At 64.2% G+C, this 57,671-nt stretch carries 45 protein-coding genes; 16 read left to right on the forward strand and 29 right to left on the reverse strand.

Going from position 1 to position 57,671, the window contains the following annotated elements:
* The 4 genes from V1261_RS00005 to V1261_RS00020 form a co-directional block, all read right to left on the reverse strand.
* Positions 1-4,232 (reverse strand): Ig-like domain-containing protein (locus V1261_RS00005; protein ID WP_329769242.1); only part of this gene is annotated, 4,232 nt, incomplete at its 3' end.
* 131 nt (positions 4,233-4,363) lie between these two features.
* Positions 4,364-5,284, reverse strand: coding sequence for an OmpA family protein (locus tag V1261_RS00010; protein ID WP_329769243.1), 921 nt, complete (start codon positions 5,282-5,284; stop codon positions 4,364-4,366).
* A gap of 169 nt (positions 5,285-5,453) precedes the next feature.
* Complete coding sequence (locus V1261_RS00015) at positions 5,454-6,275, reverse strand: IS3 family transposase (RefSeq protein WP_329769245.1); 822 nt, start codon at positions 6,273-6,275, stop codon at positions 5,454-5,456.
* The gene (locus tag V1261_RS00020) at positions 6,272-6,589 is read right to left on the reverse strand and encodes a DUF1153 domain-containing protein (protein ID WP_091818459.1); all 318 of its coding nucleotides are present in this window, start codon (positions 6,587-6,589) and stop codon (positions 6,272-6,274) included. Before V1261_RS00020 ends, V1261_RS00015 begins: the two co-directional genes overlap by 4 nt.
* A 117-nt stretch (positions 6,590-6,706) precedes the next feature.
* Between V1261_RS00020 and V1261_RS00025 the strand changes: the two genes are divergently transcribed.
* Together V1261_RS00025 and V1261_RS00030 are read left to right on the forward strand one after the other, a co-directional pair.
* Positions 6,707-7,408, forward strand: coding sequence for a response regulator transcription factor (locus V1261_RS00025; protein ID WP_329769249.1), 702 nt, complete (start codon positions 6,707-6,709; stop codon positions 7,406-7,408).
* A gap of 15 nt (positions 7,409-7,423) precedes the next feature.
* Positions 7,424-8,842, forward strand: coding sequence for a sensor histidine kinase (locus V1261_RS00030; protein ID WP_329769250.1), 1,419 nt, complete (start codon positions 7,424-7,426; stop codon positions 8,840-8,842).
* Positions 8,843-8,848: 6 nt separating this feature from the next.
* Here V1261_RS00030 and V1261_RS00035 read toward each other — a convergent pair whose 3' ends face one another.
* A complete protein-coding gene (locus tag V1261_RS00035) occupies positions 8,849-9,970 on the reverse strand; it encodes a class I SAM-dependent methyltransferase (RefSeq protein ID WP_436231785.1) in 1,122 nt (373 codons plus the stop codon).
* Between the two features lie 70 nt (positions 9,971-10,040).
* Here V1261_RS00035 and V1261_RS00040 point away from each other — a divergent pair, with 70 nt between their 5' ends.
* Positions 10,041-10,853, forward strand: coding sequence for an SDR family oxidoreductase (locus tag V1261_RS00040; RefSeq protein ID WP_329769253.1), 813 nt, complete (start codon positions 10,041-10,043; stop codon positions 10,851-10,853).
* On the forward strand, positions 10,850-11,266 hold the full coding sequence (locus V1261_RS00045; RefSeq protein WP_329769255.1) for a dihydroneopterin aldolase: 417 nt from the start codon (positions 10,850-10,852) through the stop codon (positions 11,264-11,266). The genes V1261_RS00040 and V1261_RS00045 overlap by 4 nt, the downstream gene beginning before the upstream one ends.
* Before the next feature lie 52 nt (positions 11,267-11,318).
* Here V1261_RS00045 and V1261_RS00050 read toward each other — a convergent pair whose 3' ends face one another.
* From V1261_RS00050 to bfr (V1261_RS00065), 4 genes are all read right to left on the reverse strand, one after another.
* Positions 11,319-11,570: a (2Fe-2S)-binding protein gene (locus V1261_RS00050; RefSeq protein WP_329769257.1), complete on the reverse strand. Its 252-nt coding sequence runs from the start codon at positions 11,568-11,570 to the stop codon at positions 11,319-11,321.
* A 114-nt stretch (positions 11,571-11,684) separates the two neighbouring features.
* A complete protein-coding gene (gene fumC / locus V1261_RS00055; RefSeq protein ID WP_329769258.1) occupies positions 11,685-13,064 on the reverse strand; it encodes a class II fumarate hydratase in 1,380 nt (459 codons plus the stop codon).
* 79 nt (positions 13,065-13,143) lie between these two features.
* Positions 13,144-13,614: a bacterioferritin gene (gene bfr, locus V1261_RS00060; protein ID WP_329769259.1), complete on the reverse strand. Its 471-nt coding sequence runs from the start codon at positions 13,612-13,614 to the stop codon at positions 13,144-13,146.
* A gap of 11 nt (positions 13,615-13,625) precedes the next feature.
* The gene (bfr, locus tag V1261_RS00065) at positions 13,626-14,093 is read right to left on the reverse strand and encodes a bacterioferritin (protein ID WP_329769261.1); all 468 of its coding nucleotides are present in this window, start codon (positions 14,091-14,093) and stop codon (positions 13,626-13,628) included.
* Between the two features lie 194 nt (positions 14,094-14,287).
* On the opposite strand from bfr (V1261_RS00065), the gene ttcA reads away from it, so the two are divergent.
* Positions 14,288-15,232: a tRNA 2-thiocytidine(32) synthetase TtcA gene (gene ttcA / locus V1261_RS00070; RefSeq protein ID WP_329769262.1), complete on the forward strand. Its 945-nt coding sequence runs from the start codon at positions 14,288-14,290 to the stop codon at positions 15,230-15,232.
* A 33-nt stretch (positions 15,233-15,265) separates the two neighbouring features.
* On the forward strand, positions 15,266-15,931 hold the full coding sequence (locus V1261_RS00075; protein ID WP_329769263.1) for a histidine phosphatase family protein: 666 nt from the start codon (positions 15,266-15,268) through the stop codon (positions 15,929-15,931).
* A 98-nt stretch (positions 15,932-16,029) separates the two neighbouring features.
* Here the strand turns inward: V1261_RS00075 and V1261_RS00080 are convergent, their stop codons facing one another.
* Positions 16,030-16,521 (reverse strand): Dps family protein, encoded by a 492-nt coding sequence (locus V1261_RS00080; RefSeq protein WP_329769265.1) that lies wholly within the window; start codon positions 16,519-16,521, stop codon positions 16,030-16,032.
* A 160-nt stretch (positions 16,522-16,681) separates the two neighbouring features.
* On the reverse strand, positions 16,682-17,509 hold the full coding sequence (locus V1261_RS00085; RefSeq protein ID WP_329769266.1) for a hypothetical protein: 828 nt from the start codon (positions 17,507-17,509) through the stop codon (positions 16,682-16,684).
* Between the two features lie 183 nt (positions 17,510-17,692).
* Between V1261_RS00085 and V1261_RS00090 the strand changes: the two genes are divergently transcribed.
* The gene (locus V1261_RS00090) at positions 17,693-19,318 is read left to right on the forward strand and encodes a peptide chain release factor 3 (protein ID WP_329769268.1); all 1,626 of its coding nucleotides are present in this window, start codon (positions 17,693-17,695) and stop codon (positions 19,316-19,318) included.
* Positions 19,319-19,476: 158 nt separating this feature from the next.
* Positions 19,477-20,229: a copper resistance protein NlpE gene (locus tag V1261_RS00095; protein WP_329769269.1), complete on the forward strand. Its 753-nt coding sequence runs from the start codon at positions 19,477-19,479 to the stop codon at positions 20,227-20,229.
* Positions 20,230-20,244: 15 nt separating this feature from the next.
* On the opposite strand, the gene V1261_RS00100 is transcribed toward V1261_RS00095, so the two are convergent.
* Positions 20,245-20,895 (reverse strand): hypothetical protein, encoded by a 651-nt coding sequence (locus V1261_RS00100; RefSeq protein ID WP_329769270.1) that lies wholly within the window; start codon positions 20,893-20,895, stop codon positions 20,245-20,247.
* A 140-nt stretch (positions 20,896-21,035) separates the two neighbouring features.
* On the opposite strand from V1261_RS00100, the gene V1261_RS00105 reads away from it, so the two are divergent.
* The 4 genes from V1261_RS00105 (at position 21,036) to V1261_RS00120 (ending at position 28,342) form a co-directional block, all read left to right on the forward strand.
* Entirely contained in the window at positions 21,036-21,692 is a 657-nt protein-coding gene (locus tag V1261_RS00105) for a glutathione S-transferase family protein (RefSeq protein ID WP_329769272.1), read from the forward strand.
* 168 nt (positions 21,693-21,860) lie between these two features.
* Positions 21,861-25,853 carry a trifunctional transcriptional regulator/proline dehydrogenase/L-glutamate gamma-semialdehyde dehydrogenase gene (gene putA, locus V1261_RS00110; protein WP_329769274.1) on the forward strand — a complete coding sequence of 1,331 codons (3,993 nt, stop codon included), beginning with the start codon at positions 21,861-21,863 and terminating at the stop codon, positions 25,851-25,853.
* Between the two features lie 58 nt (positions 25,854-25,911).
* Entirely contained in the window at positions 25,912-27,414 is a 1,503-nt protein-coding gene (gene putP / locus V1261_RS00115; protein ID WP_329769275.1) for a sodium/proline symporter PutP, read from the forward strand.
* Between the two features lie 496 nt (positions 27,415-27,910).
* Positions 27,911-28,342 (forward strand): hypothetical protein, encoded by a 432-nt coding sequence (locus tag V1261_RS00120; protein ID WP_329769277.1) that lies wholly within the window; start codon positions 27,911-27,913, stop codon positions 28,340-28,342.
* Positions 28,343-28,400: 58 nt separating this feature from the next.
* Here V1261_RS00120 and V1261_RS00125 read toward each other — a convergent pair whose 3' ends face one another.
* From V1261_RS00125 to badH, 7 genes are all read right to left on the reverse strand, one after another.
* Positions 28,401-29,438, reverse strand: coding sequence for a zinc-binding dehydrogenase (locus V1261_RS00125; protein ID WP_329769278.1), 1,038 nt, complete (start codon positions 29,436-29,438; stop codon positions 28,401-28,403).
* A gap of 74 nt (positions 29,439-29,512) precedes the next feature.
* Complete coding sequence (locus V1261_RS00130; protein ID WP_329769279.1) at positions 29,513-30,694, reverse strand: acyl-CoA dehydrogenase; 1,182 nt, start codon at positions 30,692-30,694, stop codon at positions 29,513-29,515.
* 90 nt (positions 30,695-30,784) lie between these two features.
* A complete protein-coding gene (locus V1261_RS00135; RefSeq protein ID WP_018715320.1) occupies positions 30,785-31,948 on the reverse strand; it encodes an acyl-CoA dehydrogenase family protein in 1,164 nt (387 codons plus the stop codon).
* A gap of 35 nt (positions 31,949-31,983) precedes the next feature.
* A complete protein-coding gene (aliA, locus tag V1261_RS00140; RefSeq protein ID WP_329769282.1) occupies positions 31,984-33,630 on the reverse strand; it encodes a cyclohexanecarboxylate-CoA ligase in 1,647 nt (548 codons plus the stop codon).
* Between the two features lie 42 nt (positions 33,631-33,672).
* The gene (gene aliB, locus V1261_RS00145) at positions 33,673-34,824 is read right to left on the reverse strand and encodes a cyclohexanecarboxyl-CoA dehydrogenase (RefSeq protein ID WP_329769284.1); all 1,152 of its coding nucleotides are present in this window, start codon (positions 34,822-34,824) and stop codon (positions 33,673-33,675) included.
* A gap of 108 nt (positions 34,825-34,932) precedes the next feature.
* Positions 34,933-35,715 carry a 2-ketocyclohexanecarboxyl-CoA hydrolase gene (badI, locus tag V1261_RS00150; RefSeq protein WP_329769800.1) on the reverse strand — a complete coding sequence of 261 codons (783 nt, stop codon included), beginning with the start codon at positions 35,713-35,715 and terminating at the stop codon, positions 34,933-34,935.
* A 58-nt stretch (positions 35,716-35,773) separates the two neighbouring features.
* On the reverse strand, positions 35,774-36,541 hold the full coding sequence (badH, locus tag V1261_RS00155) for a 2-hydroxycyclohexanecarboxyl-CoA dehydrogenase (protein ID WP_329769286.1): 768 nt from the start codon (positions 36,539-36,541) through the stop codon (positions 35,774-35,776).
* 197 nt (positions 36,542-36,738) lie between these two features.
* Between badH and V1261_RS00160 the strand changes: the two genes are divergently transcribed.
* Together V1261_RS00160 and V1261_RS00165 are read left to right on the forward strand one after the other, a co-directional pair.
* Positions 36,739-37,185 (forward strand): MarR family transcriptional regulator, encoded by a 447-nt coding sequence (locus V1261_RS00160; protein WP_329769287.1) that lies wholly within the window; start codon positions 36,739-36,741, stop codon positions 37,183-37,185.
* A gap of 22 nt (positions 37,186-37,207) precedes the next feature.
* On the forward strand, positions 37,208-37,978 hold the full coding sequence (locus V1261_RS00165; RefSeq protein ID WP_329769288.1) for an enoyl-CoA hydratase: 771 nt from the start codon (positions 37,208-37,210) through the stop codon (positions 37,976-37,978).
* A 30-nt stretch (positions 37,979-38,008) separates the two neighbouring features.
* Here V1261_RS00165 and V1261_RS00170 read toward each other — a convergent pair whose 3' ends face one another.
* The 3 genes from V1261_RS00170 to uvrA all read right to left on the reverse strand — a co-directional run bounded on the left by V1261_RS00170 (position 38,009) and on the right by uvrA (position 47,692).
* Positions 38,009-38,446, reverse strand: coding sequence for an acyl-CoA thioesterase (locus V1261_RS00170; protein WP_329769289.1), 438 nt, complete (start codon positions 38,444-38,446; stop codon positions 38,009-38,011).
* Between the two features lie 81 nt (positions 38,447-38,527).
* A complete protein-coding gene (locus V1261_RS00175) occupies positions 38,528-41,116 on the reverse strand; it encodes a hypothetical protein (RefSeq protein ID WP_329769290.1) in 2,589 nt (862 codons plus the stop codon).
* Positions 41,117-41,872: 756 nt separating this feature from the next.
* A complete protein-coding gene (gene uvrA / locus V1261_RS00180; protein ID WP_329769291.1) occupies positions 41,873-47,692 on the reverse strand; it encodes an excinuclease ABC subunit UvrA in 5,820 nt (1,939 codons plus the stop codon).
* Positions 47,693-47,874: 182 nt separating this feature from the next.
* Between uvrA and aspA the strand changes: the two genes are divergently transcribed.
* Positions 47,875-49,290 (forward strand): aspartate ammonia-lyase, encoded by a 1,416-nt coding sequence (gene aspA, locus V1261_RS00185; RefSeq protein ID WP_436231786.1) that lies wholly within the window; start codon positions 47,875-47,877, stop codon positions 49,288-49,290.
* Positions 49,291-49,375: 85 nt separating this feature from the next.
* Here aspA and V1261_RS00190 read toward each other — a convergent pair whose 3' ends face one another.
* The 7 genes from V1261_RS00190 to cydD all read right to left on the reverse strand — a co-directional run bounded on the left by V1261_RS00190 (position 49,376) and on the right by cydD (position 57,082).
* Positions 49,376-49,930 carry an NADPH-dependent FMN reductase gene (locus tag V1261_RS00190; RefSeq protein WP_329769294.1) on the reverse strand — a complete coding sequence of 185 codons (555 nt, stop codon included), beginning with the start codon at positions 49,928-49,930 and terminating at the stop codon, positions 49,376-49,378.
* Between the two features lie 101 nt (positions 49,931-50,031).
* Positions 50,032-50,442: an OsmC family protein gene (locus V1261_RS00195; RefSeq protein ID WP_329769295.1), complete on the reverse strand. Its 411-nt coding sequence runs from the start codon at positions 50,440-50,442 to the stop codon at positions 50,032-50,034.
* Between the two features lie 193 nt (positions 50,443-50,635).
* Positions 50,636-50,755: a cytochrome bd-I oxidase subunit CydX gene (gene cydX, locus V1261_RS00200; protein ID WP_329769296.1), complete on the reverse strand. Its 120-nt coding sequence runs from the start codon at positions 50,753-50,755 to the stop codon at positions 50,636-50,638.
* A gap of 47 nt (positions 50,756-50,802) precedes the next feature.
* Positions 50,803-51,960 carry a cytochrome d ubiquinol oxidase subunit II gene (gene cydB / locus V1261_RS00205; RefSeq protein ID WP_329769297.1) on the reverse strand — a complete coding sequence of 386 codons (1,158 nt, stop codon included), beginning with the start codon at positions 51,958-51,960 and terminating at the stop codon, positions 50,803-50,805.
* A gap of 25 nt (positions 51,961-51,985) precedes the next feature.
* Positions 51,986-53,578, reverse strand: coding sequence for a cytochrome ubiquinol oxidase subunit I (locus V1261_RS00210; protein ID WP_329769298.1), 1,593 nt, complete (start codon positions 53,576-53,578; stop codon positions 51,986-51,988).
* A 79-nt stretch (positions 53,579-53,657) separates the two neighbouring features.
* Positions 53,658-55,358, reverse strand: coding sequence for an amino acid ABC transporter ATP-binding/permease protein (locus V1261_RS00215; protein ID WP_329769299.1), 1,701 nt, complete (start codon positions 55,356-55,358; stop codon positions 53,658-53,660).
* Positions 55,355-57,082, reverse strand: a complete 1,728-nt coding sequence (cydD, locus tag V1261_RS00220; RefSeq protein ID WP_329769301.1) for a thiol reductant ABC exporter subunit CydD — start codon at positions 57,080-57,082, stop codon at positions 55,355-55,357. Before cydD ends, V1261_RS00215 begins: the two co-directional genes overlap by 4 nt.
* A gap of 252 nt (positions 57,083-57,334) precedes the next feature.
* Between cydD and V1261_RS00225 the strand changes: the two genes are divergently transcribed.
* Complete coding sequence (locus V1261_RS00225) at positions 57,335-57,661, forward strand: DUF134 domain-containing protein (RefSeq protein WP_329769303.1); 327 nt, start codon at positions 57,335-57,337, stop codon at positions 57,659-57,661.
* The last annotated feature ends 10 nt before the right edge of the window (positions 57,662-57,671 follow it).

Consider the following 57,671-nt stretch of genomic DNA (forward strand, 5'->3'; position numbering starts at 1 on the left):
TAGGTGAACACGTCCGTCACGCCGCCTTCGGTAGTGGCCGCATCACGCTGGTAGCTGTAGCTGCCATCGGCATTGAGCGTCAGCGTGCCGTACTGGCCCGGCACCTCCGTGCCGGCTTCCTGCACATCACCCGCACCAGCCTGCACGCCCACCACTTCTGCGCCGTCCGCGCCTTCGGTGTCGTTGGCCATCACGTTACCCTCGATCGGAGCATAGGTGCCGCTGGGCACGCTATTGGTATCGAGCTCAGCCGTGGGTGCATCGTCCACGATATTGATCACCAGATCAGCAGCCGGAGCCGGGTCGCCGTCCAGATCCTTCACCGCCACGGCAAAACTTACGCTGTCCGGATCGACCAGGGTGTTGTCCAGCAGCGTGTAGCTGTAGTGAATCACGCCTGCACCGGTGGTCGGCTCGTAGGTATAGTAGGCCTCCAGCTTGCCGGTGGCATCACTCACCGATTGCGCCGTACCCGTCAACACCAGGCTGCCCAGCTTCACCTCGGACACGCCGTCCTTGCTGGTGAAGGTGATTGTGCCGCTCGTGGTCTCTGTATCCGCCGTCTCGTCCGAACCTTCCGGTTCGCCGGTACGCGCCGGCAGGCCGGATTCGTGCACCACGGCACCATCCTGACCCGCCACCGGGATCACCGGCGTTGTCGGCGCGGAGTCCTCGATCGTGATCGTCAGCGTGGCCGTAGCCGTATCGCCGTCACCATCCTGGATCGTGTAGGTGAACACGTCCGTCACGCCACCTTCGGTAGTGGCCGCATCGCGCTGGTAGCTGTAGCTGCCGTCGGCGTTGAGCGTCAACGTGCCGTACTGGCCAGACACCTCCGTGCCAGCCTCCTGCACATCACCCGCAACAGCCTGCACGCCCACCACTTCTGCGCCGTCTGCGCCTTCGGTGTCGTTGGCCATCACGTTGCCCTCGATCGGAGCATAGGTGCCGCTGGGCACGCTATTGGTATCGAGCTCAGCCGTGGGTGCATCGTCCACGATATTGATCACCAGATCAGCAGCCGGAGCCGGGTCGCCGTCCAGGTCCTTCACCGCCACGGCAAAACTCACGCTATCCGGATCGACCAGGGTGTTGTCCAGCAGCGTGTAGCTGTAGTAGATCACGCCTGCACCGGTGGTCGGCTCGTAGGTATAGTAGGCCTCCAGCTTGCCGGCTTCATCACTCACCGATTGCGCCGTACCCGTCAACACCAGGCTGCCCAGCTTCACCTCGGACACGCCGTCCTTGCTGGTGAAGGTGATTGTGCCGCTCGTGGTCTCTGTATCCGCCGTCTCGTCCGAACCTTCCGGTTCGCCGGTACGCGCCGGCAGGCCGGATTCGTGCACCACGGCACCATCCTGACCCGCCACCGGGATCACCGGCGCTGTCGGCGTGGAGTCCTCGATCGTGATCGTCAGCGTGGCCGTGGCCGTATCGCCGTCACCATCCTGGATCGTGTAGGTGAACACGTCCGTCACGCCGCCTTCGGTAGTGGCCGCATCACGCTGGTAGCTGTAGCTGCCATCGGCATTGAGCGTCAGCGTGCCGTACTGACCCGGCACCTCCGTGCCGGCTTCCTGCACATCACCCGCACCAGCCTGCACGCCCACCACTTCTGCGCCGTCCGCGCCTTCGGTGTCGTTGGCCATCACGTTGCCCTCGATCGGAGCATAGGTGCCGCTGGGCACGCTGCCGGTATCCGGCTCGGCCGTGGGCACGTCGTCCACGATCACCACCGTTAGCGTATTGCTCGCCGACTGGCCATCCTGGTCAGTCACTTCCACGGCAAAAGCCACCGAAGACGGATCTGTCAGCGTGTTGTCCAGCAGCGTGTACTGGTAGTGCACCGTGCCCTGACCAGTTGCGGCGTCAAACGTGTAATACGCCCACAGCTGGCCGGTCGCATCCGCCAGCAACGGCTCTGCCGGGAAGGCGGTGCCAGCCTGCACGGCCACGCCGTCCAGCGTCAGCGCCTTCAGGCCATCGATACTGGCAAAGCCGAACTGGCCCACCGTGGTTTCACTGTCGCTGGCGGCATCAGAGCCGGCAGGCTCGCCCGTACGCGCCGGCAGGCCGGCTTCATGCACCTGTGCTGCCGCAATCACATGGATCGGATCGCCATCGGGATCCTGGGGGTTCGGCTCTTCCTCGCCCACCGTCGGGGTGGCGTTGCCGACGCGGATCGTCAGCGTGGCTTCCACGCTGTCCAGGTCCGCATCCGTCAGCGTGTAGGTGAACACATCTTCCACACCGCCGGCACTACCGTCGGTACGCGCATAGCGATAGCTGCCGTCAGCGCTGATGGTCAGCGTGCCGTACTGGCCAGCCACCTCCACGGCAGCATCACCCACGGCCTGGCTGGCAGAACCCAGCTGGCTAGCCACCACGGCGCTGACCCTGGCACCATCGGCGCCTTGCGTGTCATTGACCAGCACATTGCCGGACACCGCCTGGCCCACATCCGGCTGTACATCGGCCACATCATCCAGCGCCACCGGGACGGCATCCTGCACGTCCACATCAAAGGTACCGGTCTTCGATTCCTGATCCGCATCGGTCACGGTAAAGGCGACGCCCTTGAGCGTGACCAGGTTCTTGCCCGCTGGCGTTTCCGGGTGCGTGACCGGCTGCAGCAGCGTCACCTTGTAGCTGTAAGTGATCTGCCCGGTTGTCGCATCCGTCAGTGCAGCGCTGGTCAGCGCAATCGTCAGCACCGGCGTACCGGCCGATGTGCCTGTCAGTTGCAAGCCGTCAGCCGACAAGGCCCAGACCACATCCTGGCCCAGCGCCTGCAGCTGGGCGTCCAGACCATCAGCCGAGAGCTGGATCGACTGCAGCAGATCGCCCTGCGGCACGTCGTTGTAATAGCTGACCACCAGCTGGCCTTCGGCCTCGGCACTTTCCACCGCGCGCGCCAGCATGCGCATGCGCAGCACCGGTGCCGCCGGGCTCGGCAATGCGCCTTCGCTCACCGTGACAAAGTCCTGCGGCACGATCCAGATATCCTGGTCCGGCTGCAGCGTGATCTTCACCGTGGCGGTGGAGGTGTCGCCGTCAGCATCAGTAATGGTGTAGCGGAAGCTGTCTTCCGTGGAGTCCTTGCCGGCACCTGGGTTAGGCGTGTAGGTGAACTTGCCGGTCGCTGCATCGTAGCTGACTGTGCCTTGTACCGGCTGTTGCGTCACTGCCACCTTGGCCAGCGGCACGCCGTCGGCACCCTGGATGTCGTTGGCCAGGGCATCAATCACCAGCGCCTGGTTTTCCTGCACCTGCGTAAAGGCATCGTCCCTGGCCGTCGGGACGTCGTCCACGATTTGCGCCGACAGCACGGCTGTCGCCTTGTCGCCATCGTTGTCAGTCAGCACGACCTGCAGGTCTTCGAACAGCGCGTTCTCTGCCGCACCTGCCGGATGCGTCTTGCTACCCTTGAGCAGATAGCTGTAGCGCACCTCGCCCGTAGCCTTGTCGTAACCGGTCACCGTCAGCTCATTGCCCAGCGGCGTGACCAGTTTGGCTCCCGTCACGATGGCTCCATCCTTCAGGAACTCGGTGCCGCCAATCGTCAGGCTTTTCACGCCGTCCTGGCTCTTGATGGTGAAAGCGGCGTCACCGCGTTCTGCCGGACTGGCGGCATCAGAGCCTGTTGTCAGCGCTTTTTCGTACACCTTGACATCACCACCCTGCGCCTTGGGCGTCAAGCCGTTGATCTCCGGCTTGTGGTCCGGCGGCGGCGTGCTGCCACCACCCCCCAGCAAGGGCAGCGCCAGCAGCGGCAGCCACCAGAGCGGCACCGGCGCATGGCTGATACCCAGCGCCTGGCCGGCCTGGATGCCTTCGGCCAGCTGGCTCACGGCATCGGACGCCTGTGCACTTTCCGGCACAAACGGATAAGTCTGGCCATTTTCATGCGTACCCACCAGCAGGTTGTCCGAGCCCTCGGCATAGCCGATCGCGCCGTCATCCTGGTAATAATCCTCGATCACCAGATCGGGCTGGCCCACCTGGCCGCCCTCGAAGGCGATATGCAAATCCTTGCCGACACGCTTGGTCGCCAGGTTCTCGGGCGCGAAACCCGTGGCTTCGTCGGTGAAGTGGTATTTGACGTTTGCCAGCGCCTTCAGGCGCAACGCCTGGCCGCGGCTGCCGGCACCGCCGGTACCGCCGGCGATCTGGTGGGTCTGGACGGTATCGCTGGCGTCATTGATGCGCAGGGTGATGTTTTTCAGGCTCATGGTGTTTTCTCCAGATCCTGTTCAGGCAGCCAGTGCTGCGCGATACAGGAAACGCTACTAGGAATCGGGGCGGGAAGTGGCGGGCCAGCTGCCGTCAGATGGCCCGCGCAAGGGGATGCCGTGCAGCCGGCTCAGCGGGCGTCCGGCGCCTGGCCGAACAGCTTGATCTCGACCCGACGGTTGGGCTGGTCACACTCGGTGCGCTGGCGCGCGTCACGCGGGAATCGGGCGCGGCAATCGCTGACCAGCAATTCACGCTCGCCACGTCCGCTGGCCACCAGCGCCCCGGTCGGCAGCCGGTTTTCTGCCAGTGCCTGACGCACGGTGCTGGCACGGCGTTCCGACAGCTGCTGGTTGTAGGCATCCGAGCCTTCGGGGTCGGTATGGCCAATCACCTCGATGCGGTCAATGCGCGCCTGGCTGGCCGCGATATCGGCCGCCACCTGGCGGATCTCGCTCTTGCCCTGGGCCAGCATGCTGGCGTAATCGAACTTGTCGAACGGGAACAGCGCCGATGCCTGCAGCGTGTAGGTCTTCAGCGGCACGGCGCATTGCAGCTCGACACGACGCAGCGTATGCACCTGCTCCTGTTGCTGCTGTGCCAGCGCCAGGCCGGACTCGGCATCCAGCGCCTGCAGCACGGGCTGGCCCTGGGCATCCGCCACCACGCGGAAGTAGCTCACCTCGGCGGCCGGCAGCCTGACAGCCTGCCCCGGAGCCACTTTCTCCTGGTAGCCGGTGCTGACGTCGGTATAGCTGGCCATCAGGCGGTTCTCGCCGACGCAGGCCGGCCCCTGGCGGAAGGCCCCCGGCTGCAGCGAGGTCAGGTACTCGCCGTTGACAAAAATGTTGACCGCCTGACCTGGCAAGGCGTCCGATTCGCGGATCACCACCATGCTGGCAGTCTGCTCGGCCACCCCGGTGGCCACCTCTCCGCTCGCCAACGGCTTCAGATGGGAGTCCCCGGCAGACACGCAGGCGGTCAGCACCACGGCCAGGGTCGTCATCAGACCGGTACGAATCGGAAAGGCAGAAAGGCTAGTCTTGTCCACGTCTACTCCTTGCGTTAATGAAGTGTTAATTTATTAAATTATTTCACACAAGGAATTTATGTATATATATAAATATGTTATTTTTCTCTTGACATGGATGGCATTTCTGGGGAAACTGGATGGATGTGGACAGGGCAACCGTGTATTGACCCAGCCCTTTCTGCACAGATCAGGCTGCTAAAGCATAAGCCTCAGCGGGGGTCTTCATACCCAACGCCTGGAGGGGGCGCTGGTAGTTGTAAAAGCGGATCCAGTCGCCAATCACACGACTGGCGTGTTGCAGCGTCTCAAACCGGTGACGGTGCGCGCATTGATCCTTGAGCGTGCGGATCACGCGTTCGATCATCCCGTTTTGCTCCCGACTGTAGGGTGTGATGAACTCCTGTTGCAGGCCATAGCTTTTGACCAGGGCTGTGCAGCTGCGGCTGGTAAATACCAGCCCATTGTCCGATCGCAGCAGGAACGGGCTCTTGACCTTGCCCAGACAGCCATTCCTGGCAATTAGCGCCTGCTCCAGCGCACTTTCCGCCGTCCTGGCCTTGCCGCTGCGGCTCAGATGCCAGCCCAGCAGTTCCCGGCTGTAACAGTCGATCACCAAGGCCAGAGAGGCCCAGCCATCCTTGCCAGTCCAGATACGGCACAGATCCGTCGCCCAACGCTCATCGGGAGCCTTGGCAACAGACGGCAAGGCCCGAATACGTGGCCTGAATCCCACGGCACGCTTCCTCACCTGCCAGCCCTTCAGCTGGAAGATGCGCTGCACCGTGTTCTTGTTCATGCCCAGCAAATGCGCCACCGTGCGGTAGCCGAAAGACGGGTGCTCCTCGATCAATGCCTTGATCGGCGCTGCCAGCTGTTCCTGCACCTTCGGTGCAGACTTGACGCTGCGGTAATACAGCGTGCGACGCGGCAGATCGAACCAGCGGCACAGCTTCACCAGGCTGACATGGAAGCCATCAGCTGCCAGTCCCTGCTGCACATCGAGGATCATTTCTCGTCCTCTTCGCCCAGCAGGGACGCCAGCTTTTTTCTGGCGCGTAACTCCAGCATGGCCTCACCGTAGGCCTCCTGCAGGTCGCTGAGCTTCTTCTCGTACTGTTGGCGTACATCCAGCGGGTTGGTACGCAAGGCATTCTCCATGCCACGCTTGCCTTCTTCCACCCATTGTTCCAGCTCTGAAGGCTGCAGGTCAAAGGCCCGACTGGCCTCTGCCACCGTGGTCTTGCCTTGGATGATCTCCAGAACCAGGGCCGTTTTACGCTTGGCCGTCCAGCGTTTGATATCGTCTTCCATCAGGGTACTCATCGTCGTTTCCTTCAACAATAACACCTGTGCAGGATTTCAGTGGGTCAATACAACCGCACGCTACACTAGGCTGTTGCACTTGCCCTCCCTTGCCCTGTTGCCCCAGGTCCCATCGCCATGCCCCGCATCCTGGTCGTTGAAGACGACACCATCCTGCTAGACGCCCTGTGCAGCAAGCTGCAGCAGTGCAACCATCAGGTCACCACGGCCACCAACGGCCTGGAGGCCCAATCGCTGCTGAAGCAGCAGCAGTTCGACGTGCTGGTGCTGGATCTGGGCTTGCCGCTGCTGGATGGCATGGAACTGCTGCACTGGCTGCGCCAGCGCGATGAAACCTTGCCGATCCTGATCCTGACGGCGCGCATCAATATCGATGACCGCGTTGCCGGCCTGCGCGCCGGTGCCGACGACTACCTGATCAAGCCGTTTGCCATGCAGGAACTGAAGGCGCGCATCGAAGCGCTGCTGCGTCGCACCCAGCTGCAGCAGCCGATCGCCATCATGGCCAACGGCAATGGCAACAAGCCGCCCGTGCTGCAACTCGATCCCGATCGCCGCAGCGCCTGGCTGCAAGGCCAGGAGCTGGAGCTGGCACCGCGCGAGTGGACCCTGCTGCACCTGCTGACCGAGCACTTCGGCAACGCCATCAGCCGCGCCCAGATCATTGCCGCCTGGGAATCGGATCCGGCTGCCGCCGCCAGCCTGATGAACACCAACACACTCGAGGTCTACATCCATCGTCTGCGCAAGAAGCTGGAAAGCGCTCCGGTGACCATTCGCACCGTGCGCGGCCTCGGCTACATGCTGCGCAACCGCTAGCGCTGGCTGCCTGGCATGAGCGCGCTGACACAGAAAACCATCCGCGGATCACTGCTGCGCTGGCTGCTGATCCCGGCCTGGGTGCTGGGTCTGCTCGGGCTGGTGTCCAGCCTGCTGCTGCACAACCTGAGCCACAGCGAGCACCTGACCCGGCACTCGCTGGACGACCTGTGCCACCTCGGCCAGTTGTACTCAGCGGACACCCCGCTGCCAAAAATGCTGGAACAGCTGGAGTTGACCAGCACCCTGCTCGCCCGCTCCGGTGGCCACGACACCCGCTTCCGCTTCAACACCCTGCCAACGCTGATCAGCCTGGGCGGCCCGCCCCTGCCGATCCCGGACGATGCCGAACATGTCGGCAAAGGCAGCTGCCAGATTCGCATCCACACCAGCTGGGATGCCAGCGGACGCCTGCAGATCGCCTCACTGCTGATGCCAGCGCAGGACGGTTCGGACAAGTCCCTGCTGATCCAGTCGGTGCGTCCGTTCCACCCGATCGACCTGCGCATTCTCGATCTCGGCATGCAAATGGCCCTGACCACGACCGCCACGGCCATCCTGTTCAGCCTGATCGTGTTTTTCGGCGTGCGCCGCGGCCTGCGCCCGCTGACCAGTCTGGTGGCGGCGATACGCCAGCTGGACAGCAGCCAGCCTGGCAGGATCCACGTGGACCATGCACCGCTCGAAATCCGCTGTATCGAGGACACGCTCAACGAACAACTGGAACGCATCAGCCAGCAGGTCCAGCGCGAACGCAGCTTCCTCAACGATGCCGCTCACCAACTGCGCACGCCGATTGCCGGCATCCTCAACCAGAGCGAACTGGCCCTGACTGAACAGGATCCAGCTCAGGTGCGCCAGCGGCTGGAACACATCGTGCAGGCCTCCGAACGCAGTGCCATGCTGATCCACCAGCTGCTGGCGCTATCGCGCAGCTACGAGGCCGGCTCGCTCGGCATGGTGCTGTTTGACCTGCCCGAACTGGCACGCAAGGTGGCCCTGCAATGGGTCGGCCCGGCCGCCGATATCGGTATCGAGCTGAGTTACGAAGGGGAGGACAACGCGCTCTATCGCGGCAGCCCGGAACTGTTGCGCGAAGCCCTGCACAACCTGCTCGACAACGTGCTGCGCCATGCACGCGCTTGCACCGAGGTGGTCGTCAGCGTGCACCAGACCGGCGCACCAGACCAGCACCAGCTGATCCTGGAAGTGCGCGACAACGGCCAGGGTCTGCAGGAATCCCAGCTGCCCTACCTGTTCGACCGCTTCTGGACCGGTGACGAGAGCCAGGGCAACGGCATCGGGCTGGCGCTGGTACAACAGATTGTCCAGGCCCATCAGGGCCAGGTGCATGCCGAACTGGGCCAGCCGCAAGGCCTGACGATCCGCCTGCTGCTGCCGATGAACGACAGCCAGCCCGCGCGCCGCACCTGAACCGGCTTACAGCATCCGCAACCGATCCCCGCTGGCAAAGCCCTGTGCCGCCCACGGCTCGCCCTTGCACAGACCGAGCACCTTGAACAGCTCGCCCATCTCGTGCTCCAGCACCAGCTTCTGCGCCAGCGTGCGCGTCGCCAGGTCGGAGGCTTCCATGCGCTGTGCCAGCCCCAGGTTGAGCAGAAACCAGCCCTGCGTGGTGTAGCCCAGGATCTCGAAACCGGCCTCCTGCGCTGCCACCGCCGTACCGGTGAAATTGACGTGTGCCGTGATGTCCTTCTCGCCCACCGCCAGCAGCGGGTTGTCGTCGGCCCGGTGCAGCTGGTGGCACATCACGGTGCCGCCATCGCGCTGCGGATGGTAGTACTCGCGTTCACCAAAGCCGTAATCGATAAAGAAGGCCGCGCCCTGTTCCAGGTGCTGGCCCAGCGTGCGGATAAAGGCTTCGCCCTGCGGATGGATTTCGGTCAGGTAGTCATGATCGCCGGCGATCTCCAGCGGCGGGCGCAAGTCAGTAGCGCGATCTTCCCAGGCCCAGTTGCCTGCATCGTCAATCACCACGCCGCGCTCATGCCAGACGCCGTCACGGCGCTGCAGCAGCTTCACCGGCATCGCATCCAGCACCTCGTTGCCCAGCACCACGCCGCGCATCTGCGCCGGCAGCGCATCAGCCCACTGCACGATGTCGCCAAAGCGTGCCAGCCGCTCCTGCTGGCGCGCACGCAGGCTACCTGAGACATCGACAATCGTGTAGCGACGCAGCGCCACGCCCTGCTGCTGCAGGCCGTCCAGCACCTGTTCGGCCAGCGCACCGCTGCCAGCACCAAATTCCCAGATCTCGTCGGTCGCCGTCATCTGCAGCGCCTCGGCCACCTGCAGCGCCAGCACCTGGCCGTACAGCGGGCTGATTTCCGGGGCGGTGACGAAATCGCTGCCGTCCTGCGGCAGCTGGCCGAGCTTGCGGCTGCCATGCACGTAGTAGCCCAGCCCCGGCGCGTACAGCGCCAGATGCATGAACTGGTCAAACGGCAGCCAGCCGCCGGCGTCGTGCACGGCAGCGCGTATCATGGCGGTGAGGGCGTGGTCCGGTGTTCCGGATGCGGGGGAAGGAGCAGCTTGAGACATGGCCGCCAATCTACCACCGAAGCCCTTGTTCCTGCCGATCCAACCTGCTGTTTTCTCCCGATTCCGCTGCATGAGCCAACTCCCCTCCGCCCGTCCCACCGTCCTGGTCACCGGCGGCGCCCGCCGACTGGGTGCCGTGCTGTGCCAGACCTTCGCCCAGGCTGGCTGGGAGGTGCTCTGCCATTACCAGTACAGCGTCGAGGCTGCGCTGGAGCTGCAGCAGCAGCTGGCCGTGGTCGGCACGCCCATCACGCTGTACCAGGCCGATCTGGCCGATGCCGACGAGCGCCAGGCCATGATGCAGGCGATTGCCCAGGCGCACGGCCCGCTGCGCGCGCTGGTCAACAACGCTTCCCTGTTCGATGCCGATGGCGGCGATGATTTTCCGCTGCCGCAGGCGCGAGAACAACTGGAAGTGAACCTGCTGGCGCCGCTGGACCTGGCACGGCAAATGGCCGCCATGCACCCGGCCGATGCGGTCGATGCCTGCGTTGCCATCCATGTGCTGGACCAGAAGGTCTACAACCTGAACCCCGACTACTTCAGCTACTCGATCAGCAAACTGGCGCTGGAGCGTGCCGTCGAGTTGCAGGCGCAGGCGCTGGCACCACGTGCGCGCATCTGCGGCGTGGCACCGGGGCTGATGCTGGTCAGCGGTCCGCAATCGGCCACCAACTTTGCCGCCGCCAGCCGCGCCAACCTGCTGCGCCGCCCACTCGATCCGATCCATGTCGCGCAGTCCTGCCTGTTCCTGGCCAGCAACCCGGCCATCACCGGCACCACCTTGTGCGTGGATAATGGCCAGCATCTGGTTCCGCTGCCGCGCGACATCATGTTCGTGGTTGACGAACTGCTGCAACCCCACCTGACACCCATCCCATGAGCCATCCCACCCACTGGAGCGAATCCCTCGCCCTGACCTGCCGCCGCCTGTTCCTGCGCGATTACGAGGTACACATCAATATCGGCGTGCACGATTTCGAAAAGCTGGGGCCGCAGCGCGTGCGCGTGAACGTGGACATGTACGTGCTGCTGAGTGAATCCACGCCGCGCGAAGACAGCGTGCACGAGGTGGTGGATTACGACTTCATCCGCCGCACCATTGCCGCGCGCGTCGGCGCCGGCCATATCGAGCTGCAGGAAACGCTGTGCGATGACGTGGCCGAAACCCTGCTCACCCACCCCAAGGTGCGCGCGGTGCGCGTTTCCACCGAAAAGCCGGACGTCTATCCGGACTGCGATGCCGTCGGCGTCGAGGTGTTCCGCCTGAAGCACGACGCGCAGCTGGCCGACTGACACAAAAAAGCCCCGCTCACTGGCGGGGCCCGGAAAAGGGAAAGTGCCGAATTCAGGCGCGCAGTGCCGTGGCCGGGCTGCTGCGCTGCAGCTGGCCATCTACTTCCTGCACCTGCAGGCCTTCCTGGCGCAGCGCCGCCACTTCGGCGTGGCACTGCGTGACGATGTCCTGTGCGCACTGGCCGCAGCAGCCGCATTGCGTGGCGACACCCAGCTCCAGCTGGATCTCGTCAAAGCTCATGCCGTTGCGGGCATGGCGGGCAATCTCGCGGTCGGATACGCGCTGGCAGAGGCAAACAATCATGTCAATTCCAGATCAGGTGAAGCAGCATGGCTGCGATAGTCCCGATATTAATTGATAATTGTTTTTATTCGCAAACCCTATCGCGATCAGGGTTGTGTGCATGACACAGTCTGGCTAGACCGCCCGTGGACCGATCATGCGCGCCGGATCCACCAGCCGGTCAAAGTCCTCCGCCGTAACGGCACCGCTTGCCAACGCCACCTCGCGCAAGGTGCGCCCCTCGTGGTGTGCCTGTAGCGCGATCTTCGCGGTCTGGTCATAGCCGATCAGCGGTGCCAGCGCCGTCGCCAGCATCAGCGAACGCCGCAGCAGCTCCTCGATACGCGCCTCATCCACCGCTATGCCCTGTGCGCAGTGCTGATCAAAGCTGCGCATGCCATCGGCCAGCAGGCGCACGCTCTGCATCGCATTGTGCATCGCCATCGGACGGAACACGTTGAGCTCAAAGTTGCCGGAGGCACCGCCGATGCCGATCGCCACATCGTTGCCCATCACCTGCGCGGCAATCATGGTCAGCGCCTCGGATTGCGTCGGGTTCACCTTGCCCGGCATGATGGACGAACCCGGTTCATTCGCCGGTAGGCGCAACTCGCCAATGCCGGCGCGCGGCCCGCTGGCCAGCCAGCGCACATCGTTGGCGATTTTCATCAGCGCTGCGGCCAGCACCCGCAGCGCGCCATGCGCCTGCAGCACCGGATCCATGCTGGCCAGCGCGGTAAAGGTATTGTCTGCCTGGACAAAGCGCTGGCCACTGCTGCGCGCCAGCTCGGCCGCTACGGCTGCGCCAAAGCCCACTGGCGCATTCAGTCCGGTGCCGACCGCGGTGCCGCCCACGGCCAGCGCTAGCAGGCCGTCCAGCGTCTGCACGATCTGCGCCCGCGCCTGCTGCAGCTGCGCCACCCAGCCGGACATTTCCTGCCCCACCGTCAGCGGCGTGGCGTCCTGCAGATGGGTGCGGCCGATCTTGATGATCTGGGCGTAGTCCGCGCTTTTCTGCTGCAGCGTCGCCACCAGGCCGTCCAGTGCCGGCAGCAGCGCCTGCGCGATCTCGCCGGCCAGCGCCACATGCATCGCCGTGGGAAAAATGTCGTTGCTGGACTGGTTGCGGTTCACCTGGTCATTCGGGTGCACCGGCTGCCCGTCCAGCAGCTGGCTGGCACGGTGCGCCAGTACCTCGTTCATGTTCATGTTGCTCTGGGTGCCGGAGCCGGTCTGCCAGATGGAGAGTGGAAACTCGTCCGCCCACTGGCCGTCCATCACCTCCTGCGCCGCCGCGATGATGGCATCCGCCACCCCGGGATCGAGCTCGCCGAGCCCGGCATTCACGCGTGCGCAGGCCTGCTTGACGCGTGCCAGCGCCTGCACAAAGGCCGGCGGGCAGCGTTCGCTGGAAATGGCAAAAAAGTGCAGCGAGCGCTGCGTCTGCGCGCCCCACAAGCGCTCGGCCGGCACCTCGACCGGCCCCAGGCTGTCATGTTCGATGCGGAATGCCATCTTGCCCTCCTCCAGCCTACCGCGGCTGCAGTCGCCACAGACAGGATCGCCCGCAACAGCGGGCGATCAGCGACCAGATTCAATCCCCTATCTGGCTTTGCAGGTAGTTCTGCAGGCCCAGATCCTCGATCAGGTCCAACTGGGTCTCCAGCCAGTCCTGGTGCTCCTCGTTCTCGTCTTTCAGCTCGACCAGCAGCGCGCGCGAGACATAGTCCTGCTGCTCCTCGCAGAAGGCAATCGCCTCGACCAGGGTCTTGTGCTTGTGCTGCTCCAGCCGCAGATCGCATTCGAGGATTTCCTGCGCGTCCTCGCCCAGCAGCAGTTTGCCCAGATCCTGCAGGTTGGGCAGGCCGTCGAGCAGGAAGATGCGCTGGACCAGCTTGTCCGACATCTTCATTTCCTCGATCGACTGCTCGTAGAGCCGCTTGCCGAGTCCGTTCAGGCCCCAGTTCTTCAGCATGCGGGCATGCAGGAAATACTGGTTGATGGCGATCAGCGAATCGCCCAGCACGGCGTTGAGCTGCTTGTGGATGCTTGCCTGGGTTTTCATCGTGCGACTCCTCAGCTGGCCTGGCTCTGCAGGTAGTTCTTCAGGCCGACCTGGTCAATCAGGCGCAGCTGCTGCTCCAGCCAGTGCGCGTGGTCTTCCTCGGTGTCCTTGAGCTGCTCCACCAGCATCTCGCGGCTGACATAGTCCTGGTGCTGCTCGCACAGGGCGATGCCTTTTTTCAGCGCATCGCGCACGCGCAGCTCCACCTCCAGATCAGCCTGCAGCATGGAAGGCACGTCGGTGCCCAGCACCAGCGCCTCCGGCACCATGTCCGGCGTACCTTCCAGCATCAGGATGCGCTGGATCAGCTGGCTGGCGTGGCCGGTCTCGTCGTCCATTTCGTGGTTGATGCGCTCGTAGAGCTTGCCGTAGCCCCATTCGAGGTACATGCGGGAATGGATGAAATACTGGTCACGTGCCGCCAGCTCGCCGGCAACCAGGCTGTTCAGATACGCAACGACTTCGGGGTGGCCTTTCATGGGATCCTCTCTTGTTCTGGTGGTGATGGATGCAAGCCAGCATAACCGCAAAGCCGCAGCCCGTCTGTCAGTCCAGACCCTGTCCCTGCGATGCGTGCGTCGCCATTACACATGCGGCTGGACGGGACATGGCCCCGCCCAGTAAAATCGCGGGTTTACCTCATGTTGCGCGGCCCTGCCAGCCGCCCCTGCCCATGTCTGCCACCCTGCCCCTGACCGAAACCGCTGTCGCCACCAAGCCCGCCAAGGACTCTCCGGAGGCGCGCCACCTGCGCGAAATGCGCAAGCTGGAAAAACGCCTGAACCGCCAGGTCGGCCAGGCGATCGTCGATTTCAACATGATCGAGGAAGGCGACAAGGTCATGGTCTGCCTGAGTGGCGGCAAGGACAGCTACACCCTGCTCGATGTGCTGATGAAGCTGCAGAAGCGCGCCCCGATCCGCTTCGAGCTGGTGGCGGTGAACCTCGACCAGAAGCAGCCCGGCTTCCCGGCTGACATCCTGCCGGCCTATCTGGAAAGCACCGGCGTGAACTACCACATCGAGACACAGGACACCTACAGCGTGGTCAAGCGCGTGGTGCCCGAGGGCAAGACCATGTGCAGCCTGTGCTCGCGCCTGCGTCGCGGTGCGCTCTACACGGTGGCGCGTCGCCTGGGCTGCAACAAGATTGCGCTCGGCCACCATCGTGACGACATCGTCGCCACCTTCTTCCTGAACATGTTCTTTGCCGCCAAGCTCAAGAGCATGCCGCCCAAGCTGGTGACCGACAACGGCGAATTCATGGTGATCCGCCCGCTGGCCTACGTGAAGGAAGCCGACACGCTGGCCTGGGCCACGCACATGCAGTTCCCGATCATTCCGTGCAACCTGTGCGGCAGCCAAGAGCACCTGCAGCGCAAGCAGGTGAGCAACATGCTGAAGGAATGGGAAAAGCAGTACCCGGGCCGCACCGAGCTGATCCTGACGGCACTACAGAACGTGGTGCCCAGCCACCTGCTGGACCGCAAGCTGCACAACTTCACCGACCTGAAGATCACCGGCATTCCCGATGCCGACGGCGACAAGGCATTTGACGAGGAAGAGCGCATCGCGCCGCTGCTGATCGATCCCGACAGCATTCCGCTGGCACGCGGCTGAGCGCAGGCGCAGCAAAGCGGGGATAATGCCGGCATGTCTTCTGTCGCTGCCGCCACCCGCCTGCTGATCATTCGCCATGGCGAAACCGACTGGAACGCCGCGCGGCGCATCCAGGGCCATACCGACATCGCCCTGAACGATACCGGCCGCCAGCAGGCGCGGCTGCTGGCCGAGGCGCTGACCGACAGCCCGATCCACCACGTCTACAGCAGCGACCTGCAACGCGCCGCCGAAACCGCACGCATTATTGCCGCGCCTCATGCCGCGCCAGTGGCCCTGCTGCCCAGTCTGCGTGAGCGCCACTTTGGCGATATCGAAGGCAGCAGCTTCATCGATTTTGAACAACACTATCCGCAGGATTCGCTGCACTGGCGCAAGCGCGATCCGGCCTGGGCCCCGCCGGGCGGCGGCGAATCGCTGCAGCAACTGCGCGACCGCATCGTGCAGCAGGTGGCCGAGATCGGCAAGCGCCACAATGGCGAGCATGTGGCCATCGTCACCCATGGCGGCGTGCTGGACGTGCTGTACCGCGCCGCCACGCGCCAGGGCCTGCAGGCCGCACGCACCTGGTATTTGCCCAACTGCGGCATCAACCGCCTGCTCTGGACACCCGAAGGCCTGACGCTGATCGGCTGGGGCGATACGCGCCATCTGGAGGCGCTGGATGGGTCGCCGCTGCAGGATAGCAGCGTGCGCTGATCCTTTAGAGGCGCGCTAACAGAAACGGCACCTGGCCAGATGGCAGGTGCCGTTGCACTTGGCAGTTCACCAGCCCCTGCAGACAGGGGCCAGCACGCTTACTCTTCCAGCAGACTACGCAGCATCCACGCCGTCTTTTCGTGCACGTCAATGCGCTGGGTCAGCACGTCGGCGGTGGGCTGGTCATTGGCGTCGTCCACGATCGGGAACAGCTCGCGTGCGGTACGCGCCGTGGCTTCCTGCGCCAGCACCAGGTGGCGGATCATGTCGGTCGCCTTCGGCACGCCTTCGACTTCCTCGATCGAGGCCAGCTTGACGAATTCCTTGTAAGTGCCCGGCGCCGGGAAGCCCAGCGCGCGGATGCGCTCGGCGATGATGTCCAGCGCATTCCACTGCTCGGTGTACTGGTCCATGAACATCACGTGCAGGCTGTTGAACTGCGGGCCAGTGACGTTCCAGTGGAAGTTGTGCGTCATCAGGTACAGGGTGTAGCTGTCGGCCAGCAGGCGGGACAGGCCGTCGGCGATCTTCTTGCGCTTGGCGTCGGGGATACCGATGTTGACCGGGAGGGAAGTGGATTTCTTGGCCATGGATGCTCTCCTTGTTCTGCTGGGTTGGGGGACCTTGCGCAACGCCTGGTCCCAAGCCCTTGATTGTAGAACTCTGCAGCCGGATTGCCGCGCAAGCGATCTTATGGCCGGATTAGCTTCAGCCTATCGGCATCAATGCCCTTGCGACCCGATCCTGCGCTCACGGCTCCAACGCCTCCAGCAACAAATCCAGCAGCAGCTGGTCCCCATCCTGCTGCGGCAGCGCCAGCATGTCGCCCAGCAGATCCAGCTCCGGGTTGCAGAACATGCTGCTGACGGCGCGGTCCAGGGCGTTTTCGTCATGCTGCGCCATCGGATAGCGCTGCGGATGCTGCATCAGCTCCTCGGTCACAACACGGGCAAACTGGGCGCGTGCCCGCTCCAGGCCTGCTTCATCAGGCTTGGCCACGGCCGGGCTTTGCCGGATGTGCGCCAGCATGGCATCACGCGTGAGCTGCAACGCATGCTCCAGCTCGGTGCTGGACATGGCCGACATGGCCAGCAGCTCCATGCGCATCCAGTCACGCGCGGTGATCAGGTCGGCCGTGATGATGCGGCAGTCGTCGGTGCTGACGGCGCGCATGAAGGGCCGGATGAGTTCGATGTGCTGGCGCCAGGCGGCCGGCGGCAGCCGCACCAGGCCGCGTTCCAGCAGCGTGGGCGGCACGCCGCCTTCACTCGGCGGCTTGCCTTGCCAGAACAGTGCATCCGGATCGCGCTTTTCCATGAAGCTGAAGCCCAGGCCATCCAGCAGGCTGATGCCCTGGAAGCGCGTATCGGCCTCGACCGCGCGGGCGTGCTGCAGGAACAGCGCCTTGTGCGTGTCCGGCAGCGCATAGGCGTTGATGCGCGCCGCGACGGCATCGAAACGCTGCTGGGCCGCCACCGGCAAGGGCTGGGCGGCGCGCTGTTCCGGGCTGCTGCTGCAGGCCGTCAGCGTGGCCAGGGCCAGCAGGGAGGCAAGACAGGCATGGCGAAATCGGTTCATGGCATCAGACGTGGAGAAGTGGAGTCACACCGCAGCCCGGGGTCTGGTTGGCGGCGACTGGTGGCAATCAGCGTACCACAGTAAAATCATGCCTTTGCACGCGATCCGGGCCTTGCGCCCCAGTGGGTCGCGCCTCCAGCCGCCCCTGCGCGGCTTTTTCTGATTCCTTCCCAAGCCGCGCCCGTGACCTACGCTTCCGAAACCCGCCGCCGCCGCACTTTTGCCATCATTTCCCACCCTGACGCCGGTAAAACGACGCTGACGGAAAAGCTGCTGCTGTTCTCCGGCGCGATCCAGATCGCCGGCGCCGTCAAGGGCCGCAAGGCCAGCCGCCACGCCACCTCCGACTGGATGGAAATCGAGAAGCAGCGTGGCATTTCGGTAGCCTCGTCGGTGATGCAGATGAGCTACCGCGACCACGTGATCAACCTGCTGGACACGCCCGGCCACAAGGACTTCTCGGAAGATACCTACCGTGTGCTGACCGCCGTGGACAGCACGCTGATGGTGATCGACGCCGCCAACGGTGTGGAAACCCAGACACGCCGCCTGATCGAGGTCTGCCGCCAGCGCGACACGCCCATCATCACCTTCGTCAACAAGATGGACCGCGAGGTGCGCGACCCGCTCGACATCCTCGACGAGGTAGAGCGCGAGCTGGGCATGCCCTGCTGCCCGATCACCTGGCCAGTCGGCCAGGGCAAGACCTTTGGCGGCATCATCAACCTGCGCACGCAGAGCATGACGGTGTTCCAGGCTGGCAGCGAAAAACGCCCGCAAGACTTCGAGGTGATCCCGCTGAGCGAGTCCGAGACGCTGCGCCAGCGCTTTGGCAAGGCCTATGACGATGCCATGGAGAGCATGGAACTGGCCGTGGGCGCCTCCGCCGAGTGGGACCACGAGGCCTTCCTGGCCGGCAAGCTGACGCCGGTGTTCTTTGGCTCCGGCGTGAACAACTTCGGGGTCATGGAAGTGCTCGATGCCGTGGTCGACATGTCGCCGTCGCCCGGCGCGCGCATCGCCTACACCGAAGTGAACCGCAACCGCGAGGAAGTGACGATCCAGCCCGAGGACAAGGGTTTTGCCGGCGTCGTGTTCAAGGTGCAGGCCAATATGGACAGCAACCACCGCGACCGCATCGCCTTTGTGCGCGTGGCCAGTGGCAAGTACACGCCGGGCATGAAGATGAAGGTGCAGCGCACCGGCAAGGAGCTGCGTCCGACCAGCGTGGTGACCTTCATGTCGCAACGCCGTGAAGCGGTGGAAGAAGCCTTTGCCGGCGACATCATCGGCTTTACCACGCACGGTGGCGTGCAGCTGGGTGACAGCATCACCGACGGCCCCAACCTGCAGTTCACCGGCCTGCCCTTCTTTGCCCCGGAAATGTTCATGACCGTGGTGCTGAAGAACCCGCTGCGCACCAAGCAGCTGCAGCAGGGCCTGATGCAGCTGGGCGAGGAAGGCGCGATCCAGGTGTTCAAGCCCGATGCCGGCGGCAACATGCTGCTGGGCGCAGTCGGCCAGCTGCAGTTTGAAGTGGTGCAGCACCGCCTGCTGACCGAGTACGACTGCGAGGTGCGGCTGGAAGGCTGCCAGTACACCGGCGCGCGCTGGATCACCGCCGACACGCCAGCCGAGCTGCGCGAGTTCGAGAACGCCTACCCGATGCGCATGGCGCACGACGCAGCCGACACGCTGGCCTATCTGTGCACCAGCCCGTACGACGTGCGCCTGGCGCAGGAGCGTTTCCCCAAGATCCACTTCCACCCGCTGCGCGAGCACGCGGGGCTGAGCCTGGGCACCAGCTGAGTCCCGGCCACCGTCCGCCAGTGGCTGACGGTGGCGCGCAGCCCGGATACAAAGCCTGTTCGCTTTGCCATCTGCTTACAAGGCCGCCACGGCAGCGTCCACGGGAAGGCGGATAATCGAACGATCATCCGTTTTTATCCTGACCTGCGAGGACTGCCATGACGCTTCCGATTCCTGCTTCTTCCCGCCTGCTGCTGGCCAGCCTGGCCGCTGCGGCCCTGGCCACGACCGCGCTGCCGGCGTCGGCCAAGACCGCCGTGCCGGACACGCATCAGGCACGCATCGCGCTGGACTGGGATGGCACCTACAGCGGCACCATTCCCTCTGCTTCCGGTAGCGGTTACCAGACCACGCTGATCCTGCAGCGCAACGGCCGCTATACGCTGCTGCAGGACATCGAACACCAGGGCAAGCGCTACGCCGAACGCAGCAACGGCCGCTTCACCTGGGACAAGCAGGGATCCACGATCCAGCTGGCACGCAAGGATGACAACCAGCGCTTTTTTGTCAGCGAGGGCTATGTCGAACTGCAGGGCGAACAGGGCCGCCAGACTGGCCCGATGGCCAGCGAATACCGTCTGACCAAGCTGACCAGCTATCCCGGCAAGCTGGAGGAACTGCTGATCCGTCCGGACAGCGTGCAGCAGGACCAGCCGCGCAAGGGTCAGGTCAGCCTGGACGGCATCTGGAACATGCGCCACGCCACGCAGCTGGGCCACCGCTCGTTGAGCGCGCAATTCGTGCTGGACTGCCAGGGCAAGAGCTACACCATGAACGACGTGCGCTACTACGCACAGCCGCATCTGCGCGGCAAGCTGCTGGACCAGTCCAAAGGCCAGGGCCACGACATTCCGGTCACGCCGGAGGACAAGGTGATGACGCGCGTGCTGAAGGATTACTGCAGCCGCTAAGACCGCTGCCGCCGGTCAGCGCGAGACGCGGCCGGTGAGCTTGTCGTAGGCCTGGCGCGTGCCGGCGGTGACGGCGTCCATGACCTGGCCATAGCCGGTCTTGTGCTGCGCATGCAGGCGCGCCGAGGCCAGCGCGCGCGAGCGGCAGTACCAGTGGCAGCTGTGCTGCATCAGCATCAGCTCGGCCGTCATGGCAAAGGCACGGCGCTTGCGCGATTCCGGATCTTCCTCGGTATCGGGCGCCTGGCAGGCGAGGATGCCGCGCGCGTGGATCGGCATCAGCTCGCGCAGGTCAAAGCTGCCGTCCTGGCCCAGATAGCGGGCGAGTGCCGCCTGGTAGGGAATCGGTGCCATGCGGGTATCGCCTTCGGCACGCTGCAGGTCGGCGGCAAAGGCGCTGAACTGGCGCTGCAGGTTGCGCTCGGTGTCCTGCAGCACGCCCCAGACCTGCTCCTGGCGCACCGGGTCCTGCTCGCCCAGGGCGCGCAGGTAGCCGTTGATCAGCGATTCCATCTGCTTTTCGATCTGATAGGGGCGCAGGTATTCGGCCAGCAGCGCCATGCGCTTGCGTTGCTCCTGGCGGTTCCAGAAGGACAGGCCCAGCCACAGGACCAGCAGCAGACTGAAGAGGTGTTCCATGCCGTGCATCGGGGAAGAAATGGACAAGCCTCCTAGTGTAACGGCTGCCTAGCCGGGCCGCCGCGGACGACGCCCCGCCCTGGCCTGATGCCCTTCATCATCTTGTCACACGCAAGCCGCCGGCTGGCTGGCACAATCACGACACCCGTCTGCCACTGGAGCCATCCATGAGCACTCCCCTGCGTTTCTACACCCACCCGATGTCCCGCGGCCGCATGGTGCGCTGGATGCTGGAAGAATGCCAGGCCAGTTACGAGACCGTCGTACTGGCCTACAACAGCAGCATGAAGTCGCCCGACTACCTGCGGCTGAACCCGATGGGCAAGGTGCCGGCGCTGCAGCACGGCGAGGTCGTGGTGACGGAAACCCCCGCCATCCTGTGCTACCTGGCCGATCTCCATCCCCAGGCGCAGCTGGCCCCGGCCGTGGGCGATCCGGCACGCGGCAGCTACTACCGCTGGCTGTTTTTTGTCGCCGGCCCGATGGAAGCCGTTGTCACCGGCAAGGCGCTCGGCCTGCTGGCGCCACCGGACAAGGCCGGCATGCTCGGCTATGGCAGCTATGACGATGTGCTGCGCAACGTGGCCACGGCGCTGGCAGCCCTGTCCCCGGTCTCACCCTACCTGTGCGGCACGCAGTTCAGCGCCGCCGACCTGTACCTGGCCTCGCAGCTGATGTGGGGCATGCAGTTTGGCACCATCGAGCGCCAGGGCCTGTTCGAGGATTACGTGGCGCGCTGCACGGCGCGGCCGGCGTTTTCCCGCGCCTCGCTGATCGATGAGGCGGCGCTGGCCGAGATCAAGGGCAGTAGCCACGACGTCTGAACGCCTCACACGCAAAGGTTGCACCCTTGACCAAACAAGGTTGCACCTTTCGCGTTGAATCACGGGTTAACCCCAGATACATCCGCTCACCCATTCCCGTACCATCGCTCCACGCCAAAAACCGGCCACGGCCGGTTGCCAACCCCAAAGCACTGGAGCTGATTCCCGATGAGTACAACCGTAGGCATCAAGGTCGATGACACCTTGCGCGAGCGGATTCGCGTTGCCGCACAAGGACTTGGACGCACCCCGCACTGGCTGATCAAGCAGGCCGTGGTGCAGTATGTCGATGCGCTGGAACGTGGCGCCACCACCATCCGCATTCCCACCCCCGAAGACGGTAGCACCGACTGGAGCGGGGTTGCACCCGAGCACGACACCGAGGTGCAACCCTTCCTCGAATTCGCCCAGGGCATCCTGCCGCAGACCGAGTTGCGCGCGGCCATCACCGCCGCCTGGCACCGGCCCGAGCCCGAGTGCCTGCCAATGCTGCTGCCACTGGCCCGCAGCACCGACCGCGAACAGGCCGATGCCATCCGCACACTGGCCAGCCGGCTGGTGCAGGGGCTGCGCGATGCGCCGGTCGCCAGTGGCGTGGCCGCGCTGGTGCAGGAGTTTTCGCTGTCCAGTCAGGAAGGCGTGGCGCTGATGTGCCTGGCCGAGGCGCTGCTGCGCATCCCGGACAAGGCCACGCGTGATGCGCTGATCCGCGACAAGATCAGCCACGGCGACTGGCGCACCCATGTCGGCCGTTCGCCTTCGCTGTTCGTCAATGCCGCGGCCTGGGGCCTGGTGATCACCGGCAAGCTGACCTCGACGTCGAGCGAAAAATCGCTGTCATCGGCATTGACGCGCGTGATCGGCAAGGGTGGAGAACCGGTGATCCGCCAGGGCGTGCACCGCGCCATGAAGCTGATGGGCGAGCAGTTCGTGACCGGCCAGGACATTGCCGAGGCGCTGGCCAACAGCCGTGCGTTCGAGAAAAAAGGCTTCCGCTACAGCTACGACATGCTGGGCGAAGCCGCCGCCACCGAGGCCGATGCGCTGCGCTACCTGCAATCCTACGAGCAGGCGATCCATGCGATTGGCGCCGCATCTGCCGGCCGCGGGATTTTTGAAGGGCCTGGCATCTCGATCAAGCTGTCGGCGCTGCACCCGCGTTACAGCCGCGCGCAGTACGAGCGCGTCATGGGCGAGCTGCTGCCACGCCTGCTGCACCTGGCCGAGCTGGCGCGCCACTACGACATCGGCATGAATATCGATGCCGAAGAGGCGGATCGGCTGGAGCTGTCGCTGGACCTGCTGGAGGCGCTGTGCATGGCGCCCTCGCTCAAGGGCTGGAATGGCATCGGCTTTGTCGTGCAGGCCTACCAGAAGCGTTGTCCGCAGGTCATCGATGCGCTGATCGACCTGGCCCGCCGCAGTCGCCGCCGCCTGATGGTGCGCCTGGTCAAGGGTGCCTACTGGGACAGCGAGATCAAGCGCGCCCAGCTCGACGGCCTGGCCGGCTACCCGGTGTACACGCGCAAGGTGCACACCGATGTCAGCTACCTGGCCTGCGCGCGCAAGCTGCTGTCGGCCACCGACGCCATCTACCCGCAGTTTGCCACCCACAATGCGCAGACCGTGGCCAGCATCTACCACATGGCCGGCGGCAACTACTACAGCGGCCAGTACGAGTTCCAGTGCCTGCACGGCATGGGCGAACCGCTTTACGAGCAGGTTACCGGCAGCACCGCCAGCGGCAAGCTGGCGCGCCCCTGCCGCATCTACGCCCCGGTCGGCAACCACGAAACCCTGCTCGCCTACCTGGTGCGCCGCCTGCTGGAGAACGGTGCCAACACCTCCTTCGTCAACCGCATTGGCGATGACAGCGTGCCGATCAGCGAGCTGGTCACCGATCCGGTGCAGGAGGTGGAGCAGCTGGCGCGCGAGGAAGGCGTGCTGGGTGCCCCGCACCCGCGCATCCCGCTGCCAGGCGCGCTGTTTGCCACGCTGGGCGAGCAGTCCCGCGCCAATTCGCAGGGCCTGAACCTGGCCCACGAACAGCAGCTGGCCTCACTGGCAGCCGCGTTGCTGCACAGCACGCGCAGCGCCTATCTGGCCGCACCGCCCGGCGTGGTACTGCCCTCCAGCCCCGCCGCCGAAGCCGGCTGGCAGCCGGTGCGCAACCCGGCCGAACTGCACGATATCGTCGGCCATGTGCGTGAAGCCACGGCCGAGGAAGCCACCGCCGCCGTCGTGCGCGCCGCGCGCACGGCACCGATCTGGGCCGGCACGCCGCCGGCCAGCCGTGCCGACATGCTGCAGCGCGCCGCCGACCTGCTGGAACAGCGCAGCCAGTCACTGCTTGGCCTGATCATGCGCGAAGCCGGCAAGACCCTGCCGAATGCCATCGCCGAAGTGCGCGAGGCAGTGGATTTCCTGCGCTATTACGCCAGCCAGGTAGCCGCCGAGTTTGACAACGCCAGCCAGCGCCCGTTGGGCGTGGTGCTGGCCATCAGCCCGTGGAACTTCCCGCTGGCGATCTTCTGCGGCCAGGTGGCCGCCGCGCTGGCCGCCGGCAACGCCGTGCTGGCCAAGCCGGCCGAACAGACGCCTCTGACGGCTGCCGCCATGGTCGGCCTGCTGCACGAGGCCGGCATTCCACAGGACGCGCTGCAGCTGCTGCCCGGCCAGGGCGAGAGCGTGGGTGCCACGCTGGTGGCGCATCCGCAGGTCAACGGCGTGATGTTCACCGGTTCGACCGAGGTGGCGCAGCACATTGCGCGCACGCTGGCCCAACGCCTGAGCCCGGAAGGCCATCCGATTCCGCTGATCGCCGAAACCGGCGGCCAGAACGCGCTGGTGGTCGACTCCTCGGCGCTGGCCGAACAGGTGGTGGCCGATGTGCTGGCCTCGGCCTTCGACTCGGCCGGCCAGCGCTGTTCGGCACTGCGCCTGCTGTGCATCCAGGAAGACGTCGCCGATCGCACGCTGACGATGCTGAAACAGGCGCTGGAACTGGCCACGCTGGGCAACCCGGACCGCCTGTCCACCGATATCGGCCCGGTGATCGATGCCGAGGCACGCGCCGCCATCGAAGCCCATATCGAGCGCATGGGCGCCGAAGGCATGCCGGTGACACGCGCTGCACGCCAGGACGGCACGCTCAACGGCCACTATGTCGTGCCGGCCATGATCGAGATCGATCAGGCGAGCCGCCTCCAGCGCGAGGTGTTCGGCCCGGTGCTCCACGTGCTGCGCTACCGCCGCGCCGAGCTGGACCAGCTGATCGACCAGATCAACGCCACCGGCTACGGCCTGACCTTTGGCGTGCACAGCCGCATCGATGAAACCATCGAGCACCTGCGCGAGCGCATCCACGCCGGCAACCTGTATGTCAACCGCAACGTGATCGGCGCGGTCGTTGGCGTGCAGCCGTTTGGCGGCATGGGCCTGTCGGGTACCGGCCCCAAGGCCGGCGGCCCGCTCTACCTGTATCGCCTGGTGCAGGCAGAACCGGGTGCCGCGCTGCGCGCCCTGCCCGCTGCCCCGCAAGCCAAAGCCACAACACCCAGCCCGCTGGCCGCGCTGCGCGCCCTGCTGGCTGAGGGCCAGCCGGAGCTGCTCGACAGCTGGCTTGCGCCCACCGCCCTGGCCCAATGCGACAGCCTGCTGGCCACGGCACGCCCGCAGCTTGACCTGCTGCTGCCCGGCCCGACCGGCGAGTCGAACCGCTACCGCCTGCTGCCGCGCGGCCCGGTCTGGCTCTTGCCCGCCACGCCGCTGGGGCTGATCGTGCAACTGGCCACCGTGCTGGCAGCCGGCAGCGAAGGCCGGCTGGTGCTACCCGCCGACAGTGCCTGCCAGTCACTCTGGAGCCAACTGCAGCCGCTGCTGGATCCGGCCAACCCGATCCAGCTGGCCGATGCCGCCACGCTACAGGACGCGCAACAAGCAGCCGCCGCCGTGCTGTTCGAAGGCGATGGCGATGCGCTGCAGGCGCTGGCCGTACAACTGGCGGCGCGCAGCGGCCCAATCGTGCTGCTGGACAACCGCACCAGCCACGATCTGGAAGCCGGTCTCGGCTACAACCTGTCGCTGCTGGTGCACGAGCAGAGCATCAGCACCAACACCGCCGCCGCCGGCGGCAACGCACAACTCATGACCATGGCCTGAGGCGCCACCGCCACTCGCCGTACACTCTCCGACCACGATAACGACACCAAGGGAAATCATGCAATTCAACTGGAGCGACCCCACTGCCATCATGTTTGGCATCTACCTGCTGGCCATGCTGGGCATTGGCTGGCTGGGCTATTTCAGCACCAAGAACCTGTCCGACTACATCCTGGGCGGCCGCAGCCTGGGCAGTTTTGTCACCGCGCTGTCGGCCGGCGCTTCCGACATGAGCGGCTGGCTGCTGATGGGCCTGCCGGGCGCGGTCTACCTGTCCGGCCTGTCCGAATCCTGGATCGCCATCGGCCTGATCATCGGCGCCTACCTGAACTGGCGCTATGTGGCCGGCCGCCTGCGCCTCTATACCGAGCGCGCCGGCAACGCACTGACGCTGCCGGACTACCTGTCCAACCGCTTTGAAGACAAGTCCAACGTGCTGCGCATCGTCACGGCGCTGGTGATCCTGGTGTTCTTCACGCTGTACTGCGCCTCCGGCGTGGTAGCCGGTGCGCGCCTGTTCGAGAACATGTTCGGCATGCCTTACGCCACTGCACTGTGGGTGGGTGCGCTGTGCACCATCGCCTATGTGTTCATTGGCGGTTTCCTGGCGGTAAGCTGGACCGATACCATCCAGGCCTCGATGATGATCACGGCGCTGATCCTGGTGCCCATCATGGCCTGGCTGGCGATGCAGGGCCAGCTGCAACCGGGACAGGACTGGCAGGCGGTGATGGAGCCGCAGCAGTTTGACCTGTTCCGCGGCGCCAGCTTCGTCGGCATCATCTCGCTGATGGCCTGGGGCCTGGGCTATTTTGGCCAGCCGCACATCCTGGTGCGCTTCATGGCGGCCTCGTCGGTGCAGACGATTCCGGCAGCACGCCGCATCAGCATGACCTGGATGATCCTGTGCCTGGCCGGTGCCGTAGCCGTGGGCTTTATCGGCATCCCCTACTTTGCCACGCACCCGGCGCAGGCGGCAGCCGTGACGGCCAACTCCGAGACCGTGTTCATGGAACTGGCCAAGCAGCTGTTCAACCCGTGGATTGCCGGCGCGCTGCTGGCCGCCATCCTGGCCGCGGTGATGAGCACGCTGTCCTGCCAGCTGCTGGTCTGCTCCAGCGCGCTGACGGAGGATATCTACCGCACCTTCCTGCGCAAGAACGCCTCGCAAAAGGAACTGGTCTGGCTCGGCCGCGCCATGGTGCTGCTGGTGGCGCTGATCGCGATCTGGATCGCGCGTGACCCACAGGCCAAGGTGCTGGGCATGGTCAGCTACGCCTGGGCCGGCTTTGGCGCTGCCTTTGGTCCGGTGATCATCCTGTCGCTGTTCTGGAAGCGCATGACGCGCAACGGCGCGCTGGCCGGCATCATCGTCGGTGCCGTCACCGTGCTGGTCTGGAAGCAGCTGGGCTGGTTCGGCCTGTACGAGATCATTCCGGGCTTTATCCTGGCCTGGATCGCGACTGTGGTGGTGAGCCGCCTGGGCAGCGCGCCGTCGGCACGCATGCAGCAGGCGCACGCCGAGGTGGAGGCAGAAATGGCCCGTCTGGGTCAGGTCTGATCCAGCAGGTTCCGCCGGGCAGCAGGCTGCCCCGGACATGACGGCCAGGGGCTCCGCATGCGGAGCCCTTTCTCATGGAAAAACCAGGCCAGTCCGATGACCGGTTGGGCGGCCAGGCCTGCCATGGCCCTGCGCCAATGCCATGCGGCGATTGCTGGTAACGGTTTCGCGTTTCCTGCCGGACGGGGTAGGATGGTCCTCGCCCGCTTGCAACAAGGAGTGCACTGATCCAGGCGATTGCCATGCAGCAAACGCCGCACCGGTCAGTGGCTGTCATGCCGGCAGTCCGGGCATATGCCTCCGGACTGCCCGGACACGGCAAGGCTGCCGTGGGCGACATCACAGGCCCTGCGCACCAGACCAGGTGCGCAGCCTGCAGCAGGCACATCAGGTGACGCCAAGATCACCCCCATGCGGCAAGACGCCGCGTTCCAACCGGGCCATCACTGCCATCGGTTCCTGGCCCGGCCACCGGTATCAGAACGAGGAGACCCCCATGAACCAGCAGCTACCCATCCACCTTTACAAGGCCCACGTCGAGTTGCAATTGCAAATCACCCGCCTGCTGCAGGAATGCGGCCAGCAATGGTTTGATGCGATGCGGAAAGTCGGCGCAGAAAGCACGCAGGAAACCGCCAAGCGCATTCAGGGCGTGCACCAGGTGACCGACTGGAAACAGCTCGGTGCCCTGCCGTCCGAAGATTTCTGGCGCGCCTATCAGGGCCATGTCGGTGATGTCCAGACCTTCACCCACGCGGCAGCACAAAGCCAGGCGCTTCTGGCCCAGGGCCTGGGCCAGGCGCTGGTGAACTGGCAGCTTACGGTCAGCGGCGCCCTGGGTGCCGATAGCAGCCATGCGGCGGTCCAGCCCTGGTTGCAGTTCTGGCAAGGCACCGCGGCAGCACCGCAGCGCGAAACCGAGGCCTGAACCGCCATCACGCCTGCAGCAGTCAGTGGCTGCAGGCACGGCTGGCAACGGCCCCTGATCAGCCCTCCATGGTCAGCGCCACCTTGCCAAACTGCCGGTTGTCCTCGAACAGCGCCAGCGCCTCGTGGATCTGCGCCAGCGGAAAGGTCCGTGCCACCACCGGACGTACCTTGCCCTGCGCGCACCAGGCCAGCAGATCCTGCAGCTCGCCCGGGTTGCCCAGTGTGGAGCCGATCACCTGCAGCTGACGAATGAACAGCCGGCGCAGATCGGCGCCGGGCTGGTCGCCGGTGGTGGCGCCACAGGTGACGATGCGGCCGCCGCGCACCAGGCACTTGAGCGCCGTGCTCCAGACCGCCTCGCCCACGTTTTCCAGCACCACATCGACGCCACGGCCACCGGTCAGCGCCATCACGCGCTTCTGCACGTCCTCGGTGGCGCTGCAGATGCCGGCATCGGCCCCCAGGGCCAGTGCCTGGTCGATCTTGTCCTGCTCGCGCGAGGTGACGATGACGCGCGCACCGGCGGCCTTGGCCAGCTGCATACCGGCCAGCGAGACGCCACCGCCAATGCCAAACACCAGCACGGTTTCCCAGGGCTTGAGTTGCGCCTTGGTGAACAGCATGCGCCAGGCGGTCAGGTGGTTCACGCCCAGCGCTGCCGCTTCGGCAAAGCTGAAGTCATCGGGAATCGGGAACACCATGTTCGCCGGCACGGCAATGTATTCGGCCAGCGTGCCATCGCAATGCTCGCCCAGCGTCTGCATGCTGGTGCACAGCACCGGCTCGCCATGCTGGCAGAACTCGCAGCGGCCGCAGGTCTTGCCCGAATAGAGCAGGACGCGCTGGCCTGGCTTGAGCAGCTGCTCGTCGGCATCGACTTCGGCAATCTCGCCGGCACCATCCACGCCCATGATCAGCGGCAGGCTGTGGCGGATACCGGCGCCGCTGTCGCGCATGTACAGGTCCACCCGGTTCAGCGTGGCCGCGCGCAGGCGCACCAGCACCTCGCCGGGCTGTCGTTGCGGCTTGGGCCGCTCGCCGTAGTGCACCACCTCGTTGCCACCGTGGCCGCTCAGGTATACCGCTTTCATCATGTCCATGCGTCTGTCTCCCCTGCAAGAAAAAAATGGCTGGCGCCACCGCACCAGCCACGTCGATCCGATCCGCCTCAGAATGCCGCGATGCCAGTCTGAGCGCGGCCCAGGATCAGCGCGTGGATGTCGTGCGTGCCTTCGTAGGTGTTGACCACTTCCAGGTTCACCAGATGGCGCGCCACGCCAAATTCGTCGCTGATGCCGTTGCCACCCAGCATGTCACGTGCGGTGCGGGCAATGTCCAGCGCCTTGCCGCAGTTGTTGCGCTTGAAGATGCTGGTGATTTCCACCGCCGCCGTGCCTTCGTCCTTCATGCGGCCCAGGCGCAGCACACCCTGCAGGCCCAACGTGATCTCGGTCTGCATATCGGCCAGCTTTTTCTGGATCAGCTGATTGGCCGCCAGCGGCTTGCCGAACTGCTTGCGGTCCATGGTGTACTGGCGCGCCGTGTGCCAGCAGGCCTCGGCCGCACCCAGCGCCCCCCAGGCGATGCCGTAGCGCGCGCTGTTCAGGCAGGTGAACGGGCCTTTCAGGCCGCGCACCTCGGGGAAGGCGTTTTCCTCGGGGCAGAACACCTCGTCCATCACGATCTCGCCGGTGATGCTGGCACGCAGGCCGACCTTGCCGTGAATCGCCGGAGCGCTCAGGCCCTTCCAGCCCTTTTCCAGCACAAAGCCGCGGATCGCGCCTTCATCGTCCTTGGCCCAGACCACGAACACATCGGCCACCGGCGAGTTGGTGATCCACATCTTGTTGCCGGTCAGGCTGTAGCCGCCATCGACCTTGCGGGCACGCGTGACCATGCTGCCAGGATCGGAACCATGGTTGGGTTCGGTCAGTCCGAAGCAGCCAATCCATTCGCCCGATGCCAGCCTGGGCAGATACTTTTGCCGGGTTTCCTCGTTGCCGAATTCGTAAATCGGCACCATCACCAGCGAGGATTGCACGCTGGCCATGGAGCGATAGCCGGAGTCGACGCGCTCGATCTCGCGGGCAATCAGGCCGTAGCTGACGTAGTTCAGGCCGGGGCCGCCGTACTGTTCGGGAATGGTGGGGCCGAGCAGGCCCAGTTCGCCCATTTCGCGGAAGATGGCGAGATCGGTCTGTTCGTTGCGGAAGGCGTCGAGCACGCGCGGGGCCAGCTTGTCCTGGCAATAGGCGGCGGCGGCATCGCGCACCATGCGCTCTTCGTCGGTCAATTGCTGCTCCAGCAGCAGCGGATCATCCCAGTGGAAGGCGGTTTTGTTGGAAGCCATGGTATCTCTCCTGAATCAAGTGGGTCGTGGCCGGAGCGGCAGAATGCCGCCGTCCGGGTCCGTCATGTCAATACGTGGGGGTGCCTGCCGTCATTCGCGGCCCACGAGCTCGCGGCCGATGATGATCTGCTGGATTTGCGTGGTGCCTTCGTACAGGCGCAGCAGGCGCACATCGCGGTAGAAGCGCTCCACCGGAAATTCGTTGATATAGCCCGAACCGCCATGCACCTGCACGCCACGGTCGGCCACGCGGCCCACCATTTCGGTGCAGAACAGCTTGCAGCACGAGGCGCGCATGCTCACGTCCGGATCGCTCACGGCAGGCGAAGGCTTGCCGTCGTAACGGCGGGCGCAATCCTGCACCATGCTCCAGCCGGCGTACAGCTCGGCCTGGCTGTCGGCCAGCATGGCCTGCACCAGCTGGAAATCGCCAATGCGCTTGCCAAACTGCTTGCGCTGGCGGGCATAGGCCACCGATTCGTCCAGAATGCGCTGCGCCATGCCACAGGCCACGGCCGAGATATGCAACCGGCCGCGATCCAGCACCTTCATCGCGGTCTTGAAGCCCTGGCCGGGCACGCCGCCGATGATGTTGGCCGCCGGCACCCGCACGCCGTCCATGTTCACATCGCAGGTCTTGGTGCCGCGCTGGCCCATCTTCTTGTCCGGCTTGCCCAGCGTCAGGCCGGGCAGATCGGCCGGCACGATAAAGGCACTGATGCCGCCGGCGCCCGGCCCGTCGGTACGCGCCATCAGCGTGAAAGCCCCGGCGCGCGGCGCATTGGTGATGAAGCGCTTGGTGCCGTGCAGCACATAGTGGTCGCCATCCCGCTCGGCCCGGGTCTTGACCGCGGCCGAATCGGAGCCGGCATCCGGCTCGGTCAGGGCAAACGACATGATCAGCTCGCCGGTCGCCACCTGGGGCAGGATCTGCTGCTTCTGCTCCTCGGTGCCGTCCATCAGGATGCCTTGCGAGCCAATGCCCACATTGGTCCCGAACACCGAGCGGAAGGCCAGCGCGGTATGGCCGATCTCGTAGGCCACGCGGCATTCCTGCTCCATGGACAGGCCGATGCCGCCGTAGGCCTCGGGAATCGACAGGCCGAACAGGCCCATGTCCTTCATGTCCTGCACGATGTCGGCCGGCACCTCGTCCTGCTCTTCCACCACGTTTTCTGCCGGTATCAGGCGTTCGCGCACAAAACGCTGCACGCTGGCCAGCAGCAACTCAAACGATTCATGGTCAATCGCCATGGGGAAACTCCTTTTTCTGCTCTGTCATGCCAGTGTCAGATCTGGCCATCGCGCAACATGTCGCGCAGCTTGAATTTCTGTACCTTGCCCGAGGGCGTGGCCGGCATGGCTGCCAGCAGCACCAGGCGCTCCGGAATGTACTGGTTGGCCACGCGCTGCTGCTGCATGAACGCCACCATCTCCTCCTTGCTCAGGCTGGCGCCCTCCTTCGGCACCACCACGGCGCAGGCACGTTCGCCCATGCGCTCATCGGCGTAGGCCACCACGGCCACCTGCGACACCGCCGGATGCTTGTACAGCATCGATTCGATCTCGAACACCGGGATGTTCTCGCCGCCACGGATGATCACGTCCTTGCTGCGACCGCTGATGCGGATATAGCCGTTGGCGTCCACGCGCGCCAGGTCGCCGGTATCGAACCAGCCGCTGTCATCGGTGGCATTGAGATGCGGGCGCTTGAGGTAGCCGCCAAAGTTGGAGCAGGAACGCACCAGCAGCTTGCCGATCTCGCCCGTGGGCATCTCGCTGTCGTCAAAGTCCACCACCTTGACCTGCACGCCGGGCAGCGGCTGGCCATCGGTGGTCACGGACAGGCTGTCGTCGTCTTCCGGCAGGGTGGTGGTCACGGCGCCGTTTTCCGTCATGCCCCAGGCCGAAATGATCTTGGTGCCCAGCCCCTGGCGCGCCTGCTCCACCAGCGGGCCGGGAATCGGCGCGCCGGCGCAGACAAAGGTGTTCAGCGTCGGCACCTGCTGGCCGGTTTCCAGCACGGTGCGCGTGAGGTCGGTCAGGAACGGGGTCGAGGCCATGGTGAAGGTCACGCCTTCCTGATTGATGATGTCGATCGCCTTTTTCGGATCCCAGATGTCCTGCAGCACGGCATGCGCCTGCAGCAGGATCGGCATCACCAGGCCATACATGAAGCCGGTCTGGTGCGCCATGGGCGATGCCATCAGCACCACATCATCCGCGCCCAGATGCAGGCGGTCGGCATAGGCCACGATGTTGGAAGTCACGGTATTGGCGCTGTGCTGCACGCCCTTGGGCTCGCCGGTGGTGCCCGAGGTGTAAAGCAGCTGGGTCACGTCATCCGGGCCCGGACGGTGTTGCGACAGAATGGCGGCGGCATCGGCGTCATTCTCCCATGCGGGGCCGGACAGCAGTGCCTCGAAACCATGCGCGGCCGTGGAACCCACCACCACGATCTGGGTCACCGTCGGCAGCTCCGGCTTCAGCGCCATGGCCATGGCTTCGTAATCAAAGCCACGAAAGCTCTTGGGCACTACCAGCAGCCTGGCTTCGGCATGGTTGACCATGAACGTCAGCTCGCGTTCACGGAAAATGTGCATCATCGGGTTGAGCACGGCACCAATGCGCGAGCAGGCCAGATACAGCAGCGTGAACTGCCACCAGTTGGGCAGCTGCATGGCCACCACATCGCCCTGGCGCACACCCAGCCGGTGCAGGCCGACGGCCATGCGGTCTGCCATTTGCGCCATTTCGCGGTAGCTGAAGCGGCGTGTCTCGCCCGCGGCATCCAGGCTGATGGCCGTCAGCGCCAGCTTGTCGGGATGCTGCTCCACGCAGGCCTGCAGATAATCGTTGATGGTGCGATCCTGCCAATGGCCTTGTGCGATGCTTTCCGCACGGCGGCCGGGCAGCAATACGGCGTCGAATTCCATGATGCTCTCCTCTGTTCCTTGGTCTGTGGGGAAACGCCGGGCTCAGGCCGGCACGGCCTCGCGTCCGGCACGGGTACGGGCGATGATGGTTTTCATGATCTGTGCCGTGCCGTCACCGATCTGGAAGCCCATCACGTCGCGCAGGCGCTGCTCCATCACGCCGCGGTCGTAACCGCCGTGACCGAACATCAGCAGGCACTGGTGCACCACGTCGTAGGCCAGCTTGGGGCCCCACCACTTGCACATGGCGGCCTCGGCGGTATGCGGCAGGCCTCGGTCCTTGGCCCACAGCGTCTGCAGGCACAGCAGCCGCGCTGCCGCCACCTGCGTCTCGTAATCGGCCAGCGGGTGCGACACGCCCTGGAACGCCGACAGCGGCTTGCCAAAGGCCTCGCGTTCGGCCACGTACTCCCAGGTTTCCTCCAGCGCCACCTTGGCCACCGCCAGCACCTGCAGGCCGATCAGCGCGCGCGAAAAGTCAAAGCCCTGCATCACCTGCACAAAGCCCTTGTTCTCGTCGCCCAGGCGGTGGTCCACCGGCACGCGCACGTTCTCGAAAAAGATGGAACCGCGACCAATGGCGCGCTGGCCATGGCAGTCGAAACGGTTGGTGGTCACACCCGGTGCATCCATCGGCACCAGCAGCGCCGTCACGCCGTGCGCAGCCGATTCCACGCCGCCGGTACGGCCAAACACCACGGCGGCATCGGCCTGGTCGGCGGCGGAGATCGAAGTCTTTTCGCCGTTGATCACGTATTCGTCCCCCACGCGCTCCACGCGCAGGCGCAGGTTGGCGGCGTCGGAGCCGCCACGCGGTTCGGTCAGCGCGATGGCGAACAGCGCCTCGCCCTGCGTCAGCTTTTCCAGCCATGGCCTGACCACCTCGGGCTGGCCATGCTGCGACAGGATCTGGCCGTTGAGCGAAGCCAGCAGGTTGATATAGCTGATGCTCAGGTCGGCACGGGCGATTTCCTCGTGGATCACGCCAGCCGCCAGGCAACCCATGCCCTGGCCGCCATAGGCTTCGGGCAGCTCGGGCGCGATGAAGCCCATCTCGCCCATTGCACGCATCAGCGTGCGGTCCAGCACGCGGGTATCGTCGCGCTCCAGAAAGCCCGGGGCCACGCGGTCGGTGGCAAAACGGCGGGCGTGCTCTGCAATCGCCTGCAAGTCTTCATCGATATAGGGATTCATGCGCTTGTCTCCAGTGTTCTTCTCGGTTTTGGGGTGCAGCCGGCCTGCACGGGGGCAAAACTCCCATGCAAGGCGGGGCTGCAGCCCCGGCTCGGCGGTTGGCAGGAATTACTTGAAGTGCTTGCGGAACTCGGGCTTGCGCTTTTCCTTCAGCGCATTCACCCCCTCGCGCGACTCTTCGGTGTCGTAGTACAGCTTGAGCGCGTACATGCCCATGCCGGCAATGCCGCTCTGGTGCGCCGTGTCCATGTTGAAGCTGCGCTTGGCGATGGCAATGGCCGTCGGGCTGCGCTCGCAAATGGTCTCGGCCCATTCCTGCACGGTGGCGTCCAGCTGCTCGGGCGGCACGCAGATATTGGCCAGGCCCATGTCCACCGCTTCCTGGCCGCTGTAGCGCTTGTTCAGGTACCAGATCTCGCGCGCCTTTTTCTCGCCGACGACGCGCGCCAGGAAGGCGGTGCCGTAGCCGGGATCGACCGAGCCCATCTTGGGGCCGACCTGGCCGAAGATGGCCTTCTCGGACGCAATCGTCAGGTCACAGATGGTGCACAGCACGTTGCCGCCGCCAATCGCATAGCCCTGCACGCGGGCGATCACCGGCTTGGGCACATCGCGAATCGCCGTGTGCAGTTCTTCCATCGGCAGGCCGATGGTGCCGCGGCCGTCGTAGTTGCCGTCGTGGGCCGACTGGTCGCCACCGGTACAGAAGGCTTTCTCGCCGGCACCGGCCAGCACGATGCAGCCCACTTCACGGTCATAGCCGGCCTTGTTCAGCGCCTTGATGATCTCGTCGCAGGTAGTGCCGCGAAAGGCGTTCATCTTCTCGGGGCGGTTGATGGTGATCCAGGCCACGCCGTTGCGCACTTCGTACAGGATGTCTTCAAACGGGATGTCTTTGCTCATGGGAATCTCTCGTCAGGATGGAATCGGGGGAAGGAAATGGCCGTGATCAGCCGTTCATGGTCAGGCCGCCCGACACGGACAGCACCTGGCCGGTGATGAAGGAGGCATCGCTGCTGCCAAAGAAGGCAATGGCGGAGGCCAGATCGTCGCCCTGGCCCAGACGGCCCAGCGGAATCGCCTTGGTGAAGGCCTCGATCAGCTTTTCGGGGTTGGCCGCACCTTCGGCCACGCCCGCCAGCAGCGCGGTATCGGTCGGGCCCGGGCAGACCACGTTCAGCGTGATGTTGTGGCGCGAATGTTCGCGCGCCAGCGTCTTGGTCAGCGCCACCAGGCCGCCCTTGCACGCGGCATAAACCGCCTCGCCCGAGGAGCCCACGCGGGCCGCATCGGATGCCACGTTGACGATGCGGCCGCTCTTGCGCTCCACCATGCCCGGCAGCACGGCGTGGTGCATGTTCAGGGCACCCACCAGGTTGATGGCAATCAGCCTGTCCCACTCGCCGGCGCCGGTCTTGAGGAAAGGCTTGAACACGTCCCAGCCGGCGTTGTTGACCAGCGTGTCGATCGGGCCCAAGGCGGCCACGGTGTCGGCCACGGCCTGATCGACGGCAGCGCGGTCGGTGATGTCGCAGCGAAAGGCCTGGGCCTGGCCGCCGTCAGCGCGGATCTCCTGCGCGACCTTTTCGGCCGCATCCAGGTTCATGTCGAACACGGCAACTTTGGCGCCTTCGGCTGCCAGACGGCGGCAGGTGGCACTGCCGATTCCGCCGCCGCCACCGGTCACAATAACGGTCTGGTTCTCATAACGTTGCATGCTTGTCTCCTTCGGGAATGTTGGCTGCATTGTGGATTGGGGTTGCTTGCATTTATGCAAACATGTTGTCATAATACACAGCATGCCATGCATATGCAAACACCCTATTTATCGTGGTTTTCCCTATGAATGACAATGAAACTACCCGCCATGACCTGGCCAACAGAATCTTCTTCCGCTTGTATCAATGTGCAAACATGTTGCATAAAACCGGCTCCAGGGCGGTAGAGCAGGAAGGGCTGACCACGCAGCAGTGGGCGGTGCTGGGAGCGCTCTCGCGCGACAGCGCACGCGCCGGTATGAGCCTGGGCGATCTGGCGCGCTACCTGATGGTGAGCCGGCAGAACCTGTCCGGCCTGATCAGCCGCATGGAGCGCGACCGGCTGGTGCAGGTCGTGCCGGACGACAAGGACCGCCGCTCACGCCTGGTGGTGATGACGGCGCATGGCCAGGACATCTGGCAGGTGCAGGCCCAGGCCAAGATCCACGCCTATTACGAAGCCGTGCTGGGGGATTTTTCCGTCACCGACATGACGCACACCCTGCACTACCTGATCCGCATGCTGGAAAGCATGGATCGCGTCGATACCCAGCAACTGGGCGGCAGCGATGCCGACCCGGAAGACCGTATTCCGGATCTTTGAACCCTTTCTTCAGGACTGCCACATGGACTTTCTGCAACTGGACCACCCCGCCGATGGCGTAGCCCGCCTCACCATCCACCGCCCCGAGGTGCGCAATGCCCTGAACCAGGCCGTGCGCGAACAGCTGGCCGCGCAATTCCACCGCCTTGGCCAGGACGCCGGCGTGCGCGCCATCATCCTCACCGGCGGCGACAAGGTGTTTGCCGCCGGCGCCGATCTGACCGAATTTGCCGACAAGAATGCGGTGCAGATGCAGCAGCGCACCGTGCATCTGCTGTGGCAGGCGATTGCCGAGTGCCCGACGCCCATCGTGGCTGCGGTGAACGGCTATGCGCTGGGTGGCGGCTGCGAGCTGGCCATGCACGCCGACATCATCGTGGCCGGACGCAACGCCACCTTTGGCCAGCCGGAAATCCGCGTTGGCGTGATGCCGGGCGCTGGCGGCACGCAGCGCCTGACCCGCGCCATCGGCAAGTTCCAGGCCATGAAGTACCTGCTGACCGGCCTGCCGTTCAAGGGTGAAGAAGCGTTTGCCATGGGGCTGGCGAGCGAGGTGGTGGACGACGAGCAGGTGCAGGCACGCGCCCTGGAACTGGCCACGATGATTGCCGGCATGCCACCGCTGGCCGCCACCCAGATCAAGGAAGTGGTACTGGCCGGCCAGGATGCCTCATTGAACGCCGCGCTGCTGCTGGAGCGCAAGGCCTTCAACCTGCTGTTTGCCAGCCAGGACCAGAAGGAAGGCGCACGCGCCTTTCTGGAAAAGCGCCCACCGCGCTACACCGGCGAGTAAGCCGGGCACGGTAGCAGTACAGCAGGCCGCTCAGCCGGCCTGCACTGCCTCCAGTTTTTCGCGCACGGCATCGGGCAGCTCCACCGGACGGCGCTCCTGGTAGTTGAACAGCACGATGCCGATCTTGCCGCGCGCCACGGCGCGGCCGCTGGCCTTGTCGTGCGCCTGCCAGCAGACGTCGAAGCCGTAGCGGTTGTAATCGGCAGTCCCCATCTCGAACACCAGTATCTCGCCGTGGAAGGCTTCGGACAGGTATTGCAGACCCTGGTCGCCCACCACGGTGCCGGCCCCCATCACGTCCATTTCGTCATAGCCCAGCCAGCGCAGAAAGCGCAGCCGTGCCTCCGAGGCCAGGCCGACCAGCTGGGCGTTGTCCAGGTGGTTGCCGTGGTTGATGTGGCTGGTGTAGAGCTGGAGTTCGGTGCGGAAGGGGTAGGTTTGCAGGGGTTCGAATTTCAGGCGGGGCATGGGGGTTCCTTTTGTGAATGGTGTTGGGGGTAGTTTGCCAAATTCCGGGCGGGTTCTGGCGACAGGCGCGCAACGCCAGTGCTAACGTCGTCCTCTATTGAAATCATCCAAATATGCCTCCAATGGAATTTCCTCCCAAACCGGAGGTTCACTGCCCGCCCAGTGAGAACTTGTAGCTGCCTTGGAGTTTTCGACCTTTTTCTTCGCCCTCTCGGCCAAATCTTCGCGTCGTTTCTTTTCACACATTGGGGAGCAATATCCACATTTACCACAGATCAACCAACCACAAACTTTACAGCTCTTCGAGTCGCCGAGTACAAGTGGATAATTCCCACACTTCCCTTTGATCGACATTTTTCCGCTGTAATCCAATACTACATCACCATCCTCATCCCGCTCATATACAGTACCTCCACAATACGCAATGATCGTTTTCCACTGCCGGCTTTCCCATCGCCTTCCCTGCAAAACACCAATGCCCGAAAATCGAAAAGCATGGAAATCCTTCAAATTCACATCATCCTTATGACCCCAAATACTCTTCAACACCTCAATCAACTCATAGACAATACCAAGGGGATCTATAGCGCCCAAAGGATAAGTAACACAATTATCAACAGGACGCTCAAAGAAAATCAAATCCACGTAGCCGGACGGGCAGAAATCCGCATCACCATCCTTAAGTTTCTCCAGGAAATCAGTCAGAATAGCCAAATAAATAAAAGGAAGGCTCGGTAATCCATCACATAAACCCTGCAGCTTATCAAAAAATTTCAACTGCCACGGCTTTAAGCGACATTCTATAGCCCGCGGCAACGGCCTACCAGATAAGCATATAGCCGGAATTAAAGATGAATGCTTGCCATCCTCAAAAACATAATCCCACGCCTCTCCCTCCGGCCACTCACATTCATTCACAAAATTACAAACATCTCGAGACAACTCTCGATACCAAGCAACTGGGTAATTAAAAACCCAACGGGGAATCAGAGCACCATCAGGCAACGCAACCTCTAATGTCGGGGAGTTAAAAGTGGAACCAAGTCGATCGATTTCACCCCTACTAGTTTCACCCAGGAATATAATATCTTCAATGGCAAATTCCGCTTCACTCGGATCCTCAATATACTTCATACTCAGATATGGAGAAACAATCCCAGCTATTCGAACATGCACACTCCTTCTATCCAGCTTGAATCTAGGAACTATGTGTTCAACATAAAATCCCCTTCCATTCACCGGTCGTCTGGAATTTTTCACATCCACTGAAATCGTTGAATCCACCAAGAGATCATGGGTTGTCCAATCCCCACCACCGCCTTCGAGCTGCTTAACGGAAATATCTTCCACACTTAATCCAACTCCTTCATAAAACAATTGCGCAGCCTTTTCAGCAGCTCTAGCAGAGAGCATTCTTGCGTGAACCGCATCATAAGCATCATCTCGCCCAACCCAAATTTTGGAGATCCTCTTATCTTGCTCGTTCAATGAAGAATAAATTGATGCGGATTTTTGCGTGGTGACGACTTTTTTCACTGAATCAAACAATCCATCAAGCATATTTCTAAAATTTGAAAAATGTTCTTGATAAACTTTTCGCTTCAACCTATCTGGCGCCAGAGGCAAGAACTTATCATCAAGAGCGGCTGGTGGAAACCTATCCCAAAACTTGTCTATGATCTTTTTTGGCGATGGCGTATCAGTCAACTTCACAATCGCCTGAAAGATTTGCTCTTCACAAGGCACCAACTCACTCCTTCGCAAAGCAATACTCAAAACGTCTTCCGGCAACAATGCGCCTTCATCTTTCAGCAGAGATACCATACTGGCATCGGACAAAGTGCCAAGCACATCTTCCTTGACAATCTCAGGCGCAAACTTAAAAAATTCGTTTTTCGGACTATCTGGAGGAAATTTCCCAAAAAACCTATATAAAACTTCAGGATAGGGAGTTATCCTGGAAAGTTCGGCAACAATCTCAACAAGCTCTTTCTCACACGGAGCCACCTCACTTCTTCGAACTGCTATATCCAAAATCTCCTCTGGCGAACGAGATCCCACATCCTTAATGAGGTCTATCAATTCATCGTCCGACATACACTCCATTCTGACCTTCTCCTGCAATAGGATCGGCGCATATTCAAAGTACTTATCAACCGGACTAGAGGGAGGGAATTTATCCCAAAATCGCTGAAGCAAATCAGATGAACTTGACAAAGATGAAATATTCGAAACTGACTCAAGCACCTCACCCTCACAAGAGCTCAGGTCGCTCAAACGCAGAACAAGACTCAGTTTATTTTCGTGCGACACCCTTTCATTCTTTATTAATTTAACCACCTCATCATCCGACAAGCAAGAGATAACACGAACAGAGTCCGCAGCCGGCTTACCTGATCGCCCTTTAGCGCGCAAAAAAACAACCTTCGCATCGGCTACTAGAAATACCAATGGTGATAGAACTTGAGACTGGTGGAAATAGAAATCACCAGTAGAATTCGATAGGAAGCCATAGTCATTATCTCTACCGGTCTTACTGTTATACCCACCAAACCAATTTACTTTCCCAAACAATAATTCCTCATTTTCACCAAAGGGAATATCGCGACGATCATTAGAATATTTACCCATATAAGCCATCATTAATAGAATTTTTTCACCACCACTCATGAGGGATGCATACAAAATGCATACGCCTCTCATTGTCTATCCATGGCAAGGGATCTTTCCCTACCCTTTCCAAAAAAACACATTCGACGAAACTGAGCACCGGTCGATCTTACAATCAAACATCCTCGCTCTCCTTAGGGCAATTCCGCAATGCCAACTTCTATAACGATGAGCACTAGGATGAACCATTCCAACTAACTAGGATAAGAGGCTACCGGGTTGAAGCCAAGTCAGAGCGAGCATGACGGCCACGCTACTGCCAGAAATGAGTCTCGGCCTCAGCAAAGAATACAGCCGATCAATCACATCAAGCGCTCAAAATTGAAGCAGTGCATCCATTCAAAAGCGGATAGCTCCAGTTGTTGGCGTGATGTCCAGGATGCTTTTCGGCGGGTCAACAGCACATCGAGCACAAAATTTGCCTTCATCTGACGCTAACATTCCATCTCTCAAAGCGACGGAACAACACATTCACCACGCAGGCCACGTGTTACCACCCCCGCCAAATCACGACATAGATGAAATCCAACACTCTCATCTGGTTGGGACGTTACGCTTCGCCTAAAACACCCGATTGACCTTGCCATGTAGGCGGATGGCAGCGGTGTTGCTAACCATGCTGCGCACCACTTGGCCTCGGCGCTCACCTTGGAGGCGCGGACAACAGCAACCCCTCAGCGGGCGCATCCTGGTTGCACCTTGTACTGCAATCCGTACCCTGCAATACAGCTCAGCACCTCGCCCTAGCAACACCAATCACCGCGCCAGCACCGCCGCCAACGCCACCCCGGTATGACTCCCACTGGCCACCACCGCCTCCGGCGTCCCCGCAATCACCAGGCGGCCACCACCGCTCCCCCCTTCCGGCCCCAGATCCAGCACCCAATCGGCCTCGGCCACCACGTCCAGATCGTGCTCGATCACCAGCACACTGTGGCCACCATCCACCAGCCGGTGCAGCACGTGGATCAGCTTTTCCACATCGCTCATGTGCAGGCCCACGGTGGGTTCATCCAGCACATACAGGGTGTGCGGTGCCTTCTGGCCGCGGCGCGTGATGTCGTCGCGCACCTTGGTCAGCTCGGTCACCAGCTTGATGCGCTGCGCCTCGCCACCCGACAGCGTGGGGGAAGGTTGGCCGAGGGTCAGATAACCCAGGCCCACGTCCTGCAGCAGCTGCAGCGGGTGCGCAATGGACGGCATGCTGGCAAAGAACGCCACCGCATCGTCCACTTCCATCTGCAGCACCTCGCCGATGCTCTTGCCACGCCAGGTCACGGCCAAGGTTTGCGGGTTGAAGCGCGCCCCGTGGCAGACTTCGCACGGCACTTTCACATCGGGCAAAAAGCTCATCTCCACCGTGCGCATGCCCTGCCCTTCGCACCCCGGGCAACGTCCCTCGCCAGTGTTGAAGCTGAAGCGGCCCGGGCCAAAGCCGCGCGCCTTGGCCTCCAGCGTGCCGGCGTAGAGCTTGCGGATCGCATCCCAGAATCCGATATAGGTAGCCGGGCAGGATCGGGGAGTTTTCCCGATCGGGGTCTGATCCACTTCCAGCACGCGCTGAATCGTTTCATATCCCGTCACGCTGCGGCAACCGCTCCAGGCCGGCCGTTCACCGCGCTCATCGGCTTCACACCCGGCACGGGTGGATCGTTGCAGCACGATGGCTTCCACATTCTTCAGCAGCACATCGCGCGCAAAACTGGATTTGCCCGATCCGCTCACGCCCGTCACCGCCACCAGCCGGTGCAAGGGCACCGAGGCCGTCAGCTGCTGCAGATTGTGCAGGCTGGCCTGATGCACGGTCAGCTGCGGCAGTTCCGCATCCATGGCACGGCGGCTGCCGCGCAAGGGGTGGCGCATGGCATCGCGCAGATAGCGCCCGGTGACCGAATCGGCATCGGCGGCAATCGCCTCCACCGTGCCCTGGGCCACCACGCGGCCGCCGCGAATGCCGGCCCCCGGGCCAATATCGATCACGTGATCGGCACGGCGGATCGTGTCCTCGTCGTGTTCCACCACCAGCAGCGTGTTGCCCTTCTGGCTCAGGTCTTCCAGCGCATCGATCAGGATCTGGTTGTCACGCGGGTGCAGGCCGATGGTCGGCTCGTCCAGCACATAGCACACGCCCTGCAGATTGCTGCCCAGCTGCGCCGCCAGCCGGATGCGCTGCGCCTCGCCGCCCGACAGCGTGGGCGCGCCCCGGTCCAGCGTCAGGTAGGCCAGCCCCACCTGCTGCAAAAAGGCCAGCCGGCTGCGGATTTCCGGCAGGATGTCGCGCGCCAGCTCGGCCTCGCGGCCCTCGAACTGCAGCCCGTCCACCCAGTCGGCCACATCGGCCACGCTCATCGCCGCCACCTCGGCAATACCGATACCGTGCAGCCGCACATGGCGCGCCACCGGGTTCAGGCGCGTGCCCTGGCAGCTCGGGCACACCACATCGCCCACCACCTCCACATCGGGTTCGGCAAAGGTCTGCTCGCGGCCCTTGTTGTCCTTGGCCGCCACCGAATCGTCCAGCGCCTCGCGCTGCTTGCGATCCAGCTTGAGGCCGGTACCCACGCAATCCGGGCACCAGCCCTGCTTGCTGTTGTAGCTGAACAGGCGCGGATCCAGTTCGGCATAGCTGGTGGCGCACACCGGGCAGGCGCGCAGGGTGGAAAACACCTGCACCTCACCGATGGCCGCCGTGCTGCTGCCAGCCGTCATCGCTTCGGCCAGGCCGTCCAGCGCACTGAGCACCTGTACCACGCCCTTGCCATGCTGCAGCGCGGTTTGCAGGCCCACGCGCAGCAGCGCCTCATTTTCCGGCGTGATGTCCAGGCTCAGCACCGGCAGCTCGATATGGTGCTCCTTGAAGCGATCGATGCGCGGAAAACCGGTAGTCGGCAGAAACTCGCCATCCACGCGCAGATGCGTGTAGCCACGCGGCCGCGCCCAGTCGGCCAGCTCGGTGTAGACGCCCTTGCGCCCCGTCACCAGCGGTGCCAGCAAGCCCACCTGCTGGCCACGGTACTGCTTCAGGATCTGCGCCAGAATGCGCTCCATGCTTTGCGGCTCCACCGCGGCATCGTCATGCACACAGTGCTGCACCCCCAGCTTGACGTAGAGCAGGCGCAGGAAATGCCACACCTCGGTGGTGGTGCCCACGGTGGACTTGCGACCGCCGCGGCTCAGGCGCTGCTCGATCGCCACCGTGGGCGGAATGCCGTATACCGCATCCACTTCGGGCCGGCCGGCCGGTTGCACCAGGCTGCGCGCATAGGCGTTCAGGCTTTCCAGATAGCGGCGCTGCCCTTCGTTGAAGATGATGTCGAAGGCCAGCGTGGACTTGCCGGAGCCGCTGACGCCGGTAATCACGTTGAACTTGCCGCGCGGCACCTGCACCGACAGGTTTTTCAGGTTGTGCTCGTGCGCGTTGATCACCTCGATGGCCTGCAGCGGCGGCGCTGCCGGCGCACGCGGTGCGGCGGCATAGGGCGGTGCCGCTTCCTGCACGCCCTTGCCGCCTGCTGCCCAGCCCATGGCCAGATCGTACTCGCGCAGCGCAGCGCCAGTATGGCTGTCAGGCTGCTGGCGCACCTGGTCCGGCGTGCCCTGCGCCACGATGCGGCCACCTCCCTCGCCACCCTCTGGTCCCAGGTCTATCAGCCAGTCGCTGGCGCGGATCACGTCCAGATTGTGTTCGATCACCACCAGCGAATGGCCGGCCTCCAGCAGCTGGCGGAACGCCTGCATCAGCCGCGCAATATCGTCAAAGTGCAGGCCGGTGGTGGGCTCGTCAAACAGGAACAGCGTGCCCTTGGCCGCCAGCCGCTGGCGGCTCTTGCTGGCGCTGCGCGCCGCCTCGGCCAGAAAACCGGCCAGCTTCAGGCGCTGCGCCTCGCCGCCACTCAGCGTGGGCACCGGCTGGCCCAGCCGCACATAGTCCAGGCCCACATCCACGATCGGTTTCAGCGCGCGCAGCACCTCGCGATCCGGCGCATGGGCCGGGCCGCGCGCGGCGGCATCGGGCATGCTGGCTCCAAACAGCAGCACCGCCTCGTGCACCGTCAGCGCCAGCACATCGGCCACGTTCAGTGTGCGGCCACCGCGTTCGATGGTCACTTCCAGAATCTCCGGACGATAGCGCTGGCCATCGCAATCCGGGCAGCGCAGGTAGACATCGCTGAGGAACTGCATCTCCACATGCTCGAAGCCGCTGCCGCCACAGGTCGGGCAGCGGCCATCACCGCTGTTGAAGCTGAACTTGCTGGCGGTATAGCCGCGTTGCTGCGACAGCGGCGCGGTGGCAAACAGCTGGCGAATCGCGTCCCAGGCGCCCACATAACTCACCGGATTGGAACGCGCCGTCTTGCCGATGGGCGACTGGTCCACGAACACCACATCGGCCAGGTGGTCAGCCCCGAGCAGGCGCTCATGCGCGCCCGGGGCCTCGGTCGCCTTGCCAAACTGGCGCAGCAACGCCGGAGCCAGCACGTCCTGGATCAGCGTGGACTTGCCCGATCCGCTCACGCCGGTCACGCAAACCATGCACTGCAGCGGAATCTCCACCGACACGTTCTGCAGGTTGTTGGCCGTCACGCCTTCCAGAATCAGGCGCTGCGTGTTGTCCTGCACCTCGCGCCGCAGCCAGCGGCTGGCATCGATCACCTGGCGGCGGCCGCTCAGGTACTGGCCGGTCAGGGTATCGGCCTGGCGCAGCGCCTGCGGCGTGCCGTCGAACACGATCTGGCCGCCGCGCTCGCCCGGGCCGGGGCCCATGTCGATGATGCGGTCGGCCGGCCACATCACGGCCGGGTCGTGCTCCACCACCACCAGCGTGTTGCCGGCATCGCGCAGGCGCAGCATGGCCTCGGTGATGCGGTGCATGTCACGCGGGTGCAGGCCGATGCTGGGCTCGTCCAGCACGAACAGCGTGTTCACCAGCGAGGTGCCCAGCGCCGTGGTCAGGTTGATGCGTTGCACCTCGCCGCCGCTCAGGGTACGGCTCTGGCGGTCCAGCGTCAGGTAGCCGATGCCGACATCGCACAAATAGCGCAGCCGGTTGCCGATTTCCTCGAACAGCAGCTTCTGTGCCTGCACATCGGCGGCATCGCCAGCCTGCCCGGCACCAGACTCGGCCAGCAGTGCAAAAAACTGCCGCAGCCGCTCGACCGGCAGCTGCATCAGGTCGTGCAGGCAGAGACCGGGCAAGGCCTCCAGTTGCGCACGTGTCCAGTCCGTGCCCTTGGGCATGAAGCGCTTGTGCGGCGGCAGCACGGCATCGGCCTGGGCCTTGTCGCCCACGCGCCAGAGCAGGCTTTCCGTTTTCAGGCGCGCGCCGGCACAGGTCGGGCATTCGGTATAGCTGCGGTACTTGGACAGCAGCACCCGGATATGCATCTTGTAGGCCTTGGTTTCCAGGTAGTCAAAGAAACGCTGGATGCCGTACCACTGCTTGTTCCAGCTGCCCTTGTAGTTCGGCGCGCCGTCAATCACCCAGCGCTGCTGCGCCTCGGTCAGCTTGTACCAGGGCGTGTCACGCGGAATGCCGGCCTCTTCGGCGTGGCGCATCAGGTCGTCCTGCGCTTCCACCCAGGCCGGCGTCTGGATCGGCTTGATTGCGCCCTGGCGCAGCGTCAGCTTCTGGTCCGGAATCACCAGCCCCCAGTCCACGCCAATCACGCGGCCAAAGCCGCGGCAGGCCTCGCAGGCGCCTACCGCCGAGTTGAACGAGAACATGGATGGCAGCGGCGCGCTGTAGGCGACGCCGCTTTCCGGGCACAGCAGGCTGCTGGCGTATTTCCACAGCGCCGGCTCACCCTCGCCTTCCGCCGGCAGCACATAGACGCGCACCCGGCCTTCACCATGGCGCAGCGCGCTTTCCAGTGCCTCGATCACGCGGCTGCGCTCGACCTTGCCCATGCGGAAGCGGTCTGCCACCACGTGCAGGATCTTGCGGTCGCCGCTCTGCTCACGCTCCTGCACCCGGGTATAGCCCGATGCCGACAGCCACTGCTCGATTTCTTCCTCGGTCGTGTTGTCCGGCAGCTCCACCGGAAAGGTCAGCACCAGACGCGGATCACCGGCCTCGGCAGCGCGCTGTTGCAAGTCGGCGAAGATGGAATCAGGATGGTCCTGGCGCACCGGCAAGGCGGTGACGCGGTCATGCAGATGGCCAAAGCGGGCAAAGAACAGCTTCAGGTGGTCGTTCAGCTCGGTCATGGTGCCCACGGTGGAGCGGCTGGTACGCACCGGGTTGGTCTGGTCGATCGCAATCGCCGGCGGCACGCCCTCCACCCGGTCCACCGCCGGCTTGTCCATGCGGTCCAGGAACTGGCGCGCATAGGCGCTGAAGGTTTCCACGTAACGGCGCTGGCCCTCAGCGTACAGGGTATCGAACACCAGGCTGGACTTGCCGGAACCACTGGGCCCGGTCACCACCGTCAGCTCGCCGGTGCGGATGTCCAGATCCAGGTTGCGCAGGTTGTTCTGGCGCGCGCCCCGGATGCGGATGCGTTCGCCCAGATAGCTGCCAGCGGCCTCGCTGGCGACAGGCTGGGACACGGCGGAGGTGGGGATGGCTTCAGACATGTGGACTCTTCCTGGGAGGGTAGCCAATGATTGTAGGAGCAGCACCGGACACCTGTATGAACAAGGCCTTGCCCAGATCGGCAAACGCTGCAATCAGCATCGGGAAAAACCATAGTCTTCCGTGCGATTTGGCTTATCTGGAGAATAGACAGGTTCAACCTGTTACACCTATAACCAGATTCATGACCATGACCACTACCCGACTGGAACACGACCTGCTGGGCGACCGCGAAGTCCCCGCCGAAGCCTATTACGGTGTCCACACCCTGCGTGCCCAGGAAAACTTCCAGATTTCCGGTATCACCATCAGCACCATGCCGCGCCTGATCGAGGCGCTGGCCGCCGTCAAGGCCGCCGCTGCCAAGGCCAACCTGGAACTCGGCCTGCTGCCGCAGCAACAGGCCGACGCCATCGTCGCCGCCTGTGCCGAAATCCGCAACGGCGCGCTGCATGACCAGTTCGTGGTAGACGTGGTGCAAGGCGGTGCCGGCACCTCCACCAACATGAACGCCAACGAGGTGGTCTGCAACCGCGCGCTGGAGCTGATGGGCCACCAGCGCGGCGAATACCAGTACCTGCACCCGAACGAACACGTCAACATGGCGCAAAGCACCAACGACGTGTACCCGACGGCCATCCGCATCGCTGCCTGCTTTGCCATCCGCAACCTGCTGGGCGCCATGACCCACCTGCGTAACGCCTTCGCCGCCAAGGCCGAGGAGTTTTCCGGCCTGCTGAAGATCGGCCGCACCCAGTTGCAGGACGCCGTGCCGATGACGCTGGGCCAGGAGTTCTCCACCTACGCCGTCATGCTGGAAGAAGACATGATGCGCCTGGAGAAGGCCGAGAAGCTGATGTACGTGATCAACCTGGGCGCTACCGCCATCGGTACCGGCATCACGGCACACCCCGAGTACGCCTCCCGCTCGCTGCGCCACCTGCGCGAGATCACCGGCCTGGACCTGTCCACCGCGCCCAACCTGATCGAAGCCACGCAGGACTGCGGCGACTTCGTCGAGCTGTCCGGCGTGCTCAAGCGCATTGCCGTGCAGCTGTCCAAGATCTGCAATGACCTGCGCCTGCTGTCCAGCGGCCCGCGCGCCGGCTTTGGCGAGATCAACCTGCCTGCCATGCAGGCCGGCTCGTCCATCATGCCGGGCAAGGTCAACCCGGTGATCCCCGAAGTGGTGAACCAGGTCGCCTTCGAGGTGTTCGGCAACGACGTGACGATCAACTTCGCCGCCGAAGGGGGCCAGATGCAGCTGAACGCCTTCGAGCCGATCATTGCCAAGTCGCTGCAGCGCAGCCTGGGCCTGCTGGCCACCGGTTGCATCACGCTGGCCGACCGCTGCGTCTCCGGCATCACCGCCAACGAGGAGCGCCTGCGCCAGAACGTGGAAAGCTCGATCTCGCTGGTCACGGCACTGAACCCGATCATCGGCTACAAGCTGGCCACGCAGATCGCCACCGACGCCTTCGTGCAGGGCCGCAATGTGCGCGACATCGTGCTGGAGCGCCAGCTGATGTCCGAACAGGACCTGGACGACGCGCTGAGCGCCGAGCTGCTGACGCAGCCGCGCGCCTACAACAAGAAGTAAGCGCTTCTTTCAGCCTCGCCTGAACGCAACAGGCCCCGGTGTGAACTGCACCGGGGCCTGTTGTCTTGTGGGCAAGCGGTCCGTATCAGCCGGCGATCTTCTTCACCCAGGCGACATAGGCATCGACCCAGCCTTGCACGAACTTCTGCGTGCCGGCATTGGTGAACTGGAAGTCGGCATCCACCGTGTTGTCGTCAAACTTCAGGTAGGCCTCGGGCGCGGTCAGCGTCGGCATGTCCAGGTAGGAGATGATGTTGCGCAGGTGCTGCTGTGCCAGCGCCGTGCCGATAGCACCCATGGAGGCACCGATCACGCCAGCCGGCTTGCCGGCCCAGACGTTCTGGCCGTAGGGGCGCGAGCCGTGGTCCAGTGCGTTTTTCAGCACGCCCGGAATCGAGCGGTTGTATTCCGGCGTCACGAAGATCACGCCCTGCGCCGCGGCAATCTGCTGCTTCATGCGCTTGACCTGCTCGGCCTGGTTCGCATCGTCGTCCTGGTTGTAGAGCGGCAGGTCGCCGATCTCGACAAAATCAAAGGAAAACTCCGGCGGTGCCATCTTCGTCAGCGCCTGGGCCAGCTTCCGGTTATAGGAATCCTGGCGCAGGCTGCCAACCACCATGGCGATCTGGTACTGGGACATCGTTATCTCCTCATGCAGGGGTTGTCGGGGAAGGCTCAGTGTAAAAAGCGGCAGAAGCCATCATCGTGGGCATGGACAAGCGCCTGCTGTAGGACCAGCGCTCAATCCGCCAGTTCGGTGCTGATGCGCACCTCGCCGGTCAGCAGCTTGTGCATCGGGCAGATATTGGCGATTTTCAGCAGCTGGGCACGCTGGTCCTCGTCCAGCTCGCCCTGCAGCAGGACGCGGCGTGCAATATCGGTACCGGCTTCCGGCTTGCCATCCGGGTTCAGCGAGAGCTCCACCTGCACGCCGGTCAGCGGAATCTGGCGGCGCGTGGCCACCATCTGGATCGTGATCGCGGTGCAGGCGCCCAGGCTGGCCAGGATCAGCCGATCCGGGCTGCTGGCGGTATTGCCGCCGCCCAGCTCCTCGGGCTCATCGGCGGTCCAGGTATGCCCCAAGTCGTCCTGGAGCGTGACCAGATACGGGGTATCGCCCAGGGTGGCGCGGACAAAGGGAGTGGCGGACATGATCGGTCTCCTTCAGAAAATGGGGCTGCCCACAGCCTACCACCGCGTTACGGCGCACTGGCGACAAGGCCTGATCTTCTTGCGGACTTTGCAGCTTGTCACATCAGCCGGTACAAGGCAAAACGCCAGCCAGGATCCCTCCCGGCTGGCGCGGCTACAGTCAACGGGGCGTCCCACCCCCGCTGTCAGCGCCTCAGCGCTGCTGTTCCTTCTTCTGACGCAGATCGTCCTCCATCATCTCGAACCACATCGCGTTCATGACCGCGAACAGGGCTGCCAGCGGCAGTCCCAGAAGCCAGGCGAAATACCACATGTCAGATCTCCTTCTGTGAATGCTTGCAGGGAAAGGGGTGCAGTTGCTCAGTAGGCATGGCCACCGCCCTCCTCGATCTCTTCTTCCGTGACCTTGCCGCGCATCACCGAATAGACCCAGCTGGTATAGGCTAGGATGATCGGGATGAAGATGATGCTGGCCACCAGCATGATGAACAGGATCAGGTGGCTGGACGAGGCGTCCCAGACCGTCAGGCTGGCCTGCGGCTGCACGCTGGACGGCAGGATAAAGGGGAACATGGACACGCCCACGCTCAGCACCGTGCTGGCCACGGCCACGCCATTGGCCAACAGCGTGAACAGCTCGCGCCGCTGCGTGAAGCCCCAGGCCGCCAGCAGCGAGCCCAGCACGCCCAGCGCCGGCACCAGCCACAGCACGGGGGCCTTGGCATAGTTGGCAAACCACTGGCCGGCCACGCCGCCTTCAGCCGTCTTCATCATCGGATTGGACGGGCCGGAGGTGAGCACCTCGCTGGTGATGCGGTAGCCGTCCACCGTGAGCCACAGCATCACGCCGGCCAGGATGAACAGCACTGGCGTGAGCAGCGCAAAGATGCGGCCATAGCGGCGTGCGCGCTGTTGCACCGCCCCTTCGGTCTTGAGCTGCAGCCAGGCCGCGCCATGCGCCGCCAGCATCACCACCGACACCAGGCCGCACAGCAGCGCAAACGGATTCAGCAGGCCAAAGAACGTGCCGTCGTAGTAGATCTGCATGTCGGGTTCGAGCCGGAACGGCACGCCCTGCAGCACATTGCCCATGGCCACGCCAAACACCAGCGCCGGCACCAGGCCGCCAATGAACAGGCACCAGTCCCAGGTGGTGCGCCAGGCCGGGCTTTCGATCTTGCTGCGGTACTTGAAGCCGACCGGACGCAGGATCAGCGCCAGCAGGATGGCAAACATCGCCAGGTAGAAGCCGGAAAACGACACCGCGTACAGCTGCGGCCAGGCGGCAAAAATCGCGCCGCCACCCAGGATCAGCCAGACCTGGTTGCCTTCCCAGATCGGGCCGATGGTGTTGATGCCGACGCGGCGCTCGACATCGGTGCGCGCGACAAAGGGGTTGAGCATGCCGACGCCCAGGTCGAATCCATCGGTCACGGCAAATGCCACCAGCAGCACGCCCAGCAGCAGCCACCAGATGACGCGCAAGACCTCATAGCTCAGGAGTTCGTGAAGAATCATGGTTATCTCTCCTCTTGTGTCCGGTTCAGGGCTGGGCCGCCGTCTGCTGCGGCAGCGCGTAGGGCGAGGTTTTCAGCTCGCGCTTGTCCTGGGCGTCCAGTACCGGGCCCTTGCGGATCGCCTTGAGCATCACCTTCATCTCCACCACCAGCAGCACGGTGTAGAGCGCGACAAAGCCCAGCAGCGAGATCAGCACGGTGCTGGCATTCAGGTTCGATACCGCTACCGCCACGGGCAGCACGCCCTCGATCGCCCAGGGCTGGCGGCCAAATTCGGCGACAAACCAGCCGCATTCGGCGGCAATCCAGGGCAGCGGGATGCTCCACACCGCCAATTTCAGCAGCCAGCGGTGGCGATCGAGCTGGTGGCGCGCCGACAGCCAGAAGAACACCGCCATCAGCACGATGAAGTACATGCCCAGTCCGACCATGATGCGGAAGGTCCAGAACAGCGGTGCCACCTGCGGTACGGTGTCCCAGGCGGCAGCGGCAATCTGCTCTTCCGTGGCCTGGCGCGGATCGTCCAGATAGGCTTTCAGCAGCAGCGTGTGGCCCAGGTCCTTGCTGTGCGCATCAAAGCGCGCGCGCAGCTCGGCCGGAATCTCGCCGTGGCCGTGGCTGCGGATTTCCTCCAGCGCGTCATAGGCCTGCATGCCGTTGCGGATGCGGCCCTCGGCCTGCTTCACCAGGTCGTTGATACCCGGGATCTCGGTCGTCAGCGAACGCGTGCCGATCAGGCCCATGGCCCAGGGCACGTGCACGGCGTAATCGGTGCGGCGTTCGGCCTGGTTCGGCAGGCCGAAGGCGGTGAACGAAGCCGGTGCCGGCTCGGTTTCCCACATCGCCTCGATCGCGGCCAGCTTCATGCTCTGGTGCTCGCCGGACAGGTAGCCGCTTTCATCGCCCAGCACCACCACCGACAGCGCCGAGGCCAGGCCAAAGGACGCCGCCACCGTCATCGAGCGTCGCGCCAGATCGATATGCCGCCCCTTGAGCAGGTACCAGGCCGAAATGCCGAGCACGAACATCGCCGCCATGGTGTAGCCGGCCGATACCGTGTGCACGAACTTGGCCTGTCCGACCGGGTTGAACAGCACCTCGGCAAAACTGGTCACTTCCATGCGCATGGTCTGCGGATTCAGCGCCGCACCCACCGGGTTTTGCATCCAGCCATTGGCAATCAGGATCCACAGCGCCGAGAAATTGGTGCCCAGCGCCATCGCCCAGGTGACGATCAGGTGCTTGACCTTGCTCAGCCGCTCCCAGCCAAAGAAGAACAGGCCAACCAGCGTCGCCTCCAGGAAGAAGGCCATCAGGCCCTCGATCGCCAGCGGCGCACCGAAAATGTCGCCGACATAGTGGCTGTAATAGCTCCAGTTCATGCCGAACTGGAATTCCATCACGATGCCGGTGGCCACGCCAATCGCAAAGTTGATGCCGAACAGCGTGCCCCAGAACTTGGTCATCTGCCGCCAGATTGGCCGCTTGGTCATCACGTAGACGGTTTCCATGATGGCCAGCATGATCGCGAGTCCGATCGTGAGTGGCACAAACAGGAAGTGGTACATGGCCGTGGCGGCAAACTGCAGCCGTGACAGCCCAACAATATCGAGATCCATGGAAAACTACCTCCTTCGTATCCCAGTCCAAAAAACCTGCACCCGATGCTGGCAGCTGCCGGCGTCAGGCCGATGACGCTCAACCGTCGCGCAGACGCGCCAGCGCCTGGGCGTAGCCCGACGATCCGCGTGGCCAGTTCCCGGTCACGCGCCCCTTGTCCAGTACCAGCAGCCGGTCCGCCAGCGCCGCCTCGCGCCGCACATGGGTGGCGATCACGCCGGTCCGATTCTGCAGCGCTGCGGCCAGGCCGTCCAGCACCTCGGCGGCGGTCACGCTGTCCAGACCGTCCGTCGGTTCGTCCAGCAGCCAGAAATCGCTCTCGGCCAGGAACAGCCGCGCCAGCGCCAGCCGGCGCGCCTGCCCGCGTGACAGGCCCAGCCCGCCTTCGCCCAGCAGTGCATCCAGCCCGTCCGGCCGCGCCGCGATGACCGCCTGCAGGCCGGCCGCCTCCAGCGCCTGCCAGAGGACGGCATCGTCCAGATCGCGCTGCTGCAAATTCAGGTTGGCGCGCACGCTGTCGTGGAACAGCGCCGGCTGCTGCGGCAGCGCCACATTCGGCTGCGCCTGCACGCTGCCGGCATCGGCCGCCAGCTCGCCGGCAATCAGCGCCAGCAACGTGGACTTGCCACTGCCGCTCGGCCCGATCAGTGCCACGACTTCACCCTGCGCCACCGCCAGATCAACGTTGGCGACACGCGGCTGCTGCGCCCCAGCCACCGTGACCTGGCGCAGTTCGGCCGCCAGGCCGTCAGCGGGTACCGGCAAGGGCGCATCGGCCTCGGGCCGGGCGCGCAAGGGCTGCGCCAGCCGCCGCGCCGCCAACAGGCTGGCCGACCATTCCAGCGCCCCGCGCCGCATCGCGGCAAACGGCTCCATGCCGGCCATCGCCATCAGCAGCAGGAAAGCCGCATTCGGCACCGACATGCCGTGCTGCAGCACCAGCCAGCCAGCCGCGACTGCCGCTGCCGCCAGCGTCAGGGAATGCAGCATCTGCCACAGCGCTGCGGCCCAGGCATCACGGCGCTGCAGCCGGGCATCCAGAGTCGCCAGCTGCGCCTCAGTCTGCTGCCAGCGCGCCAGCCAGGCATCCAGCTGGTTCGCCATCACCAGCTCGGTCTGCGCGCCAGCCAGATCCAGGCTGAGCTGGCGCAGGCGTTCCGCCAGCCGTGATTGCGCCAGGCTCAGCCGCGTAGTGCTGCGCACCAGCCAGAGCACGATGCCAAAGCCCCACAGCAGGAACCAGAGCAGGCAGGCCAGTCCCAGGCCCGGATGATGCCAGGCCAGCCACAGGCTGATCAGCAGCGTGCCGCACACGGCCGCCGCCGTCGGCACGATCAGCCGCAGGTAGAGCGATTCCGCCGCATCCAGATCGCGCGTCAGGCGCAACAGCATGCGGCTCGGGTGCAGGCGCCAGCGCCCGCCATCAGCCACGCCGCGTACGGCAAAGGCACGGAACAGGCGCTCGCGCACCGCCACCAGCGCCTGCAGCGTGGCGGCGTGCGTCGTCACGCGTTCGCCATAGCGTGCTGCCGTGCGCCCCAGTGCCAGCAGCCGGATGCTGGCCGAGGGCGTGAACACGTCAAACGCGATCGCCGCCGCACCGGCCAGCCCGGCAATGGCCGTACCGGCAATAAACCAGCCCGAAATCCCCAGCAGCAGCACGCCAGCCAGCGCCGTGGTGCAGGCCAGCAGCACGCCTATCGCCATGCCGCGCCCTTGCTTGTCCAGCAAAGCCTGCAACAGCAGTCGGAGCGCCTGGCGCTGACGTGGCGCCTTCATGCCGATACCTCCTGCCGTACCCAGTGCACGCGGCCAGCACCATCCAGCGCCAGCTGCTGCGGCAGCGCCGCCATCAACGCCGGATCGTGCGTGGCCACCAGCAGCGTCTTGCCCCGCGCGATGCGCAACAGCGTCTCTATCACCTGCGACGCCGTATCACTATCCAGGTGTGCGGTTGGCTCGTCCAGCAGCAGCAGGTCGGCATCCTGCGCCAGAGCCAGTCGCGCCAGCGCCAGCCGCAGGGCTTCGCCGCCGGAGATGCCGCTACCGCCCTCGCCCAGCGGCTGCGCGCCACGCTGTCGGTAGACATCACCCAGCCCAACCTGCTGCAGCAACTGCGTGATCTGCGCTGGCGTGCTGTCGCGGCACAGCGTCAGATTGCTGCGCAGCGTACCGGCAAAGAATGCCGGCTGCTGCCCCATCCAGGCCATGCGCTGGCGCAAGCCGGCCACGCTGGCATCGTCCAGCCGTATTCCATCAATCCGGATCTCGCCCTGCCGCAAGGCCGCCAGACCGGCCACCATGGCCAGCAGCGTGCTCTTGCCGCTACCGCTCGGACCGGTGATCGCCACCTGGGCACCGGCGGGAATCTGCAGGTCCAGGCCGGCACTGTCCTCCACCATCGGAACGCCATCCGTCATGCGGCCCACCGCCGGGACGGCACCGTCCAGCACGATGCCCGGCGCGCGCGCAGGCACCGTCTGCGCCGACACCGCTACCGGCTGCGGCTGCATCACCAGCGGTGCCAGTCCATCCAGCATCTGCTCCAGCCCCTGCTGCGCTGCCTGGCCATTGGCGCGGTCATGCCAGACTGCCGACAGTTCGCGCAGCGGCTCGAAAAAGGCCGGTGCCAGCATCAGCACATACAGGCCGGCATGCAGGCCCAGCGGCGCACCCCAGGTACCAAAATGCAGCTCGCCCAGCAGATGAAAGCCGATATACACCGCCACCAGCGCCACGCCCAGCGCCGAAAACAGTTCCAGCACGGCCGATGACAGCATCGCCACATGTAGCACGCGCATGGTCTTGCGCGCCACGCTGCTGCCCTGCGCCGTCAGGCGGCTGGCGGCGGCATCCACCGCATGCAGGGCGCGAAGGGTTGGCAAGCCGCGCAGGCGCTCCAGCAACTGGCCATGCAAACTACCCAGCGATTGCAGCTGCGCCTCGCTGATCGCCTGGGCACGCCAGCCGATGATGGCCATGAACAGCGGAATCAGCGGTGCCGCCATCAGCAGCAGCAAGGCCGCCAGCCAGCTGTGATACGCCACCACCAGGGCAATACAGGGCGCCACGATCAGCACGCGCCACTGCGCCGCCTGGTAGCGCGCCCGCCAGGGCAGCACAGCCTCGGCCTGCTCCATCCAGACCCGGGTGATCTGGCCGGAGGGTGGGCGCTGCGCATCGATCGGGGAACTGGCGCGCAGGCGTTCCGCCAGCTGCCAGCGCAGCGCGCTCAGCCCCTGGCGCGCCTGCAGCCAGGTGATGCGGGTACCGGCATATTCCAGGCCGGCACGCAGCACGCCCAGTCCGGCCACCAGCAAGGCCGCCTGCCCGATCAGCCGCGGCAGATCCGCTGCTGGCCCCGAGCCGGTCGCCTGCGCCATCAGCGCGGCCACCACGGCAGCCAGCCACCAGGCCTGGACCAGCCACAACAGGGAGCCCAGCCCCTGCAGCAGCAAGGGCCAGCGTGGGTCACCGCGGGGGACAGACAAGGAATAGGACATGCATCGTAGCCAGCCGTGCCGGATACAACCCGGCTGGCTGGTCCACCCTGTCAGCAGGATGGTGCGCCTACCGTACCAGATCGCCAGTAGCCATGCTGCCGGGTCGGTCTCCCACAAACCAATTGCCCTGTCAATCAGCCGGAAGGGCCAGCCAGCTCCCCCTGAATGGGACTGGCAAGCCGGCGCGCTACCGGACTATGCTCGCAGGCACCCTGTCGTCACACTGTCTGCAAGGAGGTTACGCATACAGCCATGGCCAGACCCTACAAAAGCCGCCACGTGTCCTGTGACGTCGTGGCCAACTATTTCAAGCCGCGCGGCATTCCGGTGCACGAGCTGGAAGAAGTCGTACTCGAACTGGACGAGCTCGAAGCGCTGCGCCTGGCCGATGTGGAACAGCTCTACCAGATCGATGCCGCCATGCACATGTGCATTTCACGCCAGACCTTTGGCAACATCGTCGCGCGCGCCCGCAACAAGGTTGCCACCGCCATCCTGCACGGCAAGGCGCTGCGCATCAATGACGGCAACGATACCGACCCGGCGGCCACGCAGCCAGACGACAAAAACGGGGCCTGAACCGGTTTCC

Origin of the sequence: Brachymonas sp. J145, assembly GCF_036312245.1 — a bacterium.
In the GTDB taxonomy this organism is placed as follows: Bacteria; Pseudomonadota; Gammaproteobacteria; order Burkholderiales; family Burkholderiaceae_C; genus Brachymonas; species Brachymonas wangyanguii.

Coding starts and splice junctions, on each gene's coding strand:
- cydX (WP_329769296.1), bottom strand. CDS start 50,755: ATGTGGTATTTCGCCTGGCTTCTGGGACTGCCGCTGGCAGCCCTGTTC.
- V1261_RS00035 (WP_436231785.1), bottom strand. CDS start 9,970: ATGTCTCAAGCTGCTCCTTCCCCCGCATCCGGAACACCGGACCACGCC.
- V1261_RS00225 (WP_329769303.1), top strand. CDS start 57,335: ATGGCCAGACCCTACAAAAGCCGCCACGTGTCCTGTGACGTCGTGGCC.
- V1261_RS00025 (WP_329769249.1), top strand. CDS start 6,707: ATGCCCCGCATCCTGGTCGTTGAAGACGACACCATCCTGCTAGACGCC.
- V1261_RS00160 (WP_329769287.1), top strand. CDS start 36,739: ATGTTGCATAAAACCGGCTCCAGGGCGGTAGAGCAGGAAGGGCTGACC.
- V1261_RS00015 (WP_329769245.1), bottom strand. CDS start 6,275: ATGATCCTCGATGTGCAGCAGGGACTGGCAGCTGATGGCTTCCATGTC.
- V1261_RS00080 (WP_329769265.1), bottom strand. CDS start 16,521: ATGGCCAAGAAATCCACTTCCCTCCCGGTCAACATCGGTATCCCCGAC.
- aliB (WP_329769284.1), bottom strand. CDS start 34,824: ATGAATCCCTATATCGATGAAGACTTGCAGGCGATTGCAGAGCACGCC.
- V1261_RS00135 (WP_018715320.1), bottom strand. CDS start 31,948: ATGGCGATTGACCATGAATCGTTTGAGTTGCTGCTGGCCAGCGTGCAG.
- V1261_RS00210 (WP_329769298.1), bottom strand. CDS start 53,578: ATGGATCTCGATATTGTTGGGCTGTCACGGCTGCAGTTTGCCGCCACG.
- V1261_RS00195 (WP_329769295.1), bottom strand. CDS start 50,442: ATGTCCGCCACTCCCTTTGTCCGCGCCACCCTGGGCGATACCCCGTAT.
- aliA (WP_329769282.1), bottom strand. CDS start 33,630: ATGGAATTCGACGCCGTATTGCTGCCCGGCCGCCGTGCGGAAAGCATC.
- ttcA (WP_329769262.1), top strand. CDS start 14,288: ATGTCTGCCACCCTGCCCCTGACCGAAACCGCTGTCGCCACCAAGCCC.
- V1261_RS00020 (WP_091818459.1), bottom strand. CDS start 6,589: ATGAGTACCCTGATGGAAGACGATATCAAACGCTGGACGGCCAAGCGT.
- V1261_RS00165 (WP_329769288.1), top strand. CDS start 37,208: ATGGACTTTCTGCAACTGGACCACCCCGCCGATGGCGTAGCCCGCCTC.
- cydD (WP_329769301.1), bottom strand. CDS start 57,082: ATGTCCTATTCCTTGTCTGTCCCCCGCGGTGACCCACGCTGGCCCTTG.
- V1261_RS00050 (WP_329769257.1), bottom strand. CDS start 11,570: ATGATTGTTTGCCTCTGCCAGCGCGTATCCGACCGCGAGATTGCCCGC.
- V1261_RS00175 (WP_329769290.1), bottom strand. CDS start 41,116: ATGAGTGGTGGTGAAAAAATTCTATTAATGATGGCTTATATGGGTAAA.
- bfr (WP_329769261.1), bottom strand. CDS start 14,093: ATGAAAGGCCACCCCGAAGTCGTTGCGTATCTGAACAGCCTGGTTGCC.
- V1261_RS00085 (WP_329769266.1), bottom strand. CDS start 17,509: ATGAACCGATTTCGCCATGCCTGTCTTGCCTCCCTGCTGGCCCTGGCC.
- V1261_RS00040 (WP_329769253.1), top strand. CDS start 10,041: ATGAGCCAACTCCCCTCCGCCCGTCCCACCGTCCTGGTCACCGGCGGC.
- putP (WP_329769275.1), top strand. CDS start 25,912: ATGCAATTCAACTGGAGCGACCCCACTGCCATCATGTTTGGCATCTAC.
- V1261_RS00095 (WP_329769269.1), top strand. CDS start 19,477: ATGACGCTTCCGATTCCTGCTTCTTCCCGCCTGCTGCTGGCCAGCCTG.
- cydB (WP_329769297.1), bottom strand. CDS start 51,960: ATGATTCTTCACGAACTCCTGAGCTATGAGGTCTTGCGCGTCATCTGG.
- bfr (WP_329769259.1), bottom strand. CDS start 13,614: ATGAAAACCCAGGCAAGCATCCACAAGCAGCTCAACGCCGTGCTGGGC.
- V1261_RS00105 (WP_329769272.1), top strand. CDS start 21,036: ATGAGCACTCCCCTGCGTTTCTACACCCACCCGATGTCCCGCGGCCGC.
- V1261_RS00170 (WP_329769289.1), bottom strand. CDS start 38,446: ATGCCCCGCCTGAAATTCGAACCCCTGCAAACCTACCCCTTCCGCACC.
- aspA (WP_436231786.1), top strand. CDS start 47,875: ATGACCATGACCACTACCCGACTGGAACACGACCTGCTGGGCGACCGC.
- fumC (WP_329769258.1), bottom strand. CDS start 13,064: ATGGCATTCCGCATCGAACATGACAGCCTGGGGCCGGTCGAGGTGCCG.
- V1261_RS00190 (WP_329769294.1), bottom strand. CDS start 49,930: ATGTCCCAGTACCAGATCGCCATGGTGGTTGGCAGCCTGCGCCAGGAT.
- V1261_RS00045 (WP_329769255.1), top strand. CDS start 10,850: ATGAGCCATCCCACCCACTGGAGCGAATCCCTCGCCCTGACCTGCCGC.
- uvrA (WP_329769291.1), bottom strand. CDS start 47,692: ATGTCTGAAGCCATCCCCACCTCCGCCGTGTCCCAGCCTGTCGCCAGC.
- V1261_RS00215 (WP_329769299.1), bottom strand. CDS start 55,358: ATGAAGGCGCCACGTCAGCGCCAGGCGCTCCGACTGCTGTTGCAGGCT.
- V1261_RS00120 (WP_329769277.1), top strand. CDS start 27,911: ATGAACCAGCAGCTACCCATCCACCTTTACAAGGCCCACGTCGAGTTG.
- badH (WP_329769286.1), bottom strand. CDS start 36,541: ATGCAACGTTATGAGAACCAGACCGTTATTGTGACCGGTGGCGGCGGC.
- V1261_RS00125 (WP_329769278.1), bottom strand. CDS start 29,438: ATGATGAAAGCGGTATACCTGAGCGGCCACGGTGGCAACGAGGTGGTG.
- V1261_RS00130 (WP_329769279.1), bottom strand. CDS start 30,694: ATGGCTTCCAACAAAACCGCCTTCCACTGGGATGATCCGCTGCTGCTG.
- V1261_RS00030 (WP_329769250.1), top strand. CDS start 7,424: ATGAGCGCGCTGACACAGAAAACCATCCGCGGATCACTGCTGCGCTGG.
- V1261_RS00075 (WP_329769263.1), top strand. CDS start 15,266: ATGTCTTCTGTCGCTGCCGCCACCCGCCTGCTGATCATTCGCCATGGC.
- putA (WP_329769274.1), top strand. CDS start 21,861: ATGAGTACAACCGTAGGCATCAAGGTCGATGACACCTTGCGCGAGCGG.